General features: G+C 63.2%; 51 protein-coding genes and 1 tRNA gene (2 of these 52 cut by a window edge). 35 read left to right on the plus strand and 17 right to left on the minus strand.

The window, feature by feature from the left end:
- From lptC to AB1286_RS09435, 9 genes are all read left to right on the plus strand, one after another.
- Nucleotides 1-87, plus strand: partial view of an LPS export ABC transporter periplasmic protein LptC gene (gene lptC, locus AB1286_RS09395; protein ID WP_430363023.1) — the 3' end only. It extends 528 nt beyond the left edge of the window; 87 of the gene's 615 nt are visible here — the last part of the coding sequence; its start codon lies off the left edge, out of view; the stop codon is at nt 85-87.
- A 30-nt stretch (nt 88-117) separates the two neighbouring features.
- Nucleotides 118-777, plus strand: a complete 660-nt coding sequence (gene lptA / locus AB1286_RS09400; RefSeq protein ID WP_430363024.1) for a lipopolysaccharide transport periplasmic protein LptA — start codon at nt 118-120, stop codon at nt 775-777.
- 23 nt (nt 778-800) lie between these two features.
- Nucleotides 801-1,577, plus strand: coding sequence for an LPS export ABC transporter ATP-binding protein (gene lptB / locus AB1286_RS09405; RefSeq protein WP_430365024.1), 777 nt, complete (start codon nt 801-803; stop codon nt 1,575-1,577).
- A gap of 139 nt (nt 1,578-1,716) precedes the next feature.
- Nucleotides 1,717-3,222 (plus strand): RNA polymerase factor sigma-54, encoded by a 1,506-nt coding sequence (locus tag AB1286_RS09410; RefSeq protein WP_430363025.1) that lies wholly within the window; start codon nt 1,717-1,719, stop codon nt 3,220-3,222.
- Nucleotides 3,223-3,393: 171 nt separating this feature from the next.
- On the plus strand, nt 3,394-3,750 hold the full coding sequence (gene hpf, locus AB1286_RS09415; protein ID WP_430363026.1) for a ribosome hibernation-promoting factor, HPF/YfiA family: 357 nt from the start codon (nt 3,394-3,396) through the stop codon (nt 3,748-3,750).
- Nucleotides 3,751-4,020: 270 nt separating this feature from the next.
- Nucleotides 4,021-4,476, plus strand: coding sequence for a PTS sugar transporter subunit IIA (locus AB1286_RS09420; protein WP_430363027.1), 456 nt, complete (start codon nt 4,021-4,023; stop codon nt 4,474-4,476).
- A 136-nt stretch (nt 4,477-4,612) separates the two neighbouring features.
- A complete protein-coding gene (gene hprK, locus AB1286_RS09425) occupies nt 4,613-5,581 on the plus strand; it encodes an HPr(Ser) kinase/phosphatase (RefSeq protein WP_430363028.1) in 969 nt (322 codons plus the stop codon).
- Between the two features lie 108 nt (nt 5,582-5,689).
- Nucleotides 5,690-6,589: an RNase adapter RapZ gene (gene rapZ / locus AB1286_RS09430; protein WP_430365025.1), complete on the plus strand. Its 900-nt coding sequence runs from the start codon at nt 5,690-5,692 to the stop codon at nt 6,587-6,589.
- A gap of 91 nt (nt 6,590-6,680) precedes the next feature.
- On the plus strand, nt 6,681-7,316 hold the full coding sequence (locus tag AB1286_RS09435; protein WP_430363029.1) for an LON peptidase substrate-binding domain-containing protein: 636 nt from the start codon (nt 6,681-6,683) through the stop codon (nt 7,314-7,316).
- A gap of 29 nt (nt 7,317-7,345) precedes the next feature.
- On the opposite strand, the gene mutY is transcribed toward AB1286_RS09435, so the two are convergent.
- Both mutY and mutM read right to left on the minus strand, forming a co-directional pair.
- Nucleotides 7,346-8,455: an A/G-specific adenine glycosylase gene (mutY, locus tag AB1286_RS09440; protein WP_430363030.1), complete on the minus strand. Its 1,110-nt coding sequence runs from the start codon at nt 8,453-8,455 to the stop codon at nt 7,346-7,348.
- 8 nt (nt 8,456-8,463) lie between these two features.
- Complete coding sequence (gene mutM / locus AB1286_RS09445; protein ID WP_430363031.1) at nt 8,464-9,291, minus strand: bifunctional DNA-formamidopyrimidine glycosylase/DNA-(apurinic or apyrimidinic site) lyase; 828 nt, start codon at nt 9,289-9,291, stop codon at nt 8,464-8,466.
- Between the two features lie 99 nt (nt 9,292-9,390).
- Between mutM and AB1286_RS09450 the strand changes: the two genes are divergently transcribed.
- The 16 genes from AB1286_RS09450 (at nt 9,391) to AB1286_RS09525 (ending at nt 29,243) form a co-directional block, all read left to right on the plus strand.
- Entirely contained in the window at nt 9,391-11,229 is a 1,839-nt protein-coding gene (locus AB1286_RS09450; RefSeq protein ID WP_430363032.1) for a tetratricopeptide repeat protein, read from the plus strand.
- Nucleotides 11,229-11,864 (plus strand): lipoprotein insertase outer membrane protein LolB, encoded by a 636-nt coding sequence (gene lolB, locus AB1286_RS09455; RefSeq protein ID WP_430363033.1) that lies wholly within the window; start codon nt 11,229-11,231, stop codon nt 11,862-11,864. The genes AB1286_RS09450 and lolB overlap by 1 nt, the downstream gene beginning before the upstream one ends.
- A gap of 68 nt (nt 11,865-11,932) precedes the next feature.
- Nucleotides 11,933-12,814, plus strand: coding sequence for a 4-(cytidine 5'-diphospho)-2-C-methyl-D-erythritol kinase (gene ispE, locus AB1286_RS09460; protein WP_430363034.1), 882 nt, complete (start codon nt 11,933-11,935; stop codon nt 12,812-12,814).
- Nucleotides 12,815-12,867: 53 nt separating this feature from the next.
- Nucleotides 12,868-12,944: transfer RNA gene (locus AB1286_RS09465), tRNA-Gln, on the plus strand.
- Nucleotides 12,945-12,983: 39 nt separating this feature from the next.
- Nucleotides 12,984-13,940: a ribose-phosphate pyrophosphokinase gene (locus AB1286_RS09470; RefSeq protein WP_430365026.1), complete on the plus strand. Its 957-nt coding sequence runs from the start codon at nt 12,984-12,986 to the stop codon at nt 13,938-13,940.
- A 180-nt stretch (nt 13,941-14,120) separates the two neighbouring features.
- Nucleotides 14,121-14,729, plus strand: a complete 609-nt coding sequence (locus tag AB1286_RS09475) for a 50S ribosomal protein L25/general stress protein Ctc (RefSeq protein ID WP_102644983.1) — start codon at nt 14,121-14,123, stop codon at nt 14,727-14,729.
- A 132-nt stretch (nt 14,730-14,861) separates the two neighbouring features.
- Nucleotides 14,862-15,464, plus strand: a complete 603-nt coding sequence (gene pth / locus AB1286_RS09480) for an aminoacyl-tRNA hydrolase (RefSeq protein ID WP_430363035.1) — start codon at nt 14,862-14,864, stop codon at nt 15,462-15,464.
- A gap of 309 nt (nt 15,465-15,773) precedes the next feature.
- Nucleotides 15,774-16,784, plus strand: a complete 1,011-nt coding sequence (locus AB1286_RS09485; RefSeq protein WP_430363036.1) for an ATP-grasp fold amidoligase family protein — start codon at nt 15,774-15,776, stop codon at nt 16,782-16,784.
- Between the two features lie 592 nt (nt 16,785-17,376).
- Entirely contained in the window at nt 17,377-18,360 is a 984-nt protein-coding gene (locus tag AB1286_RS09490; RefSeq protein WP_430363037.1) for a helix-turn-helix domain-containing protein, read from the plus strand.
- Between the two features lie 182 nt (nt 18,361-18,542).
- Nucleotides 18,543-20,819 carry a polysaccharide biosynthesis tyrosine autokinase gene (locus tag AB1286_RS09495; protein WP_430363038.1) on the plus strand — a complete coding sequence of 759 codons (2,277 nt, stop codon included), beginning with the start codon at nt 18,543-18,545 and terminating at the stop codon, nt 20,817-20,819.
- Entirely contained in the window at nt 20,816-22,891 is a 2,076-nt protein-coding gene (locus tag AB1286_RS09500) for a right-handed parallel beta-helix repeat-containing protein (RefSeq protein WP_430363039.1), read from the plus strand. The genes AB1286_RS09495 and AB1286_RS09500 overlap by 4 nt, the downstream gene beginning before the upstream one ends.
- Entirely contained in the window at nt 22,888-24,357 is a 1,470-nt protein-coding gene (locus AB1286_RS09505; RefSeq protein WP_430363040.1) for a lipopolysaccharide biosynthesis protein, read from the plus strand. Before AB1286_RS09500 ends, AB1286_RS09505 begins: the two co-directional genes overlap by 4 nt.
- A 33-nt stretch (nt 24,358-24,390) precedes the next feature.
- Complete coding sequence (locus AB1286_RS09510) at nt 24,391-25,449, plus strand: glycosyltransferase family 2 protein (protein WP_430363041.1); 1,059 nt, start codon at nt 24,391-24,393, stop codon at nt 25,447-25,449.
- Nucleotides 25,446-26,738 carry a hypothetical protein gene (locus tag AB1286_RS09515; protein ID WP_430363042.1) on the plus strand — a complete coding sequence of 431 codons (1,293 nt, stop codon included), beginning with the start codon at nt 25,446-25,448 and terminating at the stop codon, nt 26,736-26,738. Before AB1286_RS09510 ends, AB1286_RS09515 begins: the two co-directional genes overlap by 4 nt.
- A 1-nt stretch (nt 26,739) precedes the next feature.
- A complete protein-coding gene (locus AB1286_RS09520) occupies nt 26,740-28,032 on the plus strand; it encodes a glycosyltransferase family protein (RefSeq protein WP_430363043.1) in 1,293 nt (430 codons plus the stop codon).
- A complete protein-coding gene (locus AB1286_RS09525) occupies nt 28,029-29,243 on the plus strand; it encodes a glycosyltransferase (RefSeq protein WP_430363044.1) in 1,215 nt (404 codons plus the stop codon). The genes AB1286_RS09520 and AB1286_RS09525 overlap by 4 nt, the downstream gene beginning before the upstream one ends.
- A gap of 96 nt (nt 29,244-29,339) precedes the next feature.
- On the opposite strand, the gene AB1286_RS09530 is transcribed toward AB1286_RS09525, so the two are convergent.
- From AB1286_RS09530 to gmd, 3 genes are read right to left on the minus strand one after another with little or no spacing between them, the layout of a single operon-like run.
- Nucleotides 29,340-29,987, minus strand: coding sequence for a putative colanic acid biosynthesis acetyltransferase (locus tag AB1286_RS09530; RefSeq protein ID WP_430363045.1), 648 nt, complete (start codon nt 29,985-29,987; stop codon nt 29,340-29,342).
- On the minus strand, nt 29,984-30,961 hold the full coding sequence (gene fcl, locus AB1286_RS09535) for a GDP-L-fucose synthase (protein WP_430363046.1): 978 nt from the start codon (nt 30,959-30,961) through the stop codon (nt 29,984-29,986). The genes AB1286_RS09530 and fcl overlap by 4 nt, the downstream gene beginning before the upstream one ends.
- Before the next feature lie 3 nt (nt 30,962-30,964).
- Complete coding sequence (gene gmd, locus AB1286_RS09540) at nt 30,965-32,077, minus strand: GDP-mannose 4,6-dehydratase (protein WP_430363047.1); 1,113 nt, start codon at nt 32,075-32,077, stop codon at nt 30,965-30,967.
- A 252-nt stretch (nt 32,078-32,329) separates the two neighbouring features.
- Between gmd and AB1286_RS09545 the strand changes: the two genes are divergently transcribed.
- Both AB1286_RS09545 and AB1286_RS09550 read left to right on the plus strand, forming a co-directional pair.
- Complete coding sequence (locus AB1286_RS09545; protein WP_430363048.1) at nt 32,330-33,661, plus strand: glycosyltransferase WbuB; 1,332 nt, start codon at nt 32,330-32,332, stop codon at nt 33,659-33,661.
- A gap of 17 nt (nt 33,662-33,678) precedes the next feature.
- Entirely contained in the window at nt 33,679-34,752 is a 1,074-nt protein-coding gene (locus AB1286_RS09550; RefSeq protein ID WP_430363049.1) for an acyltransferase family protein, read from the plus strand.
- A 60-nt stretch (nt 34,753-34,812) separates the two neighbouring features.
- Here AB1286_RS09550 and AB1286_RS09555 read toward each other — a convergent pair whose 3' ends face one another.
- The 6 genes from AB1286_RS09555 to rsmD all read right to left on the minus strand — a co-directional run bounded on the left by AB1286_RS09555 (nt 34,813) and on the right by rsmD (nt 43,409).
- Entirely contained in the window at nt 34,813-36,702 is a 1,890-nt protein-coding gene (locus tag AB1286_RS09555; RefSeq protein WP_430363050.1) for a hypothetical protein, read from the minus strand.
- 360 nt (nt 36,703-37,062) lie between these two features.
- Nucleotides 37,063-38,766, minus strand: a complete 1,704-nt coding sequence (locus AB1286_RS09560) for a hypothetical protein (RefSeq protein ID WP_430363051.1) — start codon at nt 38,764-38,766, stop codon at nt 37,063-37,065.
- 630 nt (nt 38,767-39,396) lie between these two features.
- Nucleotides 39,397-41,298 carry a hypothetical protein gene (locus AB1286_RS09565; RefSeq protein WP_430363052.1) on the minus strand — a complete coding sequence of 634 codons (1,902 nt, stop codon included), beginning with the start codon at nt 41,296-41,298 and terminating at the stop codon, nt 39,397-39,399.
- A 397-nt stretch (nt 41,299-41,695) separates the two neighbouring features.
- Nucleotides 41,696-41,965, minus strand: coding sequence for a YfhL family 4Fe-4S dicluster ferredoxin (locus AB1286_RS09570; protein WP_430363053.1), 270 nt, complete (start codon nt 41,963-41,965; stop codon nt 41,696-41,698).
- A 215-nt stretch (nt 41,966-42,180) separates the two neighbouring features.
- Nucleotides 42,181-42,675, minus strand: coding sequence for a pantetheine-phosphate adenylyltransferase (gene coaD / locus AB1286_RS09575; RefSeq protein WP_430363054.1), 495 nt, complete (start codon nt 42,673-42,675; stop codon nt 42,181-42,183).
- A gap of 113 nt (nt 42,676-42,788) precedes the next feature.
- Nucleotides 42,789-43,409 (minus strand): 16S rRNA (guanine(966)-N(2))-methyltransferase RsmD, encoded by a 621-nt coding sequence (gene rsmD / locus AB1286_RS09580; RefSeq protein ID WP_430363055.1) that lies wholly within the window; start codon nt 43,407-43,409, stop codon nt 42,789-42,791.
- 256 nt (nt 43,410-43,665) lie between these two features.
- Between rsmD and ftsY the strand changes: the two genes are divergently transcribed.
- On the plus strand, nt 43,666-44,904 hold the full coding sequence (gene ftsY / locus AB1286_RS09585) for a signal recognition particle-docking protein FtsY (RefSeq protein WP_430363056.1): 1,239 nt from the start codon (nt 43,666-43,668) through the stop codon (nt 44,902-44,904).
- A 57-nt stretch (nt 44,905-44,961) separates the two neighbouring features.
- Here ftsY and maiA read toward each other — a convergent pair whose 3' ends face one another.
- Together maiA and AB1286_RS09595 are read right to left on the minus strand one after the other, a co-directional pair.
- On the minus strand, nt 44,962-45,606 hold the full coding sequence (gene maiA, locus AB1286_RS09590) for a maleylacetoacetate isomerase (RefSeq protein WP_430363057.1): 645 nt from the start codon (nt 45,604-45,606) through the stop codon (nt 44,962-44,964).
- 25 nt (nt 45,607-45,631) lie between these two features.
- Nucleotides 45,632-46,348, minus strand: coding sequence for a fumarylacetoacetate hydrolase family protein (locus AB1286_RS09595; protein ID WP_430365027.1), 717 nt, complete (start codon nt 46,346-46,348; stop codon nt 45,632-45,634).
- 180 nt (nt 46,349-46,528) lie between these two features.
- Between AB1286_RS09595 and ybiB the strand changes: the two genes are divergently transcribed.
- Both ybiB and leuA read left to right on the plus strand, forming a co-directional pair.
- Entirely contained in the window at nt 46,529-47,476 is a 948-nt protein-coding gene (ybiB, locus tag AB1286_RS09600; protein WP_430363058.1) for a DNA-binding protein YbiB, read from the plus strand.
- 358 nt (nt 47,477-47,834) lie between these two features.
- On the plus strand, nt 47,835-49,511 hold the full coding sequence (gene leuA, locus AB1286_RS09605; RefSeq protein ID WP_430363059.1) for a 2-isopropylmalate synthase: 1,677 nt from the start codon (nt 47,835-47,837) through the stop codon (nt 49,509-49,511).
- A gap of 68 nt (nt 49,512-49,579) precedes the next feature.
- Here leuA and AB1286_RS09610 read toward each other — a convergent pair whose 3' ends face one another.
- Complete coding sequence (locus AB1286_RS09610) at nt 49,580-49,963, minus strand: nuclear transport factor 2 family protein (protein WP_430363060.1); 384 nt, start codon at nt 49,961-49,963, stop codon at nt 49,580-49,582.
- Between the two features lie 40 nt (nt 49,964-50,003).
- Nucleotides 50,004-50,600: an acyloxyacyl hydrolase gene (locus AB1286_RS09615; RefSeq protein ID WP_430363061.1), complete on the minus strand. Its 597-nt coding sequence runs from the start codon at nt 50,598-50,600 to the stop codon at nt 50,004-50,006.
- A gap of 344 nt (nt 50,601-50,944) precedes the next feature.
- On the opposite strand from AB1286_RS09615, the gene rpoH reads away from it, so the two are divergent.
- From rpoH to cydX, 5 genes are all read left to right on the plus strand, one after another.
- Nucleotides 50,945-51,877, plus strand: a complete 933-nt coding sequence (gene rpoH / locus AB1286_RS09620) for an RNA polymerase sigma factor RpoH (RefSeq protein WP_430363062.1) — start codon at nt 50,945-50,947, stop codon at nt 51,875-51,877.
- Between the two features lie 300 nt (nt 51,878-52,177).
- A complete protein-coding gene (gene cydP / locus AB1286_RS09625; RefSeq protein ID WP_430363063.1) occupies nt 52,178-52,462 on the plus strand; it encodes a cytochrome oxidase putative small subunit CydP in 285 nt (94 codons plus the stop codon).
- On the plus strand, nt 52,452-54,041 hold the full coding sequence (locus AB1286_RS09630; protein WP_430363064.1) for a cytochrome ubiquinol oxidase subunit I: 1,590 nt from the start codon (nt 52,452-52,454) through the stop codon (nt 54,039-54,041). Before cydP ends, AB1286_RS09630 begins: the two co-directional genes overlap by 11 nt.
- Before the next feature lie 41 nt (nt 54,042-54,082).
- Entirely contained in the window at nt 54,083-55,219 is a 1,137-nt protein-coding gene (gene cydB, locus AB1286_RS09635) for a cytochrome d ubiquinol oxidase subunit II (protein WP_430363065.1), read from the plus strand.
- Between the two features lie 56 nt (nt 55,220-55,275).
- Nucleotides 55,276-55,398 (plus strand): cytochrome bd-I oxidase subunit CydX, encoded by a 123-nt coding sequence (gene cydX / locus AB1286_RS09640; protein WP_430363066.1) that lies wholly within the window; start codon nt 55,276-55,278, stop codon nt 55,396-55,398.
- A gap of 85 nt (nt 55,399-55,483) precedes the next feature.
- Here cydX and nagE read toward each other — a convergent pair whose 3' ends face one another.
- Both nagE and ptsP read right to left on the minus strand, forming a co-directional pair.
- Nucleotides 55,484-57,238: an N-acetylglucosamine-specific PTS transporter subunit IIBC gene (gene nagE / locus AB1286_RS09645; RefSeq protein WP_430363067.1), complete on the minus strand. Its 1,755-nt coding sequence runs from the start codon at nt 57,236-57,238 to the stop codon at nt 55,484-55,486.
- 106 nt (nt 57,239-57,344) lie between these two features.
- Nucleotides 57,345-57,671, minus strand: the final stretch of a protein-coding gene (gene ptsP / locus AB1286_RS09650; RefSeq protein WP_430363068.1) for a phosphoenolpyruvate--protein phosphotransferase. It continues 2,256 nt past the right edge of the window; only the last 327 of its 2,583 coding nucleotides appear in the window; the start codon falls outside the window, past its right edge; it ends in the stop codon at nt 57,345-57,347.

The raw sequence follows: 57,671 nt of genomic DNA on the forward strand, positions 1-57,671 counted from the left end.
GTGATGCAGCTTTTCGGCAAAGTCCGGGGCAACATCGCGGCTTCCGACGCATCGGGCACCGGAAATTCCGGCGCCGGCGCGAAGTAATCGGGTCCCATCCTTTCGTAGCGTGACCGCATGAACGAATCGCTCTCTCTTCGCGTACGCCGGCCGGCACACTTCGGCCTTGCGGCGGCGCTCGCCCTTGTGACCTGCCTCGCATTCGGGCCGGCGGCCCATGCCGAGCAGGCCGACAAGGACAAGCCGATGAACATCGACGCCGACAACATGACCTACGACGATTTGAAGCAGGTCACGATCTTTACGGGCCACGTGGTCGCGACAAAGGGCACGATCCTGATCAAAGCCGATCGCGTGGACGTGCGCCAAGACCCGGAGGGCTATCAGTACGCGACCGGCACGATGGCCCCGGGCAGCAAGGATCTCGCCTATTTTCATCAGAAGCGCGAAGGCGTCGACGAATATGTCGAAGGCACCGCCGAGCGAATCGACTACGATGGCAAGAAGGACTTGACCACCCTCACCACGAACGCCACGGTGCGACGCCTGCAAGGGCTCACCACGGTGATGGATCAGGTGCATGGCAGCGTCGTCACGTACGACGGACAAAACGACTTCTACACGGCGCGCGCGGGCAAGGACGTTGCCGGGCCCGGCAACCCGACCGGCCGCGTGCGCGCGATGCTATCGCCGCGCAACGGCGCACCGGCGCCCTTGACCGGCGGCCCGGCCAAGCTCGCGCCCGCGTCGACGATTCAAGGAACCGGAACGCAGTGAATACGTTATCCACCACGGCGATCGTGAACGAAGCGGGCACGAGCGAGCCGGCCCGCGCATCGAGTTCGCTCGTCGTGCGCAATCTGAAAAAGCGCTACGGCTCGCGCACCGTCGTCAAGGACGTCTCGCTGGACGTCAAGAGCGGCGAAGTCGTCGGTTTGCTCGGCCCGAACGGCGCCGGCAAGACCACGTCGTTCTACATGATCGTCGGCCTCGTACCGCTCGATGCCGGCGAGATCGTACTCGACGGCAAATCGATCAGCCTGTTGCCGATCCATAAGCGTGCCGGGCTCGGTCTGTCGTATCTGCCGCAAGAAGCGTCGGTGTTTCGCAAGCTGACGGTCGAGGAAAACATTCGCGCCGTGCTCGAGTTGCTGCGCGACGAAAACGGCAAACGGCTCACCAAAGCGGTGATCGAAGCGCGGACCGACGCCCTGCTCGACGAGCTACAGGTTTCGCACCTGCGGGAAAACCCGGCCCTTTCGTTGTCGGGCGGCGAGCGCCGGCGCGTCGAAATCGCACGCGCCCTCGCGACGAATCCGAGCTTCATCCTACTGGACGAGCCGTTCGCGGGCGTCGACCCGATCGCCGTGCTCGAGATTCAGAAGATCGTCAAATTCCTCAAGCAGCGCAATATCGGCGTTCTGATCACCGATCACAACGTACGCGAAACGCTCGGTATTTGCGATCACGCGTACATCATCAGCGACGGCTCCGTCCTTGCGGCGGGCGCCCCCCACGAAATCGTCGAAAACGAGAACGTCCGCCGCGTCTATCTGGGCGAACACTTCCGCATGTAAGTCGCGGGTCCCCGTATAGGGCAATTTTTACGCGATCGGCGTAAGCGGTTGCGGCACGCCGTCGCCGCGACCGCCCATCAAGGGCCGCAGCGAGGTTCCCGGCGCGTGGCAAAGTCTCTACAATGAAAGACACATTGCCATGAAAGCCAGCCTCCAACTCCGCCTATCGCAGCATCTTGCGTTGACCCCACAACTGCAACAGTCGATCCGACTGTTACAGCTGTCGACGCTCGAGTTGCAACAGGAAGTCGCGACGGCCGTCGCGCAAAACCCGCTGCTCGAATCCGAAGACGAATGGATCGCGAGCCCGTTGCGGGTCGCCGCCGACGGCAGCGTGATCGCCCAAGCCCCGAACTCATCCGCCCCCGAGCCCATGAGCGGCAACGCGCCCGCGGAAAACGCCGAACGCAGCGAGTCGAGCGACGGCGCGGGGCCCGAGGAATTCGGCACGACGAGCGGGTCCGACAGCGCCGATTCGTCGCAGTGGAATCTCGACGACTATGGCCGCTCGTCCGGCGCGTCCGACGACGACGATCTGCCGCCGCTTCAGATTCACGAATCGACCACTACGTTGCGCGATCATCTGATGGCGCAACTGCGCGTCACGCAGGCGAGCCCGCGCGACCGTGCGCTCGTCACGTTTCTGATCGAATCGCTGGACGACGACGGCTACCTGACGGCGTCGCTCGACGAGGTCTTGGCCGATTTACCCGAAGAACTCGAGGTGGACGTCGACGAACTCGGCGCGGCGCTTGCGCTGCTCCAAAGTTTCGATCCGGCCGGCGTCGGTGCGCGCTCCGCGTCGGAATGTCTCAGGCTGCAATTGCTGCGGCTGCCCGAGTCGCCCACACGCAAACTCTCGCTTGAGATCGCGGCCAATCATCTGGAACTGCTTGCGGCGCGCGATTTCACGCGCTTGCGCAAGCAGTTGAAGGCAAACGACGACGAGCTGCGCGACGCTCACGCGATGATCCGCTCGCTCGAGCCCTTTCCCGGCGCGGCCTACGGCAAAGCGGAGGCCGACTACGTCGTGCCCGACATCATCGTGAGGAAGACCTCTAGCGGCTGGCAGGCCGAACTGAACCCCGAGGTGGTCCCGCGTTTGCGCATCAACAATCTGTACGCGAACATCCTGCGCAATAACCGTGGCGATCCGGGCAGCGGCTCGCTGCGCCAGCAACTACAGGAGGCGCGCTGGCTGATCAAGAACATCCAGCAGCGCTTCGAGACGATCCTGCGCGTCGCGCAGGCCATCGTCGAGCGGCAGCGCAACTACTTCGCGCATGGCGAAATCGCCATGCGCCCCTTGGTTTTGCGGGAAATAGCTGATACGCTGGGCTTGCACGAATCGACGGTATCGCGCGTGACGACGGGCAAGTACATGCTCACCCCATTTGGGACACTCGAGTTCAAGTACTTCTTCGGCTCGCATGTGTCGACCGATACGGGGGGCGCGGCGTCGTCGACAGCCATTCGCGCGCTCATCAAGCAACTGATAGGAGCCGAAGACTCAAAATCGCCTCTTTCGGACAGCCGCATAGCCGAACTGCTGGCGGAACAAGGATTCGTGGTGGCGCGCCGCACGGTTGCCAAGTACCGCGAAGCTCTCAAGATCCCCGCAGTCAACTTGCGTAAGTCTCTTTAGGCTCTTCGCGTTTTGCGAAGAGCGTTTCCCGGCCCTGACGCCATCGGCGGTATCGGCCGGCCGATACGACCCGCCGCTCGTCAGTCACGCGGGGTGATGACTCGAGCGGGCCGCTCCCGACCGGCGCAGCCGCACCCATGGTGCCAGGCAGCCATTTGTTTGGAGAGCACTATGAATCTGAAGATCAGTGGACACCATCTCGAAGTAACGCCGGCGTTGCGAGAATACGTGATCACCAAGCTCGACAAGGTGCTAAGACATTTCGATCAGGTGATCGATGGCAATGTGGTCCTCTCGGTCGACAACCATAAGGAAAAGGATAAGAGGCAGAAGGTTGAAATCAATCTTCACTTAAAGGGCAAGGATATCTTTATCGAAAGCGCCAACGGCGATCTGTACGCGGCGATCGATCTCATGGTCGACCGGCTGGACCGTCAGGTCGTACGCCACAAAGGGCGCATCCAAGAACATCAGCATGAGGCGATCAAACATCAAGATGTGCCGCCCGTAGGCGAGCAAGCGCAGTAGTTGCGCCGCGGCCGACGCAAAGGTCGCCCACCCCGCGTGAAGAGCCGCCCCCTCGTGGGCGGCTTTTTCATGGGCGAACGGAATCTTTCCTCGCCTGGCGCGGCGCACCATATGCGGCGGCCCTGTTCTATAATGTGCCGGTTATAGAAGGGGCAGCCGGCCGTAGCAGTGCCCGACGACGTCGGTCCACCGAGCCGACGCGCGCGGCCGAAAATCGACAATCAGCCAGTTGCCCGAGGTGCGCTTGAGGCGACGCGTTAGCCTGCCAACATGAATCGTTTAGCCAAATTTCTACCGCTCGAAAACGTCGTCCTCGGCCTTTCCGTTACCAGCAAGAAGCGTGTATTCGAGCAAGCGGGCTTGATTTTCGAAAACCAGAACGGAATCGCCCGCAGTGCAGTCACCGATAACCTCTTCGCCCGCGAACGGCTCGGCTCGACAGCCCTCGGCGAGGGCGTTGCGATCCCCCATGGGCGGATCAAGGGCCTCAAGCAGCCGCTGGCCGCGTTCGTCCGGCTGGAGCAGCCTATCCCGTTCGAAGCGCCGGATGGGCAGCCCGTCTCGCTATTGATTTTCCTGCTCGTGCCGGAACAGGCCACGCAGCAGCACCTGGAAATTCTCTCGGAAATCGCGCAATTGCTGTCCGACCGCGAAGCGCGCGAACGCCTGCACACAGAACCGAATCGCGAAGAGTTGCATCGCCTGCTCACCCAATGGCACCCTTGAGCTTGCTTGCCGCGCCCTGACGGCTTGGTTCGGCTCGCAAGCACGGCGCGCCTCGCGCGTCGTTCATCGGCCTTGGCGGGCAGGGCGGCGCACGTCGCCGCCGCGCGCGTCGCGGTCAACCTGGAGCCACGGATTCATGGATACGTCCAGCATTAACGCCCAAAGCATTTTCGACGACAACGCCTCCATGCTCAAATTGAGCTGGCTGACGGGGCACGAAGGCTGGGAGCGCGGCTTTTCCGCAGAGACGGTCGCGAACGCGACGTCGAGCGCCGACCTCGTCGGCCACTTGAATTTGATCCACCCGAACCGGATCCAAGTGCTCGGCGAGGCGGAAGTCAATTACTACCAACGGCAATCGGACGAGGATCGCTCTCGGCACATGGCCGAACTGATCGCGCTGGAGCCGCCGTTTCTCGTGGTCGCGGGCGGCGTCGCCGCGCCGCCGGAACTCGTCTTGCGCTGCACGCGCTCGTCCACGCCGCTGTTCACGACGACGATGTCGCCGGCCGCCGTCATCGATAACCTGCGCCTGTACATGTCGCGCATCTTGGCGCCGCGCGCCACGCTGCACGGCGTATTTCTCGATATTTTGGGCATGGGCGTCTTGCTGACGGGCGATTCGGGCCTCGGCAAGAGCGAACTCGGGCTCGAGCTGATCAGCCGTGGACACGGGCTCGTGGCCGACGATGCGGTCGACTTCGTACGGCTCGGGCCGGACTTCGTCGAGGGACGCTGCCCCCCGCTGCTCCAGAATCTGCTCGAAGTGCGCGGGCTGGGCCTGCTCGACATCAAAACGATCTTCGGCGAGACGGCCGTGCGCCGCAAAATGAAGCTCAAGCTGATCGTGCAGCTCGTGCGCCGGCCCGACGGCGAATTTCAGCGCTTGCCGCTCGAAAGCCAGACCGTGGACGTGCTCGGATTGCCGATCAGCAAAGTCACGATTCAAGTGGCGGCCGGCCGCAACCTGGCCGTGCTCGTCGAAGCCGCCGTACGCAATACGATTTTGCAGCTTCGCGGTATCGACACGTTGCGCGATTTCATGGATCGGCAACGGATCGCAATGCAAGATCCCGACAGTCAGTTGCCCGGCAAGCTCATGTAAGACATGCAACCCGCCCGGGCCGCATCGCGCCGCGGCCCGGAAGCACCCATGGCCGCCGCGACCGAGCCCGAGTGCAAGTGCTATGATGAAACGAACTGGTTCTTTCCCATGCGCATCGTTCTAATCACCGGCATTTCCGGCTCCGGCAAATCCGTCGCGCTGAACGCGCTGGCGGACGCAGGCTACTACTGCGTCGACAATCTGCCGCCGCGTTTTTTGCCCGCGCTTGCCCAATATTTGGCAAGCGACGACGAAGGGCACGAACGGCTGGCGGTGGCGATCGACGCGCGCTCGAGCGCCTCGCTCGACGACATGCCCGGCATCATCCGCGATTTGGCAAGCGAACACGACGTGCGAGTGCTGTTTCTCAATGCCAGCACGCAATCGCTGATTCAGCGTTTTTCGGAAACGCGCCGGCGTCACCCGCTCTCGGGCTCGCCCGCGCACGACGCCGATGTCGGGCTGCTGGCCTCGCTCGAAGAAGCGATCGAGCGCGAACGCGAGCTCGTCGCGCCGCTTGCGGAATTCGGTCACCAGATCGATACGAGCAACTTGCGCGCGAACGTGCTGCGCGCATGGGTCACGCGCTTCATCGAAGAGCAGCGCGAAGGCTTGATGCTGATGTTCGAATCGTTCGGATTCAAGCGAGGGCTGCCGCTCGACGCCGATTTCGTCTTCGACGTGCGCGCCCTGCCGAACCCCTACTACGATCATCGTCTACGTCCGCTCACGGGCCGCGATCAGCCCGTGATCGATTACCTCGACGCCTTGCCGATCGTTCATGAAATGATCGACGATATTCACGCATTCGTTTTGAAATGGCTGCCGCGGTTTCGCGAAGACAACCGCAGCTATTTGACCGTCGCCATCGGCTGCACGGGCGGGCAGCATCGCTCCGTGTTCATCGCCGAAACACTCGCCTCGCGCCTGGCACGCGAGGCGACCGTGATCGTTCGGCATCGCGACGCGCCGGTCTCCATCGACGAATCGTCACGGTTGGTGGCATGAGCCGGGAGCTTTGCGGGCAATGAACGCTCCCGACCCAGGTCACTAGCGGCTCAACCCGCCGCGGCCTACGCGGCAATCCGAAGCGCGCGCCATGTCCTCCATTCCCGCCGTCTACGCCGAGCTGCCGCTGTTTCCCCTGCACACGGTGCTGTTTCCCGATGGGCTATTGCCGTTGAAGATTTTCGAGGCGCGCTATCTCGATATGGCGCGCGCCTGCTTGCGCGACGATTCGCCGTTCGGCGTTTGTCTGCTGAAAAGCGGCGGCGAAGTCGCTCAGGACGACGTGCCGTGCGTGCCCGAAATGATCGGCACGCTCGCCCGTATCGAACATTGCGACGTCGACGAGCACGGCATGCTGCTCGTGCGCGCGCGCGGCATGCAGCGATTTCGCTTGCTCTCGCATCGTAAGGAGGCAAGTGGGTTGCTCGTCGGCATGGCCGAACCGTTGCCCGAGGATGCCGCCTTGGATGGCGCCGACGCGGTCGCGAAATTCGGCGCCTGCGCGGAAGTGCTCGAACGCATCATCGAGACGATTCGCGAACGCGACGCCGACAGCGTGCCGTTCGCGGAGCCGTTCCGCTTCGACGATCCGAGCTGGGTCTCCAATCGCTTAGCCGAGATTTTGCAGATCCCGCTGCGAGCGCGGCAAAAGCTCATGGAGCTCATCGACGCCGGCGAGCGGATCGATGCCGTCCATCACTACATGCGACAGCATCAATTGCTCTGACGAAGGAACGTAAGGCCACGCGAGCGGCCTTACAGCAACGGTCCCTTGAGGGCATCGAGCAGTTTGCGCACCGGCGCGGGCACGCCGTACTCGTCGATTTGCGCGAGCGGCACCCACGCCGTCTCGTCGTCGTTCGCGTCGGCCGGGCGCGCCGCTTCCAATTCGGCGCAGCGCGGTTCGATGTCGAGCTTGAAATGCGTGAAGGTATGGGCGATCGGTGCCAATCGCGTGAGGCTCGGGTGCGCGCCCAATCGCCCGGCCCGCTCGGCGAGAGAAACTTCGTCGGCGGCCTCCGGCAAACTCCACAATCCGCCCCAGATACCCCAAGGCGGCCGCCGCTCGAGCAGCACACTGGCGCCGTCGCGCAGCACGAGCATCCACGTGCGTCTCGTCGGCACGGTCTTCTTCGGCCGCGCACCCGGCAGTTCGCGTTGCCGACCGCTCAAGCGCGCGACGCAATCGGCCTCGAACGGACAGCGTGCGCAATCGGGCTTGCCGCGCACACATAGCGTCGCGCCGAGGTCCATCAACCCTTGCGTATAGGCGCTCAACTCGTCGTTCGTTGCCTTCCCATCCGGCATCACGCGCTCGGCGAGCAACCACATCGCATTTTCGACGCGCTTTTCGCCCGGAAAACCCTCGATCCCGAACACGCGCGCCAGTACGCGCTTGACGTTGCCGTCCAGAATCGTCGCTCGCACGCCGAACGCGAACGAGGCGATCGCCGCCGCGGTCGAGCGGCCGATGCCCGGCAAATCGGCCAATTCCTCGGGCGTGCTCGGAAACGCGCCCCCGTGCCGTTCGACGACGGCTTGCGCGCATCGATGCAGGTTTCGCGCGCGGGAGTAATAGCCGAGCCCGGCCCACAACGCCATGACCTCGTCGAGCGGGGCGGCGGCGAGCGACGCGACGTCGGGAAACCGCGCGAGAAATCTTTCGTAATAGGGGATGACGGTCGAAACCTGCGTTTGCTGGAGCATGATTTCGGACAGCCAGATGCGATACGGATCGCGCGTGTTCTGCCAGGGCAAATCGTGGCGGCCGTGGCGGCGCTGCCACGCGATGAGCCGCGCGGCGAAAGCGGCTTGAAGCGGGGTCTCGGGTTCGCCCGCGGGAATCGGAGAAGCGGATAGGTACACTTGATGACTCAGCGCTGACAGTGCGCGCAGTAATAGGTGGAACGTTGCCCTTGGACGATCTGACGAATCGGCTTGGCGCAGACGCGGCACGGCTCGCCCGCGCGATCGTAGACAAAGCACTCGAGCTGGAAATAGCCGCTCGAGCCGTCGCTGCCTACGAAGTCTCGCAAGGTGCTGCCGCCGCGCTCGATGGCCGCGGCCAGCGTCACGCGCACGGCATCGGCCAGCCGCTCGCAGCGCGCGAGCGACACGCGGCCAGCAGCAGTGGTCGGCCGGATGCCGGCCCGGAACAGACTTTCGGACGCATAGATGTTGCCGACGCCGACGACGATCTCGCCGGCGAGGAGCAGTTGCTTGATCGAGGCCGTGCGCCCGCGCGTGCGCCGAAAAATCAGCTCGCCGCTAAACGCGTCGCTGAACGGCTCGACACCGAGGTTGGCGAGCAATGGATGGGTGTTCACGTCGCCATCGGCCCGCGCATGCCACAGTACGGCACCGAAACGGCGCGGATCGCGATAGCGCAGCACGAATTCGTCGAAGATCCAATCGATATGATCGTGTTTGGCCGGTTCGCCGGCCTGCTCGTGACGCAGCACGCGCAGCGTCCCGGTCATACCCAGATGGACGATGAACCAGCCGGAGTCGATTTCGAACAGCAGATATTTGCCGCGCCGCTCGACCCGACGGACCGCTTGCCGCGCGAGCGTGCTCGCGAGATCGGCGGGCACCGGCCACCGCAACGCGGGCGTGCGCACGTCGACCCGCTCGACGAGGCGGCCGGTGACGTACGGCTCGATGCCGCGCCGGGTAACTTCAACTTCTGGCAACTCGGGCATGTCTAAAGGGACTGAAATAGGTGTGTAACTTGCATGGTCCAATTCTGCGTGTATTGTAGCGAGCGCGTTACAATCGACCGAAACCTCGAACGGATCTCCATGATTTTGTCCCTCAAGCAGCTCTTCTCGCGCCCGGTCGGCGCCCGCCCCGCATGGCGCATCGCGCCGGCGGGCCGACTCGTCGCGGCCGCGCTCTGCGCCTGGACGTTGGCCGCGCTGCCCGCGCATGCTCAGGACCCGTCCACCTCGGATGACGGCGGCTCAACCGCGACGGACGGATTCGGGGCCTCGCTGCCGGAAGAAACGAAGGATTTGCCGGACGTCCCGCTGACGAGTCAAGTCGTATTCCAAGTGCTGGCGGCGGAAATCGCGTTGCAACGCAATGAGCCCGCGCCGGCCTATCAAACTTATCTCGCGCTCGCACGCGATACGCACGATCCGCGGATGGCGGAACGCGCAACGGAAATCGCGGTGCAGGCCCAAAGCCCATCGGACGCGCTGGCGGCCGCGCAGCTCTGGCACGAGTACGCGCCCAGCTCCGAGCGAGCCGTCCAGGTCGATGCCTCGCTGCTCGTCTTGTCGGGCAAGCCCGATCAGGCCGAGCCGCTGCTCGCCGGCGAACTGGCGAAAGTGCCGGCCGACAATCGAGGCGACGCGCTGCTGGCCCTGCAAACGTTGATCGCGCGCGGTCCGAACCGCGTAGGCGGCGTGCAAGTCTTGCAGAACCTGCTGAAAAACGACCTGAACCGCCCCGAGGCGCATCTTGCGATCGGCAGGCAGCAACTGCTGGCCGACGATCGCCCCAGTGCCCGCGCTTCGTTCGAGCAAGCGTTGAACATCAAGCCCGATTTCCTGCCGGCCGCGCTCGCGCTCGGTCAGATGGGCAGCGACGAACGCAAGGAAGCGATTGCGTCGATCGAGTCGTATGTGAAGCAGCACCCGAAGGAGCGTAACGCGCGGCTTGCGCTCGCGCAGCTGTATTTGTCGGCCGACCGGCTCGACGACGCGCAAAAGCAATTCGAAACGCTGCGCTCGATGGATGCGAACGACCCGATGCCGTTGCTTGCGCTCGGGCTCATCAAGATCCAACAAAAGCAATACGACGCGGCCCAGAAATATCTGGCGCAATACGCCGATCTGGCCGAGAAGGCGCCCGGGGCCGATCCTGGCCAGGCGTACTTATATTTGGCGCAACTGGCGCTCGAGCAAAAGCACGACGACGATGCGGCCAAATGGCTCGACAAGGTGCCCGCCGCGAGCCAGCAGTACGTCACCGCACGCGTCACGCGCGCGCAGATGCTGGCGCAAAAAGGCAAGATCGACGATGCCCGCAAGATGCTGGCCGCGATCCAAACGGACGACCCGCGCGAACAGGGGGTCATCGCGCGCACGGATGCGGCCATCTTGTTCGATGCGAAACACTATCGCGAGGCCGAGGCGCGCTTGCAGGAGGCGAACGATGTCTCCCCCAACGACCCGGAAATCCAGTACGACTACGCGATGGCCGCGGAGAAGAACGGCCATTACGACTTGATGGAAAGCGTGCTGCGCAAGGTCATGCAGGAGCAGCCCGACAGTCCCCAGGCCTACAACGCGCTCGGCTATTCGCTGGCCGATCGCAACCAGCGCTTGGATGAGGCCGACAAGCTGATCGAAAAGGCGTCGGCGCTTGCACCAAACGATGCGTTCATCATGGACAGCCTTGGTTGGGTCAAGTATCGCCAAGGCGATACGGCCGATGCCGCCAAGTTGCTCAAACACGCTTTCGAGATCCAGCCGAATGCGGAGATCGGCGCGCACCTCGGCGAAGTGCTATGGAAGAGCGGCGATCAAAAGCAAGCGCTCGACGCATGGCGGCGCGCGCATAGGCTCGAGCCCAACAACGACACGCTCGTCAAAACGCTCGAACGCTTCCAAGTGAACGTCAACGATCTGTGATGCCGGTTTTGTCTTTTCTCACTCTCGACGGCGTGTGCGTGCGCCGCGCCGCGCGCTCGGCTGCGGCCGCTTTCGCCGTCGCCCTGGCCGGGTGCGCCGCCACGCCGACGCACGGACCCTCGACCTCGAATACGACACCCGAGCTGTCGACGCAGACCATGCATGCGTATCGCGGCCGGTTCTCCGTCCGCTATCTCGACCAGAACGGGCAGCCGCGCAACGCCTACGGCAACTTCGACTGGGAGCAACAGGGCGACACGGTCACGCTGCAACTGCTCAATCCGTTCGGGCAGACCCTCGCCATCGTCACGTCGTCGTCGGGATCGGCCACGCTCGAAGTTCCGAACCGTCAGCCGGTGACGGCCGACAACGTGAGCGATCTGATGCAGCGCGCGCTGGGATTCGCCTTGCCGATCGAGGGGTTGCGCTATTGGCTCGAGTCGTCGCCCGCGCCGAGTTCGCATGCGAAGACCGTCGTCGATCCGAATCAGAGTTCGCGCTTGAAGGAAATCGACCAGGAAGGCTGGACGATCGACTACATCGCCTATGCCGATGCCCCCGCGACGGGCGTCAAGCGCCTTGATCTCACGCGCCAAGACCCGCCGCTCGACATCAAGCTCGTCTTGGATCGCTGAGCGGGCGGGCCGCCGCCTTGCCCGCTCTGTCCGTTCATGCTTTGCTCTAGCCTCACGCCGCACCACAAATGATCGAAACGTCCCACTCGCTGCGCGACTGCGCGGCGCCCGCCAAGCTCAATCTGTTCTTGCACATCACGGGCCGGCGGCCCGACGGATATCATGCGTTGCAGACCGTGTTCCAGTTGATCGATTGGGGCGATGTGCTGCATTTCACGCTGCGCGAAGACGGGCGCGTCCACCGCAAGACCGAAGTGCCGGGCGTGCCCGAGGAGAGCGATTTGGTCGTGCGCGCCGCCATGCTGCTCAAGGCGCACACGGGCTCGCCGCTCGGCGTGGACATCGAGATCGAGAAGCGCTTGCCGATGGGCGCGGGCCTCGGCGGCGGCAGCTCCGATGCCGCCACGACCCTCTTGGCGCTCAATCGGCTCTGGAAGCTCGAGCTGGCCCGCGACGTGCTGCAATCTTTGGCATTGCAACTAGGCGCCGACGTGCCTTTCTTCGTTTTCGGCAAAAATGCGTTCGCACAGGGTGTCGGAGAAGCGCTCGAAGCTGTACAATTGCCGCCGCGCTACTTTCTGGTGGTCACCCCGAAGGCGCATGTTCCGACCGCAGCGATTTTTTCCGATAAGTCGTTGACAAGAGATTCGGAAGCCGTCACAATTACGGACTTTCTTGCACAGCAAAGCTGCAACGCAAGATGGCCTGAAAGTTACGGCCGGAATGACATGCAGCCAGTTGTCGTGGGAAAATACGCGGAAGTCGAGCAGGTGCTTGAATGGTTTGAAACCATTGCACCGGCACGGATGACCGGATCGGGCGCGAGTGTTTTTGCCGCGTTCCGGAGCATCGCCGAAGCGGAAGCGGCGCAAGCCAAGCTGCCAGCAGATTGGATCAGCGCCGTGGCATCGAGTTTGGATACGCATCCACTCTTCGCTTTCGCGTCATAGGTTTTGCGTCGTCGGGGCTGTCCCGCAGGTCCGACGAAGCTCAGAGTCAGTGTAGGGGAGTCGCCAAGTTGGTCAAGGCACCGGATTTTGATTCCGGCATGCGAGGGTTCGAGTCCTTCCTCCCCTGCCAAACATTCCCGCAGTTCCCGCCTCCAGCAGCAGGTGCATGATGAGCAGCCATGACGGCCTGATGGTTTTTACTGGCAACGCAAATCCTGCGCTTGCACAGGAAGTCGTCAAAATCCTCGGCATCCCCCTCGGCAAAGCAATGGTCAGCCGTTTTTCCGACGGCGAGATCCAAGTCGAGATCCAGGAAAACGTGCGCGGTAAGGACGTCTTCGTCCTCCAATCGACCTGCGCACCGACGAACGACAACCTGATGGAACTGATGATCATGGTCGATGCGCTCAAGCGCGCGTCGGCAGGTCGGATCACGGCAGCCATCCCCTACTTCGGCTATGCTCGGCAAGATCGCCGCCCGCGTTCGGCGCGCGTCGCGATCTCGGCCAAGATCGTCGCCAACATGCTGGAAATCGCCGGCGTCGAGCGGATCATCACGATGGATCTGCACGCCGACCAGATTCAAGGCTTCTTCGACATTCCCGTCGACAACATCTACGCCACGCCCGTGCTACTCGGCGATCTGCGCAAGCAGAGCTACGAGAACCTGCTCGTCGTGTCGCCCGATGTCGGCGGCGTCGTGCGCGCCCGCGCGCTCGCAAAGCAACTGAACTGCGATCTGGCCATCATCGACAAGCGCCGTCCCAAGGCAAACGTCGCCGAAGTGATGAACATCATCGGTGAAGTCGAAGGACGGACCTGCGTCATCATGGACGACATGGTCGACACCGCCGGCACGCTGTGCAAAGCCGCACAAGTGCTCAAAGAGCGCGGCGCGAAGCAAGTCGTCGCCTACGCGACGCACCCGGTGCTCTCGGGCGGCGCGAGCGAACGCATCACGAACTCGTCGCTCGACGAACTCGTCGTGACGGATACGATTCCGCTGAGCGACGAAGCACGCGTTTGTGCGAAGATCCGCTCGCTGTCGTGCGCAGGCCTGCTCGCCGAAACGTTCTCGCGCATTCGTCGCGGCGATTCGGTGATGTCGCTGTTTGCCGAAAGCTGAAGAAAAGCATTACGTATCGCCCGAAGTCGCTGTGCAACTGAGCGGCTTCGGTACTTTGGCGCGATTCGGTGACCGAAACGCGCCGTTTTCGTCTGGAGCCGGACCCGGCCCGCGGCGGTTGTCCGCGAGCACGAAGGCTCCGTTTCACTGCCTGGTCGCGGGCAGCTATGGAGATAGAACATGAAAGTCGTCGCTTTCGAGCGTAGCAAGCAAGGTACGGGTGCGAGCCGCCGCCTGCGCAACTCCGGCAAGACGCCGGGGATCGTGTATGGCGCAACGGCGGAACCGCAACTGATCGAACTCGATCACAACGCCCTGTGGCACGCACTGAAGAAGGAAGCCTTCCACTCGTCGATCCTCGATCTCGAAGTGGCCGGCCAATCGCAACGCGTTCTGCTGCGCGACGTGCAATACCACCCGTTCCGTCAGCTCGTTCTGCACGTCGATTTCCAACGTGTCGACCCGAACAAGAAGCTGCACACGAAGGTGCCCGTGCACTTCATGAACCAAGAAACGAACCCGGCCGTGAAGACCGGCGGCGCGATCATCTCGCACGTCGTGACCGAAGTCGAAATCGAATGCCTGCCGGGCGACCTGCCGGAATTCGTCGAACTCGACCTCGCTAAGATCGAAGCCGGTCAATCGCTGCACGCGAAGGACATCACGCTGCCGAAGGGCGTTTCGCTCGTCGCGCACATCGAAAGCGAAAACCCGGTTGTCGCGGCTGCTGCCGTGCCGGCTGGTGCAGCGGCTGAAGCCGCAGCGGAAGGCGAAACGCCCGCCGCTTAAGGCGTTTTTCGCGCCTATCCTCTCGATCCGTTTCGTTGGAACGGACGACGTGACCCGCCGCGGCTTGCCCGGCGGGTTTTTTTTCGCCCCCTCTCACCTTTCGTTCACGGGCCGGCTCGCCGGTATCACAGCATGATCAAGCTCATCGTCGGGCTCGGAAATCCGGGCGCGGAATATGCGGCCACCCGGCACAACGCCGGCTTTTGGCTCGTCGATCAGCTCGCACGCGAAGCGGGCGCCACCTTACGCGACGAGCGGCGCTTCCACGGTTTTTACGCGAAAGCTCGCCTGCACGGCGAGGAAGTGCATCTGCTCGAGCCGCAGACGTTTATGAACCGTTCGGGGCAATCGGTCGTCGCCCTCGCGCACTTCTTCAAGATCTTGCCCGACGAAATCCTCGTCGCGCACGATGAACTCGATTTGCCGCCCGGTGCCGTGAAGCTCAAGCTCGGCGGAGGCAGCGGCGGACATAACGGGCTCAAGGACATCTCGGCGCATTTGTCGTCGCAGCAGTACTGGCGGCTACGGATCGGCATCGGCCATCCGCGCGATCTCATCCCCGAAAGCGCCCGCGCGGGCGCCAAGCCCGATGTGGCCAACTTCGTACTCAAGCCGCCTCGCAAGGAAGAACAAGACGTCATCGACGCGGCGATCGAACGCGCGCTTGCCGTCATGCCCCACGTCGTCAAAGGCGCGCCCGAACGCGCAATGATGCAGCTTCATAGCGCGGGCTGACGCACACCCTCCCCTGGCCGCCAAGCACTTGGCGGCCGCCTCCACTCCCCTTTCCCCGCCCGTCCCGTCGCGCTTCGCCAAGCGTCATCGAAACTCGCCAACACTTCGACGTTTTGAGCCCCGGTATTGCAGGGCTATTGAAGGGTATGTTCCGATGAGAAACATTAAGCAGGACACACAATTGGCTGGAAGTTCGACGAGCGAAGAGACCGCAACGCTCTGCCTTTCGCGATAAACGCGCCACGGGCAGGCTAGTTCCGCTCGTTACAGGACTAAGTCCGAGTACGCATTTCACGACGGGGCGATCTGATGACGATGCAAGCTGACAAACTCGCACGGCCGCCTGGAGCGGTACGGGCTGCTGTGGGTGTTTTGCAGGCATTCACGCGCAATACGCGCGATCGCTTAGCGGGCATTCGATCGGTGGGCGCCGTCGTGAGTTCGCTCGCCCGTGCGGCGCGGCGTCGACTCCGATGTCTCGGACCCGACGCGCTGTTTCTATGGGTCAGTCACCGCCGCCGGGTCGGCCGTTTCCCAAACCTGCGCAAGCCGGTTACCTATAACGACTACATTTTGCGCCGCTGTCTCCATCCCGAGCCGCATTGGACGACGCTCGCGGATAAGCTCGCCGTGCGCGAATATGCCAAGAGCAAAGTGGGCGAGCAGTACCTCGTGCCGCTCATCGCTGTCCCCGAAACGTTCACCCGCGCCGTCTTCGACGCCCTGCCCGCCTCGTTCGTCATGAAGGCCAATCACGGCTGCGGGTTCGTCGAAATCGTGCGCGACAAGTCGAAAACGTCCTATGAGGCGCTGCGCTGCCTGGCCGATCGTTGGCTTGCGACGAACTACTACTGCGAGGCACGAGAGCGCCACTACCGCGCGATCAAGCCGCGCCTATATTTCGAAACGCTGCTGCTGGAAGCCGACGGCCTAGTGCCCGCCGACGTCAAGATGAACATGTTCGGCAAAGGGCCGGACGGTCCGATCATCCTCACGGGCATCGTGGCCGACCGGTTCGGCAACCTGCGCGGCGATGTCTTCGACGCGAAGTGGAATCGCGTCGACTTGTCGCTCGGCCACTTCCCGCGCAGCGCGGGCGATGTGCCCCAGCCGGAGAACTGGCAAGAAATCATCGATGTCGCCACGCGCCTGGCCGACGGCCTTGGCTACGTCCGCGTCGACCTTTACAACATCGCGGGACGGATCTACTTCGGGGAACTGACGTTTACGCCCGGCGCGGGCGTGTTTCCGTTTCACCCCGATCGGATCGACTACGAATGGGGCGAGCTGCTGAGACGGATGGAGCCGGCGAAGACTTAAGCGGCTGCGCTTCACCTCTTTTGGCGGATTAGTCGGGGTGAAAACGATGCGAAGCGCATAACCGGGGTATCGAAATTCAATGACCCAGACTTATCGGCCACTTTTCCGGACTCATTTGCCAATTAACCAATGCGAGTCGTTGTGCAAAGCAATACAAATGCGACAAGGGAATGCGAAAAAAGATTCCGCTTGTTTGGTTTTGCGAACCTCCGTAGGGAGGCACCTCATTAATGAATCCGCAATAATTTCCGAGAAAAAGACAATAGCGGACTTGAGATCGTTGGTAGAGGCGGCGCAGCCCGAAAACCGCGGTAATCCTGACCGAACGGCCCGCGGCGTGGCGTCAAAACGTTTGATTTTCCGGTCGGCGGGATTCCTCACGCTCATTCGCTTCCCATTCCGATAGTTTATTCGTCACTGCGACAAAACCGACGCGCAGCCATTGTCTCGTGGATAATTTGGCCAATTGGGCGGCTTTTTCGGTCAAACGGTATTAACCATCTTTCTACTCAGTTATCCTGCGTCCGACGTAGGAAAGGAAGGCCAATAAAAACCAACCGCGCTCCATGATCCAATGTTCGAGGGTGACGCTATGACGCCTGTCAGCGAAGTCAATAACGTATTGCATGTGGGCGTCAACGCGCTAAGCCATGAGCGAAGAGGCCGCGCCGACATTCATCCCTCACTCGTCGCGCCGGCCGCGCACCCGACGACGCGCCGGATCGGCATCGTGCTGTCCGAGGGCTTTTCGCTGCTTCGCGTCGGCGCAATCACCGAGGTCTTCCAACTCGCGAACGAACATACGCTCGCGCATTCGCTGCACGACATGAGCGGCGTGACCTACGACGTGAGAATGCTCTCGCCGCTCGGCGGCACGCTGCAATCGGCGTCCTCGGCGCGCATGTTGACCGAATGCTTTCAGTTCGAGCAACGCAACCGCTTCGACGCGTTGTTCCTGCTCGCCGGACGCGCCTTGGACTCCGGCTTGTATGCGCAGTTGCTGGCCGGCGGCAGCCGCCGAAGCCATGGCGACGTCATCGGCTCGCGCAACGGCTGGGCGATGCCCGCCGCCGAAAAACCGCAGGAAACCTGTATCGTCGATAACGGGGCCGACGCGGTCCGTAGTGCGCTCAGCCTCGTCAAACGCGATCTCGGCAACGACGTCGCACATCAAATCAGCGAACGCGTGCTACCGAGCGCCAAGGCGAAAGTCGATCTGCTCTTGCGCGACATCGGTCATAAGACCATCGAGGAAAAAGTGCGGGCCTCCGCGCTGTGGCTCGACGAAAACTGCACGCGGCCGATCACCGTCGCCGACGGCGTGCAGGTGGCGATGATGAGCAGCCGCAGCTTCTCGCGGCACTTCAAGCTTCAACTCGGGGTCACGCCGTCCGAATTCCTGCTGCGGGCCCGCCTCGATCTCGTGTGCCGAATGCTGACCGAGACCGACTTGCCCGTCGAAAAGATCGCGCGCCGTTGCGGTATCGGCAACGGCGATCGGCTGGGCAAGATCTTCCGTAAGACGCTGCGCATCTCGCCGACCGAATACCGGTCGCGCAGCCGCATGCCACCCTGAAATAAACCACAAGACCATCCCACACGCCGCGCGCGAGTGTCTTGCAGGCTTTCGCGCTTAAGCGAAGCGCCTTTACCGGCATTGCACTCGCCGTCAATCATCATTCGGAGTCGAAAAACGTGGACCGACCGCTTGAACCGTCGCACCAGCCTTTGTCCGACCCGGGAGCCGGCAGGTACGTTTTGAGACCGACTCCCGGATTCGCCGCCTACGAACCGCGCAGCGAGCTGGATGCCGGCCCGCTATGGGACCTACTGCACGCCAATCGCGTGATGATCGTCGTACTGACGGTGGTCATGACGTTGCTCGGCCTCACCTACGCGATATTCGCTCGGCCGACGTTCCAGTCCGACATGCTCGTACAGGTGGAGGAGGACAATCCGACGAGCCCGACGAGTGTGCTCGAGAACGTCCAGCAAATGTTCGATCAGAAAACGGCGACGTCCGACGAGATGGAGATTCTGAACTCCCGTCTCGTCTTATCGCGCGTCGTGGAGAAGTACCACCTGAACGTTCGCGCCGAGCCGCGCTATTTCCCGCTCTTCGGCCGTTGGGTCGCCGAGCGTAAGCATCGCGAGCACGACCTTTCGCTGTCCAGTCCCGGCCTGCTCGGCTGGGGCGGCTTCGTTTGGGGAGCCGAGCGTGCGGAGCTCGGCACGTTCGAGATGCCGGCGCAGCTTTACGGCAGGCGGTTTAAGCTCGTGGCCGAAGACGGCGGACGTTACCGTCTGCTCGCCTCGTTCAGCGACATCGACGTGGACATCGCCGCCTCGGGCCGCGTGGGCGAGCCCTTGAACGTCACCACCCCGTTTGGGCCGATCCGGCTCGTGGTGACGACGCTCGAGGGCCGCCCCGGCGCGGCGTTCAAGCTTTCGCGCGTCGCGGTGGTCACGGCGGTCGACGATCTCCAGCGCGCCATGCAAGTCACGCTGCCCGGCAAGGACTCCGATCTGATCCGCGCATCGCTGTTGGGCTCGGACTCGCAACAAGTGGCCAACGTGCTGAACGACATCGGTGACGAGTACGTCGCGCAAGATGCCGAGCGCCGTTCGGTGGAAGCGCAGCGTTCGATCGAATTTCTGAATCGCGAACTGCCCCGGCTCAAGCACCAGCTCGAGGAATCCGAAGACGCCTACAACGCGTTCCGCGCGCAACACATGACGCTCGACTTGGGCGCGCAAGACACCAACGTGTTGCAACAATCGGTCGATGCGCAAACTCGATTGACCGAACTCGAACAAAAACGCAGCGAGCTTCTGGCGAGCTTTACGCCGCAGCATGCTTCGGTTCAAGCCGTCGACGCCCAAATCGCCACGCTACGCGGGCGGCTCGCGCAAATCGACGCGCAAACGCGCCAACTGCCGGAGTTGGAACAGACCCAAGTGCGCTTGCAGCGCGACGTCAAGGTCAACACCGAGCTCTATACGGGCCTGCTCAACAACCTCCAGCAACTCGATCTGGCACGCGCGAGTAAAGGCAACGCGCGCATCGTCGATCGGGCGACGCCGGCCGACCGGCCCGTCAAGCCCAAACGCCCGCTCGTGGTGGCGCTCGCAGCCATCATCGGACTGTGCGTCGGTATCGCGATCGCTTGGGTACGCCAACGCCTGTTCGGCGGCATCACGCAGCCGAGCGAGATCGAAGCGGTATCGGGCCTGCCGGTACTCGCAAGCGTGCTGTTCAGCAGCGAACAAGCGCGCCTCGACAAACGCCGCACGAAAACGGCAGGCGTCCCGGTCCTCGCACACGCGCAGGGCGATTCGCTCACCGTCGACAGCTTGCGCAGCCTGCGCTCCGCATTGCGCACCACGCTGCCCGAGGCGCATAACAACGTCGTGCTGATTTCGGGCGCAGAGCCCAATGTCGGCAAATCGTTCACGAGCGCGAACCTCGCCGCAGTCCTGGCCGCATCGCATCAGCGCGTGCTGCTGATCGATGGCGATTTGCGTCGCGGCGACCTCGGCCGGCATTTCAACGTGTCGGCCGCGCCGGGACTCTCCGAGCTCATCGGCGGCGACGCCAAGCTCGAGCAAGTCGTGCATCGCGAGGTGCTACCGAAGCTCGATCTGATCACGCGCGGCAGCATTCCGTCGAATCCGTCGGAGTTGCTGCTCAGCCCGCCGCTCGGCGAACTCGTGCGCGCGGCCAGCGCGAACTACGACGTCGTCATCATCGATTCGCCGGCGGCCCTGCCCGTGGACGATGCCGCAACGCTCGGCCAACACGCGGGCACGGCGCTCATCGTCGCGCGGCATCGCGTCACCACGGCAGCCCGGCTCGCCGAGGCAACCAAACGGCTGACGCGAGCGGGCGTGCTGCTCAAAGGCGTGGTGCTCAACGGTTTCCATCCCAGCACGGGTCTGCATGCCTACCGGTATCGATCGCACTATGCGCAGCACAAGGGCAGCATGCCGCACGAAGTGTTGGTCGAAGCACTCCCACCCGAGGTACGTAAATGAGAAGGCAGATCGGTATCGCGGCCGCCATCGCCGCAGCCGCGTTTTCGACAGCGTGCGTGACGAGCACCACGAGCGCTGACGTGCTCGAGTTGCACGTCAGCGCTGAGCGCACGAACGACCAAGAAGCGCGGCTCGCGGCGACGCATACGGCGGGCGCGATACAGCCGAGCGGGCCCGCGCTCGCCGGGCAACCGTCGCTGCGCGACGCCTTGGCGCTGCTCGCGAGCGACAAGGCGCGCATGGGCGCCAACGTCAGCCGCGTCGATATCGATCTTGCGCCGGGCACCTATCGGCTGGCGGCTCCGCTGACCGTCACGCTGGGTGCGGGCTGGCGCGGCACGCCGATAGCGATACACGGGCCGCGCGATGCGCACGCCGTGATCTCGGGCGCCCGCGTACTGCACGGTTGGGCGCCGGTACGCGACCCTGCCGTGCTTGCCCGCCTGCCCGCAGCCGCGCGCGGCGCCGTGCGCGTGACCGATCTAGCGGCCAACGGCATCTCGCTGCCGGCGACGTTCGCGCCGTACGGCTTCGCCATTCCGGTGCAACCGGCGGAGCTCGAATTGTTCTACCGCGACCGGCCGCTGACGCTAGCGCGCTGGCCGCAGCAAGGCTACGCGACGATCGGCTCCACCCCCGACGGAGCGGGCGGCACCCGCTTCACCGTCACAGGCGCCAATGCGGCGCGCTGGAGCGGTGAGCCCGATCTGCGCGCAATGGGCTATTGGGCGCGGGACTGGGCCGACGAGACGCTGTCGGTCAGCGCAGTCGACCCTAGAGGCGGCGTGCTGACGCTCGCGCGCGCGCCCAATCTCGGCATCAAAGCCGGGCAGCGGGTGGTGATCGAAAACGCGCTGTCCGAACTCGCCGCACCCGGCGAATACTACTTGGACCGCCGGGCGGGACGCGTCTACGTCTGGCCGCCGGCGCCGGGCGGCGAGAACGAAATCGAAGGATCGGTCACCGATACGCTGCTACGCATGGACAATGCGTCGGGCGTCGTCGTGAGCGACGTCACGTTCGACATGTCGCGCGGCGACGCCGTGACGTTGCAAGGCGGCGGCAATCTCGCGCTCGAGCGCGTGGCAATTCGCAACACGGGCGCGCGTGCGCTCGTGTCGAGCGCCACCAACAGCCGCTTCGTCGGCTTGCTCGTCGAACGAACGGGCCAAGGCGGCCTATCGATCACGGCCGGCGATCAAAATCACCTTACGCCGGGTAACGTCGTCGTCGCGGACAGCACGTTCGACGACTACGCGCGGCTCGCTTACTCCTATCGACCCGCCATCAGCATTGCAGGGGTCGGCGATCGCATCGAACACAGCGTCATCCATAACGGCCCCCACGCCGCCATCGTCTTCACCGGCAACGACCATCGGATCGAGGGCAACACGATCTACAGCGTCGTGAGGGAATCGAGCGACTCCGGCGCGATCTACACGGGCCGGGACTGGACCGCGCGCGGCACCGTCATCGACAACAACTTCTTGCACGACATCGGCTCGCCGTCGCGCCCGAACGCGACGATGGGCATCTATCTCGACGATCAGGCGAGCGGCATTACGATCCGCAGCAACGTGTTCGCGCGCGTCAATCAAGCCGTGTTCATCGGCGGCGGTCGCGACAACCATGTCGAGCATAACTTGTTCGTCGATTGCGCGCCGGCAGTTCACGTCGATTCGCGCGGTTTGTCGTGGCAAAAGAACGAAGTTGCCAACCCGAATAGTCAGCTGCGCAGCCGGCTCGCGAGCCGGCATGTCGAGACGGGGCCGTATGCGATGCGCTATCCGGCCCTTGCCCATGTGATGTCGGATGCGCCGGGCGCACCCAAGGGCACCGTGCTCTCGCACAACGCGGTCATCGGCGGCCTGCGGTTCGACATCGACAGCGGCGCGAAGCCCTATGTGCAGGAAGAGCAGACGTACGGCTCGGCCGATGTGCGGTTTGCGCAGCCGATGTCCAACGACGCGCGCGATTCGCTGCCGGCATTGACGCTCTCGCCCAACTCGCCGGCGTTGTCCAGTGGCTTCGAGCCGTCGGCGCGGATCGCGCCGATGCGGAGTGCTCGATGACGCGCAAAGAACCCTCGGTAGGCGCCAATGCACGCTGGCTCGGCGCCGCGCAGGTCGTGAAGGCGCTGGTGCAGTTGGTCGGCATCGGCATCCTCTCGCGGCTGCTCGGCCCCGCGGACTTCGGCATGATGGCGCTCGCCACGGTTGTGACGAGTCTAGCCGGGTTGCTGCGCGACATGGGCACGGGACCGGCGATCATTCGCGCACGCACGCTCGATCACTCTCTGGTCGACGCGATTTTCTGGCTCAACTTGACCGTCGCCACGGTCGTCGCGCTCATCGTCGTCGCAACGGCGATCCCGCTCGCCCGCGCGTTCGACGCCGCACCGCTAGCCCATCTTCTCTACGGACTCGCGGTGACCTTCCCGATCATGAGCTTCGGTGCCGCGCACCAAGCCTTGCTCGAACGCGAATCGCGCTTTCGGATCACGGCGCGCGCGGATGTCGTGTCCTACACGAGCGGCATGATCGCGGCGATCGTCGCCGCGCATGCGGGGCTCGGCGCACTGAGCCTCGTGCTTCAGGCGATCGTGCAAGCGTGCTTGTCGTCGGTGCAGTTGTTTCTGGCTTCGCCCTGGCGTCCCTCGTTCAAATGCGACACCGCCCAACTGAAACGCATCTTCGCGTTCTCGTCGAATCTGACGTTGTCGAATCTGCTCATGTATCTGCAACGCAATTCCGATTCGATCATCGTCGGCAGGCTGCTCGGCGCGCGCGCACTCGGGCCCTATTCCCTCGCCTTCCGAATCATGCTGTACCCGCTGCAAAACGTTTCCCTCGTCGCATCGAAGTCGCTCTATCCGGTGCTCGCCATGCAGCAAAGCGAGCCGCAACGGCTGGCCGCCACGTGGCTGTCGAGCACCTCGTTCGTCGGGTTGCTGACGGCCACGTTGATGGGCGGCTTGATGGCGTTGCGCGTACCGTTCGTCGCCGTCGCGCTTGGGCCCCGTTGGGAAGAGGTCGGGCAGTTGCTCTTGTGGCTCGCGCCGGTCGGCTTCGTGCAATCCGTGCTCAGCACGGCACCCGCGGCGTTCATGGTCAAAGGGCGCACCGGCTCGCTCTTGTGGATCAATTTCGGCAACACGGCTGTGCATATCGCCTGCTGGCTCGTCGGTTCGCATTGGGGCCTACAAGGCATCGCGGCCGGCTATCTCGTCGCGACGCTGACGACCGCACCGTTTTACCTCGCGTGCATTGCGCACCTGCTCGCACTCAAACGCATGGCGCTGCTGCGAGCGGTGGGCGCGCCGATCCTGCTCGGCGCCGGCGTTTTCCTTTGCTCGTTCGCCATGGACTCCCTGCTGGCGGACACCGCCGAATTGCCGCCGCTCGCGCGGCTCGTGATCGCGGGCGCCGTCGGCGCACTGTACGGCCTGTGGCATCTGAGCCGTTTCCACCCGACCCAGTGCGGCTCCCTGCTGCGTACGCTGCGGCTGCGCGTACCGCGCGGCGAGCCCACCTTGTGAGCCGCCGAGCGGCATCCTGACCGGAGGTTACCGATGCAAACCCGACGCGACGAGCATGCGCGCGCAGCCGAAGCGAGCCATAGCGCGCTCCCCCCGCTCAGCTCGCAGCCGCTCGTCTCCACGATCATCCCCACGTTCAAGCGCGCCGACATGTTGCCGCGCGCCGTGCGCAGCGTGCTCGCCCAACGCTACTCGAACGTCGAGGTGCTGGTCGTCGACGACAACACCGACCCGCAGGAACAGCAGCGCGTGCGTGAAGTGCTCGAGCCGTTCGGCCCGCGCGTGCGGCTGCTGCGCAACGCGCGCGGCAAGGGTGCGTGCGGTGCACGCAATACCGGCATCTTGAGCGCACGCGGCGAGTTGATCGGTTTTCTCGACGACGACGATCGTTGGCTGCCCGAAAAGCTGACCGAGCAAATCGCACTGCTGACGCAAGACGTCTGCATCGGTGCGCTGTGCTCCTATATCGAGATCGACTTCGTGTTCGGGCGCGCCGTCAGTTGCCGCGGCTTCGAGCCCGTACTCACGCGCGAGATGGCGCTATCGGGCGTATGCCCGACCTCGACGAGCTTGGCGCTCGTGCGCCGCGACGTGCTGCTGGAGGCGGGTCTATTCGACGAAAGCCTGCCGAGTTTTCAAGACTACGACATGTGGCTGCGCTGTCTCGAGTTCGGCCAATTGCGTTACGTGCCGACGCCGCTCGTCGAATTCATCCAGCACAGCGGCGACCGTACCAGCGTGAATATCGATCGACGTCTGAAGGGACTCGCTGCGTTCGAACGCAAGTGGGGCACCGCAATGGCCGCGTTTCAAGACTTCGAGGCGTTCCGCAGGCGCATGCACGTGGACGCTCTGATCGCCAACGGGCGCGCCGCGCTCGCGCATCGACATACCGCGGCAGTGGGCCACTTTGCCCGCGCCGCTTGGCGCGATCGCATCTCCTCGCGCAGCCTATTTTGGCTCGCCATCGGGGTACTCGGTCCGCGCGTCGGGCGCGGGCTCTATCGTTGGCTGCAAGAAGTCCGGCGCGTGGAAACGTTGCGGCCCGACGAGCTCGACGCCGAATCGGCCGCACGGAGCCTACAGTCATGAAGAAGCTGCGTGCCTTGCTCGCGGCGTGGCGCGGCAATCGCTTCGCGCACGGCCTGATACTGATGTTGCCGGCCATCCAATATGGCAAGAGCTACTTCCTATCGGTCGCCACGGTCCTTTTCCTGTGGACCGCTTGGAACACCCGGTTGCGGATCGTCCCGCTGCCCATCGCGATGGCGCTGATCGCGACGGGCGCAAGCCTCGTGTTTTGTGCCGTGGTGTTGCCCGATGAGCCGATCTTGCCGCGCGAGGCGCGCTTCGCCGTAGGGCTGCTCTTCCTGTTCGCGGCGTTATGGGGCGCGCCAAAGCATGCCGCACACCGCTTCGACGGCCGCTTCGCGCTCGGCATGCTGATCGCGCTGTTCCTCGTCACCGCGGTGCAATGGGTTGCCGCCAAGAAGGGCATCGCGCTCTTTCCGCCGCAGCGCCTATTCACTAATCCCGACGATCAGGCGCTCGCCAGCGCATGGGTCGAGCATGCGCGCGAGCACGGGTACGCATGGACGATTCGGCCGGCGGCGGCATTCTCCGAGCCTTCGTACCTCGGCTGCATGACGTTGCTGCTTCAGTTCCTGTGCTTGCACACGCTTCGTCCGAGGCTGCGCTGGCTCGCGCTGTTCACCGCGCTCGCCACCTCGTTCTTGGCCCAAACCTATTTCGGTCTAACCTCCAACCTGCTGATCTTCGCCGCGTTCCACGCCTCGCGCGTGCCGAAATCGTTCGCGCTCGCGGCGGGCGTGCTCGCGTTGAGTGCGGGCTTGCTCGCGGTCGAGACCGGTGCGTTGCCGGCGGCTGCCATGAAGAGCACGGGGCGAATCGAACGAATCGTCTCGGGCGACGACCCCTCGGTGGCCATTCGACTGGCCCAGCCGTTCCAGTTGCTCGGCGACGTATTCGCGCATGCCCCGTTCGGCGTGCCGATTTCCGCCGCGGAATCGTACTTCGTGCGACACCGGCTCATCGTGCCGTTTCAGGACGAGCCGTTCCAGAACGGCGTGTTCAACCTCGTATTCGCTTACGGTTGGCTCGCACTGCCGCTGTTGCTGCTGTTATGGCGAGCCTCGGGCGGCGGCGTCGCCGGGCTGTTCATGCTGTTCGTGCTGGCGCAAAACGGTGCCGAGCTGAACTTCGACAAGCTCGTGATCATCGTTTTCGCCATCCAGATCGCGCGCCACGGCCGCTATCGCGCCACTGCGCCGCGCCAGGCGCCGTTCGTGCGCGAATCGGCCCCGCCGCGTTTTCCCGCGCCGGCAGCGGCGCGCCCCCCGCTTCCCATTCCGGAGATCTGACTTGGCTCGCCAGTTCTTTTTCGCACCGATCATGCTGCCGCACTACAACGAGCGTCAGCGGCAGCGATTTCTCGTGGGGGCGGCCGCCCACAAGGTCGTCGGGATGGTCGCCGGAATGCGCGCGCATGCGCGCCGCGCAGTGATCGTCAGCTCGCCGATCGTCACGGCCAGCCGCGACCGTAAATTCTTCGCAGGGTTCGCCTGCCGCGATGCAAGTCTGCCGTGCGCCTATTTGCCGGCCATTAGTTTGCGCGGCCTGAACCGCATATTCGCCGCGTTTTGCTACTTGCGCTTCGCATGGCAACAGGTCAAGCGCGACGATGTCGTCGTTCTGTACAACTACTTCCCCGAATACATCCTCGTAGCAGCATGGCTACGTCTACGCCTCGGGCGCGAGCGTGTGTTGCTCGATATCGAGGACGGTCCGCGCTCGGACGAAAACGACTTGCGCGGCTTCGTCACGCGCGCAAGCCTGCGGGTACTCAAACGCCTATGCAGCGAGCGCGCGATCGTCGTGTCGCGCGAGCTCGCGCAATCGCTCTCGATCGACGACGCTTGCGTCGTGAACGGCGTTTGTGCCGCGCAGGCCACGCCGCCTCGCGCATTCGGCACGCCCATCACGTTCCTCTACGGCGGCACGATCGAAACCGACACCGGCCTTTATCTCTTTGCCGAAGGCGTACGGCGGTTCGCGAAGTTGTACCGTGCGTTGGCGAACCGCGTGCGCTTCGTCGTCAGCGGCTTCGGCGGCGGCCAAACGCTCGAGACGCTGGCCCGCGAAATGGCAACGGTGGGCGTATGCGTGGAACTGCATCAGGACATCGGGCCGCACGAGTATCGCCAACTGCTCGCGGGGGCCGATGTGGGCCTATCGCTTCGGATTCCCGGCACCGAACTGGCCACGACGACCTTCCCTTCGAAGGTGGTCGAGTTCGCGAGCCAAGGGCTACTTGTGCTCAGCACCGATGTCAGCGATGTGAGTCTGCTTTTCGACGAAGACAGCGCCGCGTTGATACGCGAGGCCACACCCGACGCCCTTGCGCATCGGATCGCATCGATCGTCGAGAACCCCGACGCGCATCGAAGGGTCGCCGAGCAAGGAAGGCACGTCATCGAGGCCACTTGCGGGCGCCGCGAAGTGGGTGCGCGCCTGATCGAATTTCTCGACGTCGTGGCCGACACCGCGCCGCAGTCGAGACCGGCGCTGCGGCCGGCCGACTCGGGTGCGAACGCCGTCATCGAACGCGCGCGCGAGCATGCCCCTCTCACGCCTGCCACCACGGAAAACGAATGAAGAATTTGCGTGTGCTGCACGTCGTGCGCTCCTTGGATCCACGCGCCGGCGGCGTCGCCGAAGCCGTGGTGCAACTCGTCAACCACATGCTGCCCTATGGGTGTGTCGGCGAAGTCGCGTCGCTCGACGGTCCCGACTCACCGGTGAGCGATCGGCTGCAAGGCACGGTTCACCGATTGGGACCGGCGCGCGGCACCTACGGCCTAAGTATGAATGCGGTGCGTTGGCTACGAGCGCACGCGGGCGACTATCACGCGATCGTCGTGCACGGCATTTGGCAATTCCAGTCGATTGCCGCCCGCTACGGTGCCGGCCGTTCGGGCACGCCGCTATTCGTGTTCCCGCACGGCATGCTCGATCCGTGGTTTCAACGCACCTACCCGCGTAAGCATCTCAAGAAGCGGGTCTATTGGGCACTCGCGGAACGGTGGGTATTTCGCGCCGCGCGCGCCGTATTGTTCACCTGCCGTACCGAACTCGAACTGGCGCGCGAACCGTTTCTCGATCGCCGCATGCCGCTCGAGGTGACCGGATTCGGCATCGCTCCGCCGCCCGACGACGCGACGGGCGGCGCGGCGTTCCTTGCGGCCTACCCCGAACTGCGCGGCAAGCGCATCTTGCTCTTCCTATCGAGAATTCATGAGAAGAAGGGCTGCGATCTGCTCATCGAAGCATTCGCCCAAGTGGCATCGCGCCATCCGGATGTGCGGCTCGTGATCGCGGGGCCCGGAGACGATGCCACGATTGCCGCGCTCAAGCGCATCGTGCAGGCGCGCGGCATCGAATCGCAAGTCGTTTGGACCGGCATGCTGAGCGGCGCCGTCAAATGGGCGGCGCTACGCGCAGCCGAGGTGTTCGTGCTGCCCTCGCACCAGGAGAACTTCGGAATCGCGGTCGTCGAGGCGTTGGCGTCCGCTACCCCGGTGATCACGACCGATTGCGTGAACATTTGGCGCGAAGTCGCCGCATCGGGCGCGGGGGTCATCGTCAAAGACACGCTCGATGGCGTCGGCTCGGGCATCGCGACGTGGTGCGACACGGTGGGGCCGGCCGAGATCGCCGAAATGCGCGGGCGGGCACTTGACTGCTACCACCGGGAATTTCGGATCGAAGGTGCCGCACGCAAATTGGTCAAGCTCATTGCAGGTACGGAGGCGACGCCTGGCGAATATGGCGCAGCGTTCGCGTCGCCACCGGGATCGAACGCCTGAATGCGGTAGGTCCCGTTCGCCTCGGCCGAGACGAACGGGAATTTAGCGAGAGGCGGTAAAGGTATCGGCGATTGGCTGCCCGCGATTGGCCGCCGGCTATTTGGATTCGTGACCGATGTCGAGGCACTCGCGAGGACGCACGGCGAGCGCGGGATACCCGTAGCAAACCATGCGCGGGGGCAGATCTCGCAGCACGGTACTGCGCGCGCCGACGATAGCCCCTTCGCCGATCGTGACACCCGGTGCAACGAACACGTCTGTGGCAACCCAAGCTTGGGCGCCGATCGTGACGGCGCGAGCGCGAATCGGGAACGTCCGGCGCCTATAGTCGTGATCGGCCGCGCAAAGATAGGAGCGCTGCGATACGACGGCATGCGCCCCGATCTCGATCTGGCCGAGACTGTAGAGCGTGACGTCGTCGCCGATCCAAGCGTGCTCGCCGATCGACACCTTCCACGGATAAGTGATGCGGGCGCTCGGCCGAATGATCGCGCCGGCGCCCACGCGGGCGCCGAACCAGCGCAGCAGCGTGCGCCGCCAGCCATAGAGCACCTGCGGCGAAGGCCGAAAGAGCAGCGCATCGGCAATCCACCACAGTTGCACGTACCAGCCCGGCCTGCCCCGAAAATCCGCAGGAACCTTGAACGCCGACAGGTCTTGGATGCGCGGCGGCATGGCGTCGGCGCCGGTCTCCGGCGCCTCGCCTTGCGCATTCGTCGACGCGCCGGAGCTAGCTACGCTCATGCGGTGACCTGTTGCTGCTGCGTTTCGAGAAACCACGCATAGGTAGACGCGAGGCCCGACTTCAAATCGATCTTCGGCTGCCAGCCGAGCGACATCATGCGGGCGCTGCTCATCAACTTGCGCGGGGTCCCATCGGGCTTGTCGAGATCCTGTTCGATGCGGCCCTCGAAGCCCACGACGCTCGCGATCAACTCCGCCAATTCCCGAACCGTGACATCGTCGCCGTAACCGACGTTCAGATGAGAACAGCGCTCGGTGGCGACGCTGTAATAGCGCTCGCGCGGCACGTTCATCGCAATCACGCAAGCCTGCGCGAGATCGTCGACGTGCAAGAACTCACGCCTCGCGTTGCCGCTGCCCCAGAGCACCGTACTGGCCGCGCCGGCGACTTTCGCTTCGTGAAAGCGCCGGATCAGCGCGGGAATCACGTGACTGTCGAGCGGATGAAAGTTGTCTCCCGGACCGTAGAGGTTCGTGGGCATCGCACTGCGATAGTCCACGCCGTACTGCCGGTTGTACGACTCGCATAGCTTGATCGCGGCGATCTTGGCGATCGCGTACGGCTCGTTCGTCGGCTCGAGCTCGCCCGAGAGCAGCGACTCCTCAACGATCGGTTGAGGCGCGAATTTCGGATAAATGCACGATGAACCGAGCGCCAGCAACTGCTTGACGCCCGCTTCCCATGCGGCGTGAATCACATTCGCCTCGATCATCAAGTTGCGGTAGATGAACTCGGCAGGGTAGGTGTCGTTGGCGCGAATGCCGCCGACACGCGCGGCGGCCAGATACACCTGATCGATCCGCTCGTCGGCGAAGAACGCGCTTACCGCCGCCTGGTTCGTCAGATCGAGTTCGCTGGACGTACGCACGACCAGTTCGACCTGCGACTCGGCGACGAGCCGACGCGCGATCGCCGAACCCACCATCCCGCGATGACCGGCGACGAAAATTCGCGTCTTGTTCGTCGTCGTCATGCACTACTCCTTGCGCTCGAACACAGAGAAGCCGTGCTTGCGCACGAGGTAATCCTTGCGCGCATCGGCGAGATCCTTCTGCACCATTTCCTCGACGAGTTGCTCGAAGCTAGTCGTGGGCGTCCAGCCGAGACGCTCGCGCGCCCGGGTCGGATCGCCGAGCAGCGTCTCGACTTCGGTGGGCCGGTAATAACGCGGATCGACGCGCACCAGGACGTCGCCGACCTTGACGCGGGCATCGACACCCACGTCGACGACGATCCCTTCCTCGCGCTCGCCCTTGCCTTCCCACATCAGCTCGATACCGAGGGAACGCGCGGCGCGCGTCGTGAACTCGCGGACGCTGTGCTGCTCGCCGGTCGCGATCACGAAGTCCTCGGGGTTGTCTTGCTGCAACATCAGCCACTGCATTTGCACGTAATCCTTGGCATGGCCCCAATCGCGCAGCGAATCGAGGTTACCCAGATACAGGCAATCCTGCATGCCGAGCGAAATGCGCGCCAACGCGCGAGTGATCTTGCGGGTGACGAACGTCTCGCCGCGCAGCGGCGATTCGTGATTGAACAACACGCCGTTGCACGCGTAAATGCCGTAGGCCTCGCGATAATTCACCGTGATCCAGTAGGCATACATTTTCGCCACGGCATAGGGGCTGCGCGGATAGAAGGGCGTCGTTTCCTTCTGCGGCACCTCTTGCACCTTGCCGTAGAGCTCGGACGTCGATGCTTGGTAAAAGCGCGTCTTTTTCGTGAGCCCGAGGATACGAATCGCTTCGAGGATACGCAGTGCGCCTAGGCCGTCGGCATTCGCGGTGTATTCCGGTTCCTCGAACGACACGGCGACGTGGCTTTGCGCGGCGAGGTTATAGATCTCGTCGGGCTGAACCGCTTGGATGATCCGAATCAAGCTCGACGAATCGGTCATATCGCCATGATGCAGGATCAGGCGACGGTCTTTTTCGTGCGGGTCTTGATAGAGGTGATCGATACGTTCTGTATTGAAAAGAGATGTGCGGCGCTTGATCCCATGCACCGTGTAATTTTTCGACAACAGAAATTCGGCGAGGTATGCGCCATCCTGTCCCGTGACACCGGTAATCAAAGCGACTTTCTGCATAGAGGGCTCTATATATGGAGAGAAACCGCGTTAGTTATGCCCTTCCATGAAAAGCGGCGCAAGCGGTTGGCGCGGCACGCAGAAAGTTGGCGTATTCCAGCCGGAAATAACCGCCAACCTTTTAGTCCCCCGCTCCCACTTGGCTCCGCAAGGCGATACGCTGGCGCGCATTGACGTCCGGCTTGGGAGACGATGCGATAAGGACAAGTGATAGGCGATTTTCGATCGAAAATCGCGCCAAGCGGGGAGCTTATGAAGATTCTTGTGTATGGAATCAACTATGCGCCGGAGTTGACCGGGATCGGCAAATACACCGCCGAAATGGCTGCGACGTTGCAGGCTCACGGGCACGACGTGCGTGTGGTTTGCGCGCCGCCTTATTACCCGCAGTGGCGCATCGGAAAGGGTTATTCGGCATTGCGCTATAACCGCGAATGCCGCGACGGCGTCGCGCTCTGGCGCACGCCCTTATGGGTGCCGAATAGTCCGCGCGGGGTGCGCCGGATCTTTCATTTGGCGAGCTTCGCCGCCTCCAGCCTGCCGATCGTGCTCGCGCAAGCGTTTTGGCGGCCCGACGTCGTGATGTGCATCGCGCCGAGCATGCTCAACGCACCGACCGGGTGGCTCGTGGCGCGTCTATGCCGCGCGCATGCGTGGGTCCATATTCAAGACTACGAGGTCGACGCGGCATTTCAGCTAGGCGTGCTGAACGGCTCGCTATTGAAGCGCACCGCGCTTTGGGTCGAGCGCACGCTGCTGCGGCGCTTCGATACCGTCTCCACGATTTCGAAGAAGATGCTCGAGCGCGCGCAGGACAAAGGCGTCGATCCCGCACGCCTCGTACACTTCCCCAACTGGGCCGATGTCACCGCGATTCGCCCGCTTGGCCGGCGCAGCGCGCTGTGCGAGACGTTGCGCATCGGCGCCGATGCGATAGTGGTGCTCTACTCCGGCAACATGGGCGTCAAACAAGGCTTGGAAGTCCTCGCCGCTGCCGCCGTCGAACTCGTGAATCGCGACGACATCGTCTTCGTATTCTGCGGCAACGGCCCCGTGCGCGAGGCGATTCATGCCGTCTGCGGCGAACTGAAAAACTGCCGCTTCAGCGATTTACGTCCGGCGGAAGAACTGAACGAGCTCATGAATCTCGCCGACATCCACGTGCTGCCGCAACGAAACGACGCCGCCGACTTGGTCATGCCGTCGAAGCTGACCGGTATGTTCGCGAGCGAGCGCCCCGTGATCGCAATGGCGCAACCGGGCACCGAGCTTTACGAAGTGGTCGCGCCGCGCGGCTGGGTGATACCGCCCGGCGATGCCCATGCGTTGGCGCAGGCGATCGAGCATCTTGCCGACGATGCGGCCTTGCGCGCGGAACTCGGCCGTATGGGCCGCGCATTCGCGCAGGCGGTGCTATCGAGAGATGCGGTATTGGGCGAGTTCGCAAATGCGCTGCACGCACGCGTGCCCTATAAGGCGAAAGCTCGGCGCGAACTCGAGAACTACGGCACGCCGGCCGTCCCCGTCGAAATGATCGACGACGGCGTCGCCGTCGCCGAGACCGACGCCGTCACGACGCGCTGAAGGACTGGAGGGCAAGGATGCTCAGCAACGAGGCCTCGCTGAGGTTGAAGATATTGCGGTTCCCGTTGATCGTCGGGGTCGTTTTCATTCACAACTACGATCTATCGTCGACGCTGCACGGCAGCTCGATCGGGTTCGCGCACGCAGGCGCGCTGCTCGACTTCGTCAGAAACATCGTTTCGCAGGGCATCGCTCGCGTATCGGTCCCTTTGCTCTTTCTGATATCGGGCTACTTGTTTTTCCTCGATTTCCAACCGACGATCCAAAGCTTGGCCGGCAAGCTGAAATCGCGCTCGAGAACGCTACTGATCCCGTTCATTTTCTGGAACGTGGCGACACTGACCGTCATTGCGCTCGCGCAATCGGTCCCGGCCGCATCGAAGTTTCTATCGGGCAAAACCACACCCGTCTCGCATTTGAACGGAGAAGCGCTGCTCGATCTGATATTCGGGATCCACGGCGTGCCGATCTCCTACCAGTTCTGGTTCATACGAGATCTGATGGTGCTGGTGCTACTCTCGCCGCTCGTGTATGTGCTGTGCCGGCGTCTGGGCGCGCCGCTGTTGCTCGCCTTATTGGGTCTGTGGCTCGCGAATATTTGGTGGGTCGCGGTGCCGGCCAGCGATGCCACCTTGTTCTTTATGATCGGCGCCTGGCTGGCGATCAAGGGGATGACGCCGTTTTGCGTCGATCGCATCGGCTCGCTCGCGACGATCGTTTATATTCCGCTGCTTCTGTTCGACGCCGTTCGCTTCGGAAGCGCCGGAGACTTGGTCGTCCATAAAGTGTCGATCCTGCTCGGCGTGGTATCCGTGTTGTGGATGACCCGATACGCCATTCGCTCCGACGACCTCAAGAACCATCTCGTGCGTCTGAGCGGTACGAGCTTCTTCGTATTCGCCGCGCACGAGCCGCTGCTCACGATCTGCCGGAAGATTTCGTTCAAGTGGGTTCCGCTGCACTCTTCGTACGTCGCGGTGGGGTTTTACTTCCTGATTCCAGCGTTCGTCATCGCCCTACTTGCTTCGCTCCATCCGAGGATGAGCGTGCGGTTCCCGAGATTCACCGCACTCGCCTGCGGCGGAAGGTAAAAGCCGGAGGCGGCCCCAAACGCAAAATGCCAGGCTTGCGCCTGGCATTTCGTTTCCGTCTTACTGCCCCGTGTAACCCACCGGCGCCGTCACCTGCGATTTGATGACGCTCGCATTAGACGACACGACATAGATCGGCGTTTCGGTCAGCGTCAGATTGACGATACCGTTCGTATAGCTCGTCTGCGTCGGGTTACCCATCATGTCGATGACGGTCACGTTGCCGCTCGTCCCCGGTGCATCGACGGTCAGTGCGTAGCTCGTGCTGGCCGTTTGGCTATATACGCCGGCGCTCGTCGGCCAGTTCACGTTGGCATGCGTCCACAGTGCGGTGACGACGGCGCCGCCGCCGAGCTGCTGGTAGGCGTAGCCGTAGTCGTTCGTCGGCAAGGCATTCAAGCGTCCGAGCGTTTGCGTACCGTCGATGATGCGCGTCATCGCGGCAAAGGCCAGCGCCTCGGGTTTCGGGCTCAGCGTCGTTGCATGGTAGTTGCCTTGTGCGTCGACGATGTCGAAGAACGAGCCGAAGCCGACTTCGCCCGGATAGTCCGAACCGTAGAAGAAGTACGTCACTTGCGCGCCTTCGCCGAGCACGATCAGGTGTGCACGGGCTGCAACCGCGGCTTGCGCGTAGAGCTGGTTGTTCGACGGACCCGTGCCGTAGGTCGAACCCGGATCGTAGGCGACGCCCACCTCGGTCGACCACAAGCGCATGTTCGGCTTGAACTGTTGCATCTGCGCACGCAGGTCTTGCATCTGGTGGTCGAGCGCCTGCTTCTGATAGTACGCGTTCGTGCTGGTATCGTACAGCTCAGGCGGCGACGACGGCGAAACGTGGTTCGCGTAGTAGCTATGCGTCGTGATGCCGTCGACGTAGTTGGCCAAACCGAGCGACGCATACGTCTGCAAGGTATAGCCGGTGCACCAGCTGCCGACCATACCCGGGTCGGGGCTCGTCACGCCCATCACGACGGCATGTGGATCCGTCGCGTGCAGGCCCTTATAGATGGCCGCATAGGTGTTCACGAAGTTCTGCGGCGTATCCGCCCATTGCGGCTCCCACGTCACCTGGTAGTAGTTGTTCTTCATGTTCGGGAAATACGCCTGGCGAATCGACTCCGAATCGCTCCCGACACGTCCCATGTAGCTTTGCAAGTACGTGAGATTGGTGGGGGCGTACGTGTCGTCCTGGAAGGCACCGGTCGGGCTCGCCCAACCGGGAAAACCGTCCAGACGCACGAGGCGGGCGACCTTTCCGGTCTTGAACAGCGGATCGACTTTCGAGAGCGACGGCGTCCAGGTATTGGGGGCGGTCGGCTCCATCGTCGAAAGCTGACGCCAGTCGATTGCCTGCGTCACGCCCAATGCGTTCAGCAGCGCCGGCTTGTCGCTTTCGCCCTGCATGCCGAAGCGGTGCTGGTCTTGGCTCGCATACGTGGCGGCCGGCACCACCGACGTGAGGTTGGGAAGTACGCCGAACGTGGCGATACCTGTCGGGCGCGTGCCGGCTTGGGGCAGCGTGCCGCCGGCGTTGCCCAGCGTCCCCGTAATGGCGAAATAGCCGCTTGCAGTGCCCGTGCACGACAGCACGGACGTTTGCGCGCCGGCCGGGACCGCGAACGATCCGCTGCCGCGAATGTTGCCCATGTAGTCTTGAACCGACCAATTGACGCTATCGGCGCCCGGGGCATTCGTGATGAATTGCATCTTGAATGCGCTGCCCTGCGCGTACAAACGTGTCGCGTCGGAGGTCGGCGTATCGGCCGTGATCAAACCGTTAGTGGTGCCGCCTGCGGTCGTCGTCGGCGCGGAACAAGTAATCGAGTTGGCCGGCGGAGTTTGGGCCTTCGCACCCGTCGAGCCGACGCTGGCGAATGCGTACACAGCCGCGGCTGCAATATTAAGGAGTCCTAATGAAGGAGCGAAGGACGGTTTGAAAACGGATTTCATGGAGCTCACCTGTCAACCGATTGGCACTAAACGGGTACGCCAGATATGAAGCGATGGCGATCGAATTTCCGCGGCCCCGGTAAGTACTGCTGTTTGCAGTGGTAATCGGACTAGGCCTGCAGTACGTCCAGTATTGTTCAGAACACATTCGCTGCCTATCCGGCGCGCACTGAACCTTCTGTCATACGTGTGTGCCGCCGCGTCAGGACTTTCCTACAGTCTGCCGAGCGCTGGCGCGAGGAAAAATTTCCCGGTGGTATGGGAGGTGAGCGGGGGAAGGAAGATGCAATTCGAGCGGGCCGAAACGACAAAATGCCAGGCAAAGGCCTGGCATTTCATTTCAGGACTACTAACGGTGCATCACTGACCGGTGTAGCCGACGGGCGCCGTGACGTTAGCCTTGATGACGTTGGCGTTCGATGACACCACGTAGATCGGCGTTTCCGAGAGCGTGAGGGTGATCACGCCGTTCGAGTAAGGCAGGATCGACGGATTGCCCATCATGTCGATAACCGTAACCTTGCCGCTCGTCCCCGGCGAGTCGACCGTCAACGTGTAGTTCGTCTTCGCGGTTTGGCTGTAGACGCCCGTGCTCGTGGGCCAGTTCGCATTGTTGTGCATCCACAGTGCGGTCACAGCCTGGCCGGTACCCATCCGTTGGAACGCGTAGCCGTACACCGACGTCGGCAGATTGTTCAGGTGTCCCAGCGTTTGCGTGCCGTCGATGATTCGCGTCATCGTAGCGAAAGCGAGTGCCTCGGGCTTCGGGCTCAGCGTCGTCGCGTGGAAGTCGCCTTGCGGATTCACGATATCGAAGAACGTTCCGAAGCCGACTTCGGTCGGGTAATCCGAGCCGTAGAAGAAGTACGTCACTTGCGCCCCTTCGCCAAGCACCGTCAGGTGCGTGCGCGCCGCAACGGCCGCTTGAGCATAAAGCTGGTTCGTCGACGGACCGCTGGCGTACGTGATGCCCGCATCGTACGCAACGCCAACCTCGCTCGACCACAGCCGCATATTGGGCTTGAGCGACTGCATTTCCGAACGAAGGTCACGCAGTTGATTATCCAGCGCCTGGTGCTGATAGTACGGATTCACGTTCGAGTCGTACAACTCAGGCGGGTACGCGGGAGAAACGTGATTCGCGTAGTAGCTGTGCGTCGTGATGCCATCGACGTAGTTCAGCAAACCGAGCGACGCATACGTGCGCAGCGTATAACCGGTACCCCAGTTGCCGGCCGTGCCCGGATCGGGGCTCGTTACGCCCATCACGACGGCGTTCGGATCGGTCGAGTGAATACCTTGGTAGACGGCCTTATACATCGAGACGAAGTTGGCGGCGGAATCCATCCACTGTGGTTCCCACGTCACTTGGTAATAGTTGTTCTTCATGTTCGGGAAGTACGCCTTGCGGATCGTCTCCGTATCGGCGCCGACGCGTGCCATGTAGCCTTGGAAGTATGAGAAATCCTTCGGTGCGTACGTGTCCTGCGTGAACGCGCCGGTCGAGCTCGCCCAGGCGGGAATCCCGTCCAAGCGGACGAGTCGCGAGACCTTGCCCGTCTTGTAAAGCGGATCTACGTTGGCCACGCTCTGGGTTGCCGTCGGATTCCAGCTGTTCGCGCGGAACGGCTCCATATTCGAGAGTTGGCGCCAGTCGAGCGTTTGCGTGATACCCAATGCTTCGAGCAGCGCGGGCTTGTCGTTCTCGCCTTGCATACCGAAACGATGCTGATCCTGATTCGTGAACGTCGCGGCCGGAAGCGCCCAAGATACGTTCGGCAACACGCCGAACGTCGCGATGCCTGCCGGACGGGTGCCGGCGCGCGGCAGCGTTCCGCCCGCATTGTTCAGCGTACCGGTCAGCGCGAAGTAACCGCTTGCCGTCGCGTGGCAAAGCAGCTTCGACGTTTGCGCGCCGGCCGGGACGGCAAACGATCCGCTACCGCGAATGTTGCCTTGATAGTCTTGAACCGACCAATTGACATGATCGGCCGCCGGGGCGTTCGTGATGAATTGCAACGTGAACGTGCTCGCGCTCGAAAAGAGGCGAACTCCGTTGGTCACGGGCGTATCGGCCGAAATCAAGCCGTTGGTCGTACCGCCGGAGGTAGTCGTCGCAGCTGCGCAAATGATCGAATTGGTCGGGGGCGTTTGGGCCTTCGCGCCAGTCGACCCGGCACTTGCGAAAGCGTAAACTGCGGCCGCCGCAATATTTAGGAATCCTAACGAACGGGACGCGGATGACTTCGAGATGAATTGCATGAGTAACCTGTCGACCAAATGCACTGAACTGGCTCGCCATATACTGGGCAATGGCGATCGATTTGCGGGGCCTGCTGTGCGCTGCTTGTTGCGTTGCAATTCACGCTAGGCCTGCAGTACGTGCAGTATTGTTCAGATCAGATCCGTTGCCTATCCGGCACGCACTGAACCTTCTGTAATATCTGGTGCGTCGCGCGTCAGACGTTTCCTACAGCGCGCGCGGAGCGCGCGCCGGCGCGCATTTCCCACAAGGCAAGCAGCAGCGGCGGTTCATCGGGATTTGGGTCCGAGCGGACGAGGGCTGCGGATCGGGCTGCGATCCGAGAGGGCTTGCTCAAATATGGGGATACGAGCGGGAAGGGATGGGAAGCGGGACAAAGCCGGGGCGAAGCGGCGAAATGCCGGACCGGCGCCCGGCATTTCGCGAGTGGGTTACTGCCCGGTGTAACCGACCGGAGCCGTGACGTTCGCCTTGATCGCATCGGCGTTCGACGAAACTACGTAGACCGGCGTTTCGGACAGCGCCAAGTTGACCACGCCATTCGTGTAACGCACGATCGCGGGATTTCCCATCATGTCGAACACAGTCACTTTGCCGCTCGTGCCCGGTCCATCCACGGTCAACGCGTACGTCGTGTTGGCGCTTTGGCTGTAGACGCCCGCGGAGGTCGGCCACTTCGTATTGTCGTGCGACCACAGCGCCGTGACGACAGGACCGTTGCCGAGTCGCTGGAACGCGTAGCCGTAAACCGTGGCGGGCAGATTGTTCAGGTGTCCTAGCGTTTCCGTCCCGTCGATGATGCGCGTCATCGCGGCAAACGCCATGGCCTCCGGCTTCGGGCTCAACGTCGCGGCGTGGAAATCGCCTTGAGGATGATCGAGATCGAAGAACGTGCCGAAGCCGACTTCGCCCGGATAATCCGCGCCGAAGAAGAAGTACGTGACTTGCGCGCCCTCGCCGAGCACGATCAAGTGCGCGCGCGCGGCGACGGCTGCCTGGGCGTAGAGCTGATTGCTCGAAATCCCGTTGCCGTACTTGATACCCGCATCGTAGGCAACACCGAGCTCCGTCGACCACAGCCTCATGTTGGGCTTGAGCGACTGCATTTCGGACCGAAGATCGCGCATTTGACGGATCAGCGCCTGGCGTTGGTAGTACGGATTCGGGTTCGTGTCGTACAACTCGGGCGGGAACGCCGGCGAATCGTGGTTCGCATAGTAGCCATGCGTCGCGATCCCGTCGATGTAGTTCATGAGGCCGAGCGGGGCGTAGGTGCGCAACAAGTTGGCCGTGCACCACGATCCCGTCGTGCCGGGATCGGGACTCGCCACTCCCATCACGACGGCATGCGGGTCCACAGAGTGAATGCCTTCCCAGGCGGCCTTGTACATGGCGACGAAGTTCTCCGCCGAGTCCGCCCACAGCGGCTCCCACGTCACCTGATAGTAGTTGTTGCGCATGTTAGGGAAGTAGGCCTCGTGAATCGCCTTCGCATCGGCCGCAACACGCGTCATGTAATTTTGGAAATACGAGAGGTCCTTCGGCGCATACGAGTCGCGCTCGGCGGCGCCGGTCCGGCTTGCCCATGCGGGAACGCCGTCCAAGCGCACGAGGCGGGAGACCTGCCCCGTCTTGAACAACGGATCGAGACGGGCCACGCTCTGAGCTGCCGTGGGTTTCCAGCTGTATGCCGCGTCCGGCTCGTTGACCAACATCTGGCGCCAGTCGATCGACTGCGTGACGCCTAGCGCGGCGAGCAGATCGGGCTTGTCATTCTCGCCTTGCATGCCGAAGCGATGCTGATCCTGGCTATCGAACGTAGCGGGCGGCAGTGCCCACGTCACATTGGGCAGCACGCCGAACGTCGCGATACCGGCCGGCCGCGTACCGGCCCTCGGCAACGTTCCGCCCGCACTGCTCAACGTCGCGGTGACCGCGAAATAGCCGTTGGCCGTGCTCGTGCAAGAAAGGTTGGACGTGCGCGTTCCGGCGGGAACGTCGAACGCTCCACTGCCGCGGATATTGCCGGCATAGTCCTGAATCGACCAATTGAGACGATCGGCCACGGGTGCGGTCGTCACGAATTGGAGTGCGAAAACGCTGCTCTGCGGAAACATACGCACGCCGTTTGACGCTGGTGTGTCAGCCCAAATCAATCCATGGGGCGTACCGCCGGCCGTCGTCGTTAGCGACGAGCACGTAATGGAATTGGTGGGCGGCGTGTCGGCCTTTGCTTGCGTCGAGCCGGCACTCGCGAACGCGTAGACGGCAGCGACCGCGATGTTTAGTAGTCCTAATGAACAGGGCGCGGGGGGCTTGAAAATGAATTGCATGAGATGACCTATGAAACCAATAGCGCAAAAGGGGCTCGTCACTGCGTAGCAGTGGCGATCGAATTCAGCGAACCCCGTATGTGCTGCTAGTCGTGATTGAACCGAACGCTAACTGTGCAATGCGTTCGGCATTGTTCGAATCGCTCGCGATGCAAACCGGCGAGTATTGAACGTTTTGTAATATGCGAAGCCGATGGCGTCAGAATTACAACTCAATCGACACCGGCAACGATGCACTTCGGACAAAAAGATGCGTCGGCGGAAGAGATTCGGATGCGGGCTCCGACCAACGACGTATGAAGATTCCAACCTGAATGCAAAGTTCCCACTAATTCTCGGCGACGAGGCAAAGTTCCTGTCTTGGTCGCCAACGCCGAGATTCGGCGCTTCGTCCCAATCAGCTCTTACCTTCCGCGGCCTTCTTTGCTTGAAGCGCGTGATACTTCGCGAGGAGCCCTTCGGGCGACTCGACGTACTGCGGATCATTCGGGATACATTCGACGGGACAGACCTGCCGGCACTGCGGTTCGTCGAAGTGACCGACGCACTCCGTGCACTTCGCTGGGTCGATGACGTAGATCTCGGGTCCCATCGAAATCGCGTCGTTCGGGCACTCGGGCTCGCATACGTCGCAATTGATGCACTCGTCGGTAATCAGTAAAGCCATGCTCTCATCGGAAAAACGGTAGAACGATTTCTGGCGGCGTTGCGGCACGACCGGCTGCGCCGGCGCACCGCATGCGGCTGCCGAATGTCGTTCCTAGCCGACACCGCAAACCCGGCACCACGCTTACGCGTGGCGAGTGCTTTTGCTGCGGCGCCGCCATTTTAGACCCCTTCGAGTTCGCCCGTACAGAGAAGTTACAAGATCGAGGAACTCGTCTAGGAGCCTTTCGTCATCTCGGCAACCTTGTCCTTCAGCCACTTCTCGACCGAGGGGAAAACGAACTTGCTGACGTCGCCGCCCAGTTGGGCGATCTCGCGCACGATCGTACCGGAGATGAATTGATATTGATCGGACGGCGTCATGAACATCGTTTCGACGTCAGGCAACAAATAGCGGTTCATCCCAGCCATCTGAAACTCGTACTCGAAATCCGACACGGCGCGTAGACCTCGGACGATGACGCGCGCGTTATTGGCCCGCACGAAATCCTTGAGCAAGCCCTTGAAGCTCATCACCTGGACGTTCGGATAATGGCCCAATACTTCCTGTGCGATATCGAGCCGCTCTTGCAGCGTGAAGAACGGTTTCTTGTTGCGGCTGTCGGCCACACCGACGACGAGCGTATCGAAAATGCTCGACGCACGCCGAACGAGGTCCTCATGACCGCGCGTAAGCGGATCGAACGTACCCGGGTACACGGCGACTACCATCGACCATCTCCTGTCATCATCCTGTTTGGGACGCGGGCACGCTGGTACCGATGCCCCCGGCCTTGACCCGGCTTACCGTGGCCGGCGTCTTCTAGTGCTGCTGGAAACGCGCATTATTCATCATTTTCGCGTTGCAGCAAATGGTAGTGTACGGCGCCGGCCTTACCCTGTCGCGCGATACGCCAGCCGGCGAGCACCTCCCATTCGGCCAATTCAAGCGCTGCTCCCGACTCTACATAGAGATAGCCGCCCTCGGCGACGAGCGGTGCGCACGATTCGAGTGCACGCGAAAGCGCAGGCGCCTCACCGAACGGCGGATCGAGGAAAACGACGTCGAACGAGCGCGGCGGCAGACCGGGCGCGAGCCGCAACGCGTCGGCTTCCACCACCTCCACGGCTTGGGCGGACAAGCGCTCGCGAATCTCTCGCAACTGGCGAGCCGCCCGGGCGTTGCGCTCGACCATCAGCACGCGCGCGGCGCCGCGCGAGGCCGCCTCGAAGCCGAGCGCGCCCGTGCCGGCGAACAAATCGAGGCAGCGCAAGCCGTCGAGCCGCTGCCCGAGCCAATTGAACAGCGTTTCGCGCACGCGGTCGGGCGTCGGCCGCAGGCCCTCCAGATCGAGCACTTGCAGCGGCGTGCGCTTCCAATCGCCGCCGATGATGCGGACGGTATGCGACTTGCCGCGGACTTGCGCGGCGCCGGGGGCGCGGGAGGCGGATGGGGAACGGGGCATGCGGGCAACTAAGCGTGAGAGTGAAAAGCGATGGGGTCCGCGGGCAAAGGCTCGCGGGTACGACCGCCAACGTTACCACAGCCGCCGCCGTGCTCGAGAGAAGCGGCCCGGCGCACGCCTTGTCCGGCGCGCCTGGTAAAATGACGCGCTTAATCGAGCGCATTGCCGCATTGCCGGTCCACCGCGGCGCATGCGCGGCCACGCGCCATTCATTGCCGCCGCGGGCTCCTCGCCACGGCATCCATCACGGCAGATCATGTTCAGCTTCTTCAAACGATTCAAGGGCGGAAAGACGCCCGATACCCCGTCGCAGGACAGCGCGGTCACGGAAACGCCCTCGCCGGCGGCCAGCGAACCCGCGCCCGCCCCTGCGCCGACGCCTGCGCCCGCGCCTACGCCAGTCCCGGCCGCAGCTCCGTCCCCCATTACCACGCCCACGATCGCCCCTGCCCCGGCCGCACAGCCCCCCGTCTCCGCGCAGGTGCAGCCAAGCGTGCCGGCCCCGGCGGCAATCGTCGAGCAGATGGCCGAAAGCGAGCAAGCGGATGAAATCGAAACGCAGGAGGTCGTCCCGCCGCCCGCTCCGGAGCCTGCGCAGAAGCAATCGTGGCTCGCCCGGCTGCGTTCCGGGTTGTCGAAAACGAGCGCCGGCCTAACCGGCATCTTCGTTCGCACGAAAATAGACGACGAACTATATGAAGAGCTCGAAACGGCATTGCTGATGTCGGACGCCGGCGTCGAGGCGACCGAATTCCTGCTCGGCGCGTTGCGCGAGAAGGTCCGCACGCAACGACTAACCGATCCGCAGCAAGTGAAGGCGGCGCTACGCACGCTGCTCGTCGATCTGCTCAAGCCGCTCGAAAAATCGCTGATGCTCGGACGCGCGCAGCCACTCGTCATGATGATCGCGGGCGTGAACGGCGCCGGCAAAACGACGAGCATCGGCAAGCTCGCGAAGCACTTGCAGCGATTCGATCAATCGGTGTTGTTGGCCGCCGGCGATACGTTCCGCGCCGCCGCGCGCGAACAACTCGCAATCTGGGGCGAGCGCAACAACGTCACCGTCGTCGCACAGGAAAGCGGCGATCCGGCGGCCGTCATTTTCGACGCCGTGAGCGCCGCGCGCGCGCGCAAGATCGACGTCGTCATGGCCGATACGGCCGGCCGCCTGCCGACGCAGTTGCATTTGATGGAGGAACTGCGCAAGGTCAAGCGCGTGATCGGCAAAGCACAGGACGGCTCGCCGCACGAGGTGTTGCTCGTGATCGATGCGAACACGGGCCAAAACGCACTCGCGCAAGTCAAAGCGTTCGACGACGCCCTCTCCCTCACGGGCCTCATCGTCACGAAGCTCGACGGCACGGCCAAGGGCGGCATTTTGGCGGCGATCGCGCGCCAACGTCCCGTGCCGGTGTACTTCATCGGCGTCGGCGAAAAGGTGGAAGACTTGCAGCCATTCAACGCCGAGGAATTCGCCGACGCCTTGCTCGGTTAAGCCGAGCATCGAGCCGCGCACGCCCAGCCTGCGACGCGCGCGACTCGCGTCCGCCCGCTACTCCGCGTCGGGCTGCCGCTCGGGGGACGCTCGCACGAACGCGTCGTGCCGCAGCGCCTCGTCATAGATGCGCGCAATCGTCGGATACGGCGACATGTCGACCTTGAACCGTTGCGCGTTGAACACCTGCGGAATAAGGGCGAGATCGGCCATCGTCGGTGTATCGCCATAGACGAACTTGCCCGTACGCGAATCGCCGGCAAGCCTCGGCTCGAGCACGTCGAAGCCATTCGTCACCCAATGCCGATACCAGGCATCCTTCGCTTCGTCGGCCACGTTGAGGTTGTGCTTCAGATACTTGAGCACGCGCAGGTTGTTCAGCGGATGGATCTCGCAGGCGATTTGCAGCGCGATCGCGCGCACGTAGGCACGATCGCCGGGCGTGTTCGGCAACAGCGCGGGCGTCGGATGGGTCTCCTCCAGATACTCGATGATCGCGAGCGACTGCTGTAGCACCAGGTCGCCGTCGACGAGCGCCGGCACGATGCCGTCGGGCCCCACGCGCCGATATTCGGGCATCAGTTGTTCACCGCCGCCGCGCAGCAAATGCACGGCTGCATATTCGTAGGGCAACCCTTTCAAGTTCAGCGCAATGCGCACGCGATAGGCGGCCGAACTGCGGAAATAGCTGTAAAGCTTCATCGATCGTCTCCTCCTTATTCGGGCGTCACGCCACGCGGACCTTCAATTGGCCCAGCCCTTCGACGCCTCCCGTCATGACGTCGCCCCGGGCCACCGCCGCAACGCCTTCCGGCGTTCCCGTGAATATCAGGTCGCCGGGCTGGAGCGTGAACAGCGTCGACAAACAAGCGATTGTCTCGGCCGTCGACCAAATCAGCGCCGAGACATCCGAGCGTTGCCGCTCGACGCTGCCCACCTCGAGCCAAATCGCGCCATGCTCGACGTGTCCGACGCGCGACACCGGGTGGATCGGACCGAGCGGCGCCGAGTGATCGAAGCCCTTGGCGGTATCCCACGGGCGGCCCATTTTCTTAGCTTGCGCCTGCAAGTCGCGGCGCGTCATATCGAGGCCGACCGCGTAGCCATAGACATGGTCGAGGGCATCTTCGACGGCGATATCGCGGCCGGCCCGGCCGATCGCAACGACCAACTCGATCTCATGGTGAACGTCTTGCGTGCTCGACGGATAGGGAAACTCGCCCGTCGTTCCCGGCGGGACGTAGACCACGGCATCGGCGGGCTTGGAGAAAAAGAACGGCGGCTCGCGCTCCGGGTCGTGCCCCATCTCGCGCGCGTGCGCTGCGTAGTTGCGGCCTACACAGTAAATACGGCGCACGGCGAAGCACTCGCGCGTGCTCGCGGCATCGCTGCTTTCGGCGATCGGCACGGCGACAACCGGGGGCGGGGGAAATACATACTCCATCGCGCTTTCTCCATGGTTCATCGAGCGCCGCGAACCGCTGCGCTCAGGCTGGGCGAAAACGTCGAGTTTAGCGCGAGCGCGTTCCCGGCGGCGGTGCGCCGGCTTGCCAGATCGCGGAGGAATGCGATACTCGCCTAACTTCCACCCTTACACGAGCGATTGCCGCTCCCCTCGCGCCTCATGACCGCATCCACCGCCGATCGCTTCCCGTGCGCCCGCTTTATCAAGGAAATCGGGCGCGGCCCGCATGGGGCCCGCTCGCTCTCCTCCGACGACACTTATGCGCTCTATGCCGCGATGCTCGACGGTCGCGTCTCCGACGTCGAGCTCGGTGCCGTCTTGCTCGCCTACCGCCTGAAAGGCGAAACGGCCGAGGAGCTCGCCGCGATGCTCGCCGCCGCGCAAGCCTCGATCGAGCCGCTGCGGGTGCAAGGCGCGGTCTCCATCCCAAGCTACAACGGCGCGCGCAAGCAACCGAATCTCGTGCCGCTGCTCGCGTTGCTCCTCGCTCGGGAGGGCGTGCCCACGCTCGTGCACGGGGTGACCGAGGACCCCGGCCGCGTGACGAGCGCCGAAATATTCGCGTGCTTGGGCATCGCCGCGTCGAGTTCGCATGCGGACATCGAGACCGCCCTCGGCGAGCGCCGCGTCGCCTTCGCTCCCGTCGAGGTGTTGGCGCCCAAGCTCGCGCGCTTGCTCGCGTTGCGGCGCGTGATGGGCGTGCGCAACTCCACGCATACGCTGATCAAGATCTTGCAACCGTTCGCGCCGGCGGGCCTGAGGCTCGTCAACTACACGCACCCTTCGTATCGCGACAGTCTGGCCGCGCTCTTTCTCGGACATCCGCAGGCCGCCGCCGGGGGCGCCTTACTCGCCCGCGGCACCGAAGGCGAAGCCGTCGCCGACACGCGCCGCCAAGTGCAAATCGATTGGCTTCACGACGGCGTCGCCCAAACGCTCGTGTCGCCCGAACGGTCCTCGCCCGACGACATCGGCCCCGATTTACCGTCCGCGCGCGACGCCGAAACGACCGCGCAGTGGATCCGCGCGGTCTTGGACGGACATGCGCCGGTTCCTCCCACGCTCGAGCGCCAAGTTCAGGAAATCGTGCGGATTGTGCGAACCTGACGAAGCTTGTCCTGTTGACAGCGCCTTGCGCGCTGTCATAGAGTGCGCTTTATGTGTTCGATCCTGAACCCCCTCCGAATTACCTCCGGCCGCCTAGCGCGGCCCCTATCGCTACGACTAGCGTAAGCCAGGCGTAGCGCCGCGCTTCGTCCGCGCGGTCCTCCAGCAGTATCCCAAGCCGTTTTTCGTTTCACCCCCAAGCGCAGTTCCTTTACAACCCGTAGTCGTCAGCATTCGCCCGAGTACCGCTCGGACGGATCGCGAAATCGCCGACGTGGCAGCATCGCGTCCAAGCGCGAATCGGCCAGCCGCTCGATCCGCCGCGTTTCGCAAACGACCCGACGAACCGAGGTCCGTCATGCTTCGCAACCCTGCCGCAAAGTACCGCCCCTTCCCGCCCGTGCAGTTGGCCGGCCGCAAATGGCCCAATCGCACCATCGAGCGCGCCCCGATTTGGATGAGCACCGATCTGCGCGACGGCAACCAGGCCCTGATCGAACCGATGAGCATCGAGCGCAAGCTCGAGTTCTTCGAGATGCTCGTCGCCATCGGTTTCAAGGAGATCGAGGTGGGCTTTCCCTCGGCCTCGCAGACGGACTTCGATTTCGTGCGCAAGCTCATCGACGAAAAACGGATCCCCGAGGACGTGACGATCGAAGTGCTCGTGCAATCGCGCGCCGATTTGATCGCCCGTACGTTCGAGGCGCTGGAAGGCGCGCCCCGCGCGATCGTCCATCAATACAACGCGATCGCACCGTCGTTCCGCCGGATCGTGTTCAACGCATCGAAGGACGAGGTCAAGGCACTGGCGGTCGACGGTTCGCGGCTGATCAAGGAACAAGCCGAGCGGCGGCCCGGCACGCAGTGGACCTACGAGTACTCGCCCGAAACGTTCAGCATGACCGAGCTCGCGTTCGCGCGCGAAGTCTGCGATGCGGTCAGTGCGCTCTGGCGGCCGACGCCCGCGCGCAAGATGATCGTCAACCTGCCGGCCACCGTCGAGGCCGCGACGCCCAACGTCTTCGCCGACCAGATCGAGTGGATGGATCGCAACCTCGCCTACCGCGACAGCATCGTCTTGTCGGTGCACCCGCACAACGATCGCGGCACTGCGGTGGCGGCCGCCGAATTGGCGCTGTTGGCCGGCGCGGATCGCATCGAAGGATGCCTGTTCGGCAACGGCGAGCGCACGGGTAACGTCGATCTCGTTACGCTGGCCCTCAATCTGTATACACAGGGGATCGATCCGGGTCTGGACTTCTCCGATATCGACGCCGTGCGCCGCGTGGTCGAGCGCTGCAATGCGATCGCCGTCCATCCGCGCCACCCTTATGCGGGCGAACTCGTCTTCACGGCCTTCTCCGGCTCTCACCAAGACGCGATCCGCAAGGGCTTGGCGCAACAGCGAAGCGATCGGCTCTGGGAGGTGCCGTACCTTCCGATCGACCCGGCCGATGTCGGACGCGGCTATGAAGCGGTGATCCGCGTCAACAGTCAATCCGGCAAAGGCGGCGCCGCCTTCCTGCTCGAACAGGGACTCGGCTTCGCGCCGCCGCGCCGCGTGCAGATCGAGTTCAGCCAAGCCGTGCAGCGCATCGCCGACGACTCGGGTGCCGAAGTAACGGGCGAAGCCGTATGCACCCTCTTCTCGCGTGAATATTTCGAGGTGACCGGACCGGCCGAGCGCGTCGAGGCAAGCATCCGATGGCGCCACCGGGAGCTCGCCCGCATCGACACGGCCGCCGAGTACGAGAGCGGCGAAGCGTGGGTTCGCGCCATGGCAGATACGCTGTCGGGGGCCTCGGGCGAGCGCGTACGAATCGGCGACGTCGAGACCGCTCCCACGAGCGATGGACGCACCGCGGCTTTCGTCGCCTGCTCGCTGGAAGGCGGGGCCGATACGAGCGCCCAGGGCCCGCGCTACGGCGCCGGCGTGCACATCAATCCGGCAACGGCGGCCGCCGACGCGCTCGTGAGCGCGTTGAACCGGCTCCGATGGGAGCGAGCGCAAACCGACGAGGCGGCCGCGGCTTGAACGTTCGCCGAGCAACCGGCGCTTCGCCCGTCACGAGCGGGCGAGACGCACCGGCGCGCTGCGCGGCTCTACTCGAGTGCGCAGCGCGTCGCTTGCCAAGCGACGAGTCGCCAGTGTCCGCCTTCTTGGGCTTGGATGGCGGTATAGGCGATCGGGAACAGCAACGCGCCGTTGTTCGCCTCGATCTCCAACAGCGCGCGCCCCGTAACGACACAGGTATCGCTGCCGACGGGCAACACGTCTTGCGATTGCAACTCGATCTGCCGATACCGACGGTGCCCGCCGGAGATGGCGTCGATGAACTGCTGTTTCGTCTCGCGTTTGCCGTTGGTATGCACGAAACTCACGCTGTCGGACAGCAACTGATTGAGCAGGGGCACGTCGCCATCCACCATCGCGCGAAACCGATCGCGCTCGAGCGCCCGAATCGCCTCGATCACCTTTGCAGCCATCGCACCGCCCCCTTGCACCCGGCACGCAAATGCGCCGCCGTCAGAAGTTGTATTGCAGGTATAGCTGGGTGAAATTTATACCAGGATTCGGCTCTTTGATACCGGCATTGGAGACGTGCTGGTAGCGCAAACCCGCCTGATACTGCTGATGCGCGCCAAATTGTGCGCCGACGCCCACCACCTCCGTGAACTGGAAGGCCGTCGACACCGTGTACTCGTCGCTGATCGTCGGATGCGAAAGCAGGCGCACGCCCACGCCAGCCTCGATGTACGGACGGATGCCCCCTTGATTCTTGATGAACCGCACCATCGGCTGGAGACCGAGCGCATAGACGTCGTTGCGGGAAGCACCTTCGTTCGTATGCCAGTAGCTTAGATGGGCTTCGCCCGTCAGGCCGAAGTGCCAGCCGCCGGTGTCCCACCAGTTCAGGCCCGGGTCCCAGACGAAACCGAGATCGGCCTCCCGGACGCTGTGTTCCAAAGAGGTACCGACGCCGAGCTGGGCGCCGAACCGGTGCTCCGACGCCTGCGCGGTAGAGGCTTGCGCGTGCGCCGACGCCGCGGCGAGAAGCGTCGCGAAGGCCGCGCATCCCATTGCCTTGCCTTTGATGCGTATCAATTCGTTCTTCTTGTTCATCTCGATACTCCAACGAATGGGAGACATGTCGACTGATCCCTGTACGGCGCAGGGGGTCGAATGATCTTACTGTGGGCGAAGCCTTCGCGACGACGTCATTTCACACAACATAGTATTCAGGGCTCGCCGCCGGCTCCGGCACGTGCGCTGCATGTGCGACGAGCGACGAAACGGCGAACGGCGTAAAATAATCCCTATCGGAACGCAATTTCGATAGGCGTCACGGAACTTCGCCGCGAGAGCGGACTCGAATGCTTAGCACTCTGCAAAAGGGAGTGCTAATATCCTCCGTGGAGTTTGTCTTCGTGACTGAGCAGTTCTCTGTTTCACAAGGAGTTTCTTACGTGAGCAACGCTATGACCCTTCCGAATATCGTGCGCCCGGCGACCGCTAAGGCCGCTTCGGCAGGTGCAATGACGCTCGCGCCGTCGATGCTGCCCGGGCAGCTCGGCAACATCGACGCCTACATCCAGGCCGTCAACCGCATCCCGATGCTGAGCGCCGAGGAAGAACGCGAACTCGCCACCGATTACCGCGAGCAGGCCAGCCTCGACTCCGCACGCCGCCTGGTGCTTTCGCACCTGCGCCTCGTCGTGTCGATCGCCCGCAACTATTTGGGCTACGGGCTGCCGCACGCCGATCTGATTCAGGAAGGCAACATCGGTCTGATGAAGGCCGTGAAGCGTTTCGATCCGGAGCAAAACGTGCGCCTGGTGTCGTACGCGATCCACTGGATCAAGGCCGAGATTCACGAATACATCTTGCGCAATTGGCGCATGGTGAAGGTCGCGACGACGAAGGCGCAGCGCAAGCTGTTCTTCAATCTGCGCAGCCATAAACAAGGGTTGCAGGCGTTCACGCCCGACGAAATCGACGGTTTGGCGAAGGAGTTGAACGTCAAGCGGGAAGAAGTTTCGGAGATGGAAACGCGCCTATCGGGCGGCGACATCGCGCTGGAAGGGCAGATCGAGGATGGCGAGGAATCGTTCGCGCCGATCGCCTATCTGGCGGATTCGCATAGCGAACCTACGGCCGTGCTCTCCGCGCGTCAAAACGACCGCCTGCAAACGGATGGGATCGCGCAAGCGCTCGACTCGCTCGACGCACGCAGCCGGCGCATTATCGAAGCGCGGTGGCTGAATGTCGCGGATGACGGTTCGGGCGGCTCGACGCTGCACGAATTGGCCGACGAATTCGGCGTCTCCGCCGAGCGCATTCGTCAGATCGAAGCCAGCGCCATGAAGAAGATGCGCACTGCCTTGGCCGCATACGCCTAAGCGATTCACCTAGGCGGCACGCCGTTTCCCGGCGTATCGCCCCATTGCCGATCGATCCCGCCGCACCCTGTGCGGCGGGATTTTTTTATCCGTCACGCGAAGTTTCCCCCCTCCTCACGCGGCACAAATTTAGCGCCACATCACCCTGCGCTCTAGCGCCGCACCATTGTCGCAGGTCAATACCGGCCGCCCGACCCGGCTCTACGATCAACCGTAACGCATAGAACTCGCGCGTCCGCAGCCCCTCGTCACCGAGTCGAGCGCCGCGACCCGGGTTCTGCGAATACGGGATACGAGACCATGCGATCCACGCGCGCAACACCCGGTGTCGAAGCCGGCACCCAGTCCGATGCCTTGCGAGCGCCGCTTCGCGCAGCCTTCGCGCGCTTCACGCGCCGCCCTACCTTCGCGCGCGACATCACCCTCGTGCTGACGCTCAAGCTCCTGCTCTTGATGGGACTCAAGCTCGCATTCTTCGATCACCCTCGCGCTGCGGATATGTCCATGCCCCCCGCCGCAGTCGCTCAGGCACTGCTTTCCTCTCCTGCCTCTCGCGTGCCACAAGGAGTCGGCCATGCTCAGTAGTGAAGTTGTCGATCTATCCCGCCTCCAATTCGGAGTTACCGCGCTGTATCACTTCTTATTCGTCCCGCTGACGCTCGGGCTTTCCTGGCTGCTCGTCATCATGGAAGCCGTCTATGTCATGACGAATAAGACCGTCTATAAAGACATGACCCAATTTTGGGGCAAGCTCTTCGGCATCAATTTCGCAATGGGTGTCACGACGGGCATCACGCTCGAATTTCAGTTCGGCACCAATTGGGCCTATTACTCGCACTACGTCGGCGATATCTTCGGCGTGCCGCTCGCCGTCGAAGGCCTCATGGCATTTTTCTTGGAGTCGACCTTCGTCGGCCTATTCTTCTTCGGCTGGAATCGGCTCTCGAAAGTGCAGCATCTGAGCGTGACGTTTCTCGTCGCCCTCGGCTCGAATCTCTCCGCGCTATGGATCCTCGTCGCGAACGGATGGATGAACAATCCGGTGGGCGCGGCGTTCAACTACGAGACGATGCGCATGGAGCTCACGAGCCTGTTTGCCGTCATCTTCAATCCGATCGCGCAAGTCAAGTTCGTGCACACGGTGTCGGCCGGCTATGTGACCGCGTCGATGTTCGTACTCGGCATCTCCGCGTGGTATCTGCTCAAGCGCCGCGACGTCGAATTCGCGCTGCGCTCCTTTACGATCGCCGCCGGCTTCGGGCTCGCCTCGACGCTATGCGTCATCGTGCTCGGCGACGAGTCGGGCTACAACACGGGCGAAGTCCAAAAGGTGAAGCTCGCCGCGATCGAAGCAGAATGGGAAACGGCAACGCCGCCTGCCGCATTCACGATATTCGGGATTCCTAATCAATCCGAGCAACGTACCGATTACGCCCTTCGCGTGCCTTACGCGCTCGGCTTGATCGCCACGCGCTCGATCGACGAGCCCGTCGTCGGCTTGAAGGATCTTGCGGCCTCGGCTGAGGCGCGCGTCAAAAACGGCATGCTGGCGTACGCCGCTTTGCAGCAACTCAGGCAAGGCGACACGTCCGCCTCGGCGCGTTCCGCGTTCGATGCGCATAAGGCCGATCTGGGGTACGGCCTGCTGCTCAAGCCGATCACGCCGCGCGTAATCGATGCAACGCCCGCACAGATCCACGATGCGGCGCAAAGCACGATTCCGCCGGTCGCACCGATCTTTTTCTCGTTCCGATTGATGGTCGGTCTCGGCATCTTGTTCCTTGCGACGTTCGTCTACGCGTTCTGGCTTTGCGCACGCAAGGGCGTGCTCGACGAACGCCGCCGCTGGTTCCTGCGATGGGCCGTTTGGGCGATTCCGCTGCCCTGGCTTGCGGCCGAATTCGGCTGGGTCGTGGCCGAGGTGGGCCGTCAGCCGTGGACGATCGCCGGCATCTTGCCGACCAATCTCTCGGTATCTAGCCTCACCGCGACCGACGTCTACCTGAGTCTCGCCGGCTTCGCGCTCTTTTACACGGCGCTATTCGTCATCGAGATCACGTTGATGTTCAAGTACGCGCGCCTCGGCCCCGCCTCGCTGCATACCGGCCGTTATGCGGCGGAGCCGCGTGCCGCTTCGACGGTCGCGAGCGACACGCCCGCTTGACCCACATGCTTGTATCGACCTGAATCGATCAAAGGACCATCATGGACTACGCAACGCTCAAGGTGATTTGGTGGGCGCTCATCGGCACGCTGTTGATCGGTTTCGCGCTGACCGACGGCTTCGATATGGGCACGGCCATCGTGCTGCCGTTCGTCGGCAAGACCGACGACGAGCGGCGTATCGTCGTCAATACCGTCGGCGCGACCTGGGAAGGCAATCAAGTCTGGCTCATCACAGCCGGCGGCGCGATGTTTGCAAGCTGGCCGCTTGTTTATGCCGCCTCGTTCTCGGGCTTTTACTTCGCGATGCTGCTCGTGCTGTTCGCGCTGTTCTTCCGCCCGGTCGGCTTCGACTACCGCAGCAAGCGCGCCGATCCGCGCTGGCGCTCGGCCTGGGATTGGGCGCTGTTCGCGGGAGGCTTCGTGCCGGCGCTCGTGTTCGGGGTCGCGTTCGGCAACCTGTTGCAAGGCGCGCCGTTCGCGTTCGACAACGAGATGCGCTCAACGTATCACGGGTCATTCTTTGCGCTGCTCAATCCGTTCGCGCTGCTGACCGGGTTCGTGAGCTTGTCGATGCTAATCGCGCACGGGGCCGCCTTCGTCAAAATGAAAACCGACGGCGCCGTGGCGGCACGCGCCTCGCTCGCGCTGCGCGCGTCGAGTTGCGTCGCCTTAGTCACGTTCGCACTCGCGGGCGCCTTGATCGCCACGTCGATCGCGGGCTATCGAATCGAAAGCGCGCCCCCGCTCGACGCGATCGCCAATCCGCTGCTCAAGACGGTCGATCGGGGTAACGGGCTATGGCTCGCGAACTACGGCCGCTTTCCGTGGATGATGACTGCGCCCGCACTCGCGTTCGCCGCCGGGCTCGCCGCTTTCGCGCTCGCACGCTCTCGCTTCGAGAAAACGGCATTCATCGCGACCGGCCTCATGATCACCGGGATCATTCTCACGGCGGGCTTCTCGATGTTCCCGTTCATCATGCCCTCCTCTTTCGACCCGAAGAGCAGCTTGACGCTCTGGGATTCGACCTCGAGCCGGCTAACGCTGCAAATCATGCTTGCGGCCGTGGTCGTGTTCTTGCCGATCGTGCTCGCCTATACCTCGTGGGTGTATCGCGTCATGCGCGGCAAGGTAACGCAAACGGCACTCGAAGAAAATCGGCACTCGATGTATTGAGTGCGAATCGATCGGATCCGAAAGATTTCAAACCCAGTCAGTTAGGAGAGCAAATCATGTGGTATTTCAGTTGGATTCTCGGCATCGGCGTTGCTCTGGGGTTCGGCATCATCAACGCCATGTGGCTCGAATCGAGAACCGAAAAGGCTACCGTGCAAGCCAAGCGCTCACGCGCGTAGCCGCAAAAAAACGGCGCCTAGGCGCCGTCTTCGTGGGTATGACGCTTGGACCGGCGCGTCGCGAACGAAGCGCCGGTTCCTGCGCTTAAACCGGCTGCGGCGAGGGGCCGCCCGAAGCCGGCAACCGCGTGGCCAGTTGCTGCGCGTAACGTTGCGCAGCCGGACCGCAAACGATGTGAAACGTATCGGCCGACACCCAAGCCACGTCGAGCGCGGCAAGCCTCTGACGATCGACGGCGGCCGGATCGCGTACGACCACGCGCAACCGGGTGGCTGCCACCGGATCGAGCGCCACGACGTTCGTCGCACCGCCGAACACGGCGAGCCAACGCATCGGGTCCGGATCGAGCGGGCCGGCTTGGCCGTCGGCCACCTTTGCGGCCGCGGGGGCCGACGCTGCCGATGCCGCGGCGGCGGCGCCGCCCGCGATGACGGCACGCATTTCATCGGCAATCATATCGGCCTCGGGCCCGATCACCACTTGCACGTTGCGCGCGTCGCGCTTGAGCACGCCGCGAGCACCGGCTGCCTTCAGCGCGGGTTCGGAAATCTTCTCCGCATCGACAACCGACAAACGCAGGCGCGTCGTGCAGGCATCGACCAGCGTCAGGTTCTGCGCGCCGCCGAGCGCGGCGATATAGCGATCGGCACGCGAGGCTGCCGCGCCCGCGGCCGGCGCGACGTAGCCGCCCGCTGCGAACGATTCGACTTGCGCTTCGGTCGTGGCGCTTTCGCGGCCCGGCGTAGCCATGTTGAACTTGCGGATGAAGAAGCGGAACAAGCCGTAGTACACGACGCCATAGGCGAGGCCGATCGGAATCGCGAGCCAGCCCTTCGTCGACAGGCCGTAGTTCAGCACGTAGTCGATCGCACCGGCCGAGAACGTGAAGCCGAGGTGAATGCCGAGCGCTTGGCAAATCGCCAGCGACAAGCCCGTCAGCACGGCGTGGATCACGTAGAGCACCGGGGCGAGGAACATAAACGTGTACTCGACCGGCTCGGTCACGCCCGTCAGGAACGAGGTGAGCACCATCGACAGCAGCAGCCCGCCTACCAGCGCGCGGCGTTCCTTCGGCGCTTCATGGAACATGGCCAAGCACGCGGCCGGCAAGCCGAACATCATGATCGGGAAGAAGCCCGTCATGAAGCCGCCCGCGGTGGGGTCGCCCGCGAAGAACCGGTGCAGGTCGCCCGTCACCGCCGCGCCGCCGCCCGGGGGCGTGAACGTGCCGAACACGAACCATGCGAGCGAATTGATGATGTGATGCAGACCCGTGACGAGCAGCAACCGGTTCAGCGTACCGTAGACGAACACGCCGATGGCGCCCGCCGTCGTCAGCCAGTGGCCCGTCGCATCGATCGCCAATTGCACGGGCTGCCAGACGTAGCCGAAGACGAGGCCCAGCACCACGCAGGCAAGCCCGGTGACGATCGGCACGAATCGCTTGCCGCCGAAGAAGGCCAGGTAATCGGGTAGCTTGATGTCCTTGTACCGGTTATAGAGCAGCCCGGCCACGACACCCGCGATGATGCCCGAGAGCACCCCCATGTTCAGCTTGTCGTTGATGTCCTTCATGACGGCGATTTCGACCAGATAGCCGATCGCGCCCGCAAGCGCCGCCACGCCGTTGTTCTCTTTTGCGAAACCCACCGCGACGCCGATGGCGAAGAGCAGCGGCAAATTGTCGAAAATCGTGCCGCCCGCGTCGGCGATCAGCTTGATATTCAAAACGTCGGCCTGCCCGAGCCGCAGCAAAATGCCCGCAACGGGCAATACCGCGATCGGCAGCATCAGCGCTCGCCCTAAGCGCTGTACCTTTAGAAATGGGTTCGCATCCATTGAATCCTCCGGTTGGTCTGTCTCGTCGTTGCTACTTTTAGTCTATCGTCTCAATGCGATTTCGGCCGCTAATTAGTTAGGATTCCTAATAGTTAGGATTTTCCGACTAGTCGAGCGGCCAAATTTCGCGGCTTGCTGCTCTTACCGCCTGCGCCGAATCCAGCGCGAGCAAATCGCTCGCGCGCTGCCGGCACAGTTGATAATCCAGGGTACGCACGCGTGCCTTGATACCCGGCACCGCGACGGGGTCCACCGACAGCTCGGTGACGCCGAGGCCCACGAGCAACGGCACGGCCAGCGGATCGCCCGCGAGCGCGCCGCACACGCCCACCCATTTTCCGTGCTTGGCGGCGCCTTGCGTGGTGTGGTCGATCAAGCGCAGCACGGCCGGGTGCAAGCCGTCCGCTTGCGCCGCGAGATCGGCCTGGCAGCG

The sequence above is a fragment of the Trinickia sp. NRRL B-1857 genome, from assembly GCF_050470685.1.
In the GTDB taxonomy this organism is placed as follows: Bacteria; Pseudomonadota; Gammaproteobacteria; order Burkholderiales; family Burkholderiaceae; genus Trinickia.

Coding starts and splice junctions, on each gene's coding strand:
- lptA (WP_430363024.1), top strand. CDS start 118: ATGAACGAATCGCTCTCTCTTCGCGTACGCCGGCCGGCACACTTCGGC.
- AB1286_RS09410 (WP_430363025.1), top strand. CDS start 1,717: ATGAAAGCCAGCCTCCAACTCCGCCTATCGCAGCATCTTGCGTTGACC.
- hpf (WP_430363026.1), top strand. CDS start 3,394: ATGAATCTGAAGATCAGTGGACACCATCTCGAAGTAACGCCGGCGTTG.
- AB1286_RS09420 (WP_430363027.1), top strand. CDS start 4,021: ATGAATCGTTTAGCCAAATTTCTACCGCTCGAAAACGTCGTCCTCGGC.
- hprK (WP_430363028.1), top strand. CDS start 4,613: ATGGATACGTCCAGCATTAACGCCCAAAGCATTTTCGACGACAACGCC.
- rapZ (WP_430365025.1), top strand. CDS start 5,690: ATGCGCATCGTTCTAATCACCGGCATTTCCGGCTCCGGCAAATCCGTC.
- AB1286_RS09435 (WP_430363029.1), top strand. CDS start 6,681: ATGTCCTCCATTCCCGCCGTCTACGCCGAGCTGCCGCTGTTTCCCCTG.
- mutM (WP_430363031.1), bottom strand. CDS start 9,291: ATGCCCGAGTTGCCAGAAGTTGAAGTTACCCGGCGCGGCATCGAGCCG.
- AB1286_RS09450 (WP_430363032.1), top strand. CDS start 9,391: ATGATTTTGTCCCTCAAGCAGCTCTTCTCGCGCCCGGTCGGCGCCCGC.
- lolB (WP_430363033.1), top strand. CDS start 11,229: ATGCCGGTTTTGTCTTTTCTCACTCTCGACGGCGTGTGCGTGCGCCGC.
- ispE (WP_430363034.1), top strand. CDS start 11,933: ATGATCGAAACGTCCCACTCGCTGCGCGACTGCGCGGCGCCCGCCAAG.
- AB1286_RS09470 (WP_430365026.1), top strand. CDS start 12,984: ATGAGCAGCCATGACGGCCTGATGGTTTTTACTGGCAACGCAAATCCT.
- AB1286_RS09475 (WP_102644983.1), top strand. CDS start 14,121: ATGAAAGTCGTCGCTTTCGAGCGTAGCAAGCAAGGTACGGGTGCGAGC.
- pth (WP_430363035.1), top strand. CDS start 14,862: ATGATCAAGCTCATCGTCGGGCTCGGAAATCCGGGCGCGGAATATGCG.
- AB1286_RS09485 (WP_430363036.1), top strand. CDS start 15,774: ATGACGATGCAAGCTGACAAACTCGCACGGCCGCCTGGAGCGGTACGG.
- AB1286_RS09490 (WP_430363037.1), top strand. CDS start 17,377: ATGACGCCTGTCAGCGAAGTCAATAACGTATTGCATGTGGGCGTCAAC.
- AB1286_RS09500 (WP_430363039.1), top strand. CDS start 20,816: ATGAGAAGGCAGATCGGTATCGCGGCCGCCATCGCCGCAGCCGCGTTT.
- AB1286_RS09505 (WP_430363040.1), top strand. CDS start 22,888: ATGACGCGCAAAGAACCCTCGGTAGGCGCCAATGCACGCTGGCTCGGC.
- AB1286_RS09510 (WP_430363041.1), top strand. CDS start 24,391: ATGCAAACCCGACGCGACGAGCATGCGCGCGCAGCCGAAGCGAGCCAT.
- AB1286_RS09515 (WP_430363042.1), top strand. CDS start 25,446: ATGAAGAAGCTGCGTGCCTTGCTCGCGGCGTGGCGCGGCAATCGCTTC.
- AB1286_RS09525 (WP_430363044.1), top strand. CDS start 28,029: ATGAAGAATTTGCGTGTGCTGCACGTCGTGCGCTCCTTGGATCCACGC.
- AB1286_RS09530 (WP_430363045.1), bottom strand. CDS start 29,987: ATGAGCGTAGCTAGCTCCGGCGCGTCGACGAATGCGCAAGGCGAGGCG.
- fcl (WP_430363046.1), bottom strand. CDS start 30,961: ATGACGACGACGAACAAGACGCGAATTTTCGTCGCCGGTCATCGCGGG.
- gmd (WP_430363047.1), bottom strand. CDS start 32,077: ATGCAGAAAGTCGCTTTGATTACCGGTGTCACGGGACAGGATGGCGCA.
- AB1286_RS09545 (WP_430363048.1), top strand. CDS start 32,330: ATGAAGATTCTTGTGTATGGAATCAACTATGCGCCGGAGTTGACCGGG.
- AB1286_RS09550 (WP_430363049.1), top strand. CDS start 33,679: ATGCTCAGCAACGAGGCCTCGCTGAGGTTGAAGATATTGCGGTTCCCG.
- AB1286_RS09555 (WP_430363050.1), bottom strand. CDS start 36,702: ATGAAATCCGTTTTCAAACCGTCCTTCGCTCCTTCATTAGGACTCCTT.
- AB1286_RS09565 (WP_430363052.1), bottom strand. CDS start 41,298: ATGCAATTCATTTTCAAGCCCCCCGCGCCCTGTTCATTAGGACTACTA.
- AB1286_RS09570 (WP_430363053.1), bottom strand. CDS start 41,965: ATGGCTTTACTGATTACCGACGAGTGCATCAATTGCGACGTATGCGAG.
- coaD (WP_430363054.1), bottom strand. CDS start 42,675: ATGGTAGTCGCCGTGTACCCGGGTACGTTCGATCCGCTTACGCGCGGT.
- rsmD (WP_430363055.1), bottom strand. CDS start 43,409: ATGCCCCGTTCCCCATCCGCCTCCCGCGCCCCCGGCGCCGCGCAAGTC.
- ftsY (WP_430363056.1), top strand. CDS start 43,666: ATGTTCAGCTTCTTCAAACGATTCAAGGGCGGAAAGACGCCCGATACC.
- maiA (WP_430363057.1), bottom strand. CDS start 45,606: ATGAAGCTTTACAGCTATTTCCGCAGTTCGGCCGCCTATCGCGTGCGC.
- AB1286_RS09595 (WP_430365027.1), bottom strand. CDS start 46,348: ATGGAGTATGTATTTCCCCCGCCCCCGGTTGTCGCCGTGCCGATCGCC.
- ybiB (WP_430363058.1), top strand. CDS start 46,529: ATGACCGCATCCACCGCCGATCGCTTCCCGTGCGCCCGCTTTATCAAG.
- leuA (WP_430363059.1), top strand. CDS start 47,835: ATGCTTCGCAACCCTGCCGCAAAGTACCGCCCCTTCCCGCCCGTGCAG.
- AB1286_RS09610 (WP_430363060.1), bottom strand. CDS start 49,963: ATGGCTGCAAAGGTGATCGAGGCGATTCGGGCGCTCGAGCGCGATCGG.
- AB1286_RS09615 (WP_430363061.1), bottom strand. CDS start 50,600: ATGAACAAGAAGAACGAATTGATACGCATCAAAGGCAAGGCAATGGGA.
- cydP (WP_430363063.1), top strand. CDS start 52,178: ATGCGATCCACGCGCGCAACACCCGGTGTCGAAGCCGGCACCCAGTCC.
- AB1286_RS09630 (WP_430363064.1), top strand. CDS start 52,452: ATGCTCAGTAGTGAAGTTGTCGATCTATCCCGCCTCCAATTCGGAGTT.
- cydB (WP_430363065.1), top strand. CDS start 54,083: ATGGACTACGCAACGCTCAAGGTGATTTGGTGGGCGCTCATCGGCACG.
- cydX (WP_430363066.1), top strand. CDS start 55,276: ATGTGGTATTTCAGTTGGATTCTCGGCATCGGCGTTGCTCTGGGGTTC.
- nagE (WP_430363067.1), bottom strand. CDS start 57,238: ATGGATGCGAACCCATTTCTAAAGGTACAGCGCTTAGGGCGAGCGCTG.